General features: G+C 64.8%; 52 protein-coding genes and 1 tRNA gene (2 of these 53 cut by a window edge). 32 read left to right on the top strand and 21 right to left on the bottom strand.

Features of this window, described 5'->3' with window-relative positions; translation table 11 throughout:
- On the bottom strand, window positions 1-92 hold the 5' end (the start) of the coding sequence (locus ACTIFP_RS12175) for a hypothetical protein (RefSeq protein ID WP_439568972.1). Its footprint begins 1,024 nt before the window's first position; only the first 92 of its 1,116 coding nucleotides appear in the window; it begins with the start codon at window positions 90-92; the stop codon falls past the left edge of the window.
- Between the two features lie 209 nt (window positions 93-301).
- Here ACTIFP_RS12175 and ACTIFP_RS12170 point away from each other — a divergent pair, with 209 nt between their 5' ends.
- Both ACTIFP_RS12170 and ACTIFP_RS12165 read left to right on the top strand, forming a co-directional pair.
- The gene (locus tag ACTIFP_RS12170) at window positions 302-2,557 is read left to right on the top strand and encodes a TonB-dependent hemoglobin/transferrin/lactoferrin family receptor (protein WP_439568971.1); all 2,256 of its coding nucleotides are present in this window, start codon (window positions 302-304) and stop codon (window positions 2,555-2,557) included.
- Between the two features lie 23 nt (window positions 2,558-2,580).
- Window positions 2,581-3,555, top strand: a complete 975-nt coding sequence (locus ACTIFP_RS12165) for a DUF6607 family protein (protein ID WP_439568970.1) — start codon at window positions 2,581-2,583, stop codon at window positions 3,553-3,555.
- 216 nt (window positions 3,556-3,771) lie between these two features.
- On the opposite strand, the gene ACTIFP_RS12160 is transcribed toward ACTIFP_RS12165, so the two are convergent.
- Window positions 3,772-4,152, bottom strand: coding sequence for a DoxX family protein (locus tag ACTIFP_RS12160; protein WP_439568969.1), 381 nt, complete (start codon window positions 4,150-4,152; stop codon window positions 3,772-3,774).
- A gap of 139 nt (window positions 4,153-4,291) precedes the next feature.
- On the opposite strand from ACTIFP_RS12160, the gene ACTIFP_RS12155 reads away from it, so the two are divergent.
- The 5 genes from ACTIFP_RS12155 to ACTIFP_RS12135 all read left to right on the top strand — a co-directional run bounded on the left by ACTIFP_RS12155 (window position 4,292) and on the right by ACTIFP_RS12135 (window position 10,433).
- Window positions 4,292-4,747, top strand: coding sequence for a carboxymuconolactone decarboxylase family protein (locus tag ACTIFP_RS12155; protein WP_439568968.1), 456 nt, complete (start codon window positions 4,292-4,294; stop codon window positions 4,745-4,747).
- The gene (locus ACTIFP_RS12150; protein ID WP_439568967.1) at window positions 4,747-5,613 is read left to right on the top strand and encodes a sigma-70 family RNA polymerase sigma factor; all 867 of its coding nucleotides are present in this window, start codon (window positions 4,747-4,749) and stop codon (window positions 5,611-5,613) included. The genes ACTIFP_RS12155 and ACTIFP_RS12150 overlap by 1 nt, the downstream gene beginning before the upstream one ends.
- Window positions 5,614-5,703: 90 nt before the next feature.
- A tRNA-Thr gene (locus ACTIFP_RS12145) sits at window positions 5,704-5,778 on the top strand.
- A 167-nt stretch (window positions 5,779-5,945) separates the two neighbouring features.
- Window positions 5,946-7,250: a tyrosine-type recombinase/integrase gene (locus tag ACTIFP_RS12140; protein WP_439568966.1), complete on the top strand. Its 1,305-nt coding sequence runs from the start codon at window positions 5,946-5,948 to the stop codon at window positions 7,248-7,250.
- A 1,155-nt stretch (window positions 7,251-8,405) separates the two neighbouring features.
- On the top strand, window positions 8,406-10,433 hold the full coding sequence (locus ACTIFP_RS12135) for a transglycosylase domain-containing protein (protein WP_439568965.1): 2,028 nt from the start codon (window positions 8,406-8,408) through the stop codon (window positions 10,431-10,433).
- An 84-nt stretch (window positions 10,434-10,517) separates the two neighbouring features.
- Here ACTIFP_RS12135 and ACTIFP_RS12130 read toward each other — a convergent pair whose 3' ends face one another.
- From ACTIFP_RS12130 to ACTIFP_RS12115, 4 genes are read right to left on the bottom strand one after another with little or no spacing between them, the layout of a single operon-like run.
- Window positions 10,518-11,582: a DNA alkylation repair protein gene (locus ACTIFP_RS12130; protein ID WP_439568964.1), complete on the bottom strand. Its 1,065-nt coding sequence runs from the start codon at window positions 11,580-11,582 to the stop codon at window positions 10,518-10,520.
- Between the two features lie 49 nt (window positions 11,583-11,631).
- Window positions 11,632-13,032 (bottom strand): efflux transporter outer membrane subunit, encoded by a 1,401-nt coding sequence (locus ACTIFP_RS12125; protein ID WP_439568963.1) that lies wholly within the window; start codon window positions 13,030-13,032, stop codon window positions 11,632-11,634.
- Window positions 13,025-16,189, bottom strand: a complete 3,165-nt coding sequence (locus ACTIFP_RS12120; protein ID WP_439568962.1) for a multidrug efflux RND transporter permease subunit — start codon at window positions 16,187-16,189, stop codon at window positions 13,025-13,027. The genes ACTIFP_RS12125 and ACTIFP_RS12120 overlap by 8 nt, the downstream gene beginning before the upstream one ends.
- A gap of 12 nt (window positions 16,190-16,201) precedes the next feature.
- Window positions 16,202-17,341, bottom strand: coding sequence for an efflux RND transporter periplasmic adaptor subunit (locus ACTIFP_RS12115; RefSeq protein ID WP_439568961.1), 1,140 nt, complete (start codon window positions 17,339-17,341; stop codon window positions 16,202-16,204).
- Between the two features lie 110 nt (window positions 17,342-17,451).
- Between ACTIFP_RS12115 and ACTIFP_RS12110 the strand changes: the two genes are divergently transcribed.
- The 5 genes from ACTIFP_RS12110 to ACTIFP_RS12090 all read left to right on the top strand — a co-directional run bounded on the left by ACTIFP_RS12110 (window position 17,452) and on the right by ACTIFP_RS12090 (window position 21,569).
- Complete coding sequence (locus ACTIFP_RS12110; RefSeq protein ID WP_439568960.1) at window positions 17,452-18,087, top strand: TetR/AcrR family transcriptional regulator; 636 nt, start codon at window positions 17,452-17,454, stop codon at window positions 18,085-18,087.
- A gap of 82 nt (window positions 18,088-18,169) precedes the next feature.
- Window positions 18,170-19,522, top strand: coding sequence for an MFS transporter (locus ACTIFP_RS12105; protein WP_439568959.1), 1,353 nt, complete (start codon window positions 18,170-18,172; stop codon window positions 19,520-19,522).
- A 158-nt stretch (window positions 19,523-19,680) separates the two neighbouring features.
- Window positions 19,681-19,878, top strand: coding sequence for a preprotein translocase subunit SecE (secE, locus tag ACTIFP_RS12100; RefSeq protein ID WP_439568958.1), 198 nt, complete (start codon window positions 19,681-19,683; stop codon window positions 19,876-19,878).
- Between the two features lie 35 nt (window positions 19,879-19,913).
- A complete protein-coding gene (nusG, locus tag ACTIFP_RS12095) occupies window positions 19,914-20,450 on the top strand; it encodes a transcription termination/antitermination protein NusG (RefSeq protein ID WP_037516051.1) in 537 nt (178 codons plus the stop codon).
- A gap of 195 nt (window positions 20,451-20,645) precedes the next feature.
- Window positions 20,646-21,569: an acyl-CoA thioesterase gene (locus ACTIFP_RS12090; RefSeq protein WP_439568957.1), complete on the top strand. Its 924-nt coding sequence runs from the start codon at window positions 20,646-20,648 to the stop codon at window positions 21,567-21,569.
- Window positions 21,570-21,782: 213 nt separating this feature from the next.
- Here ACTIFP_RS12090 and ACTIFP_RS12085 read toward each other — a convergent pair whose 3' ends face one another.
- The gene (locus tag ACTIFP_RS12085; protein WP_439568956.1) at window positions 21,783-22,544 is read right to left on the bottom strand and encodes a MipA/OmpV family protein; all 762 of its coding nucleotides are present in this window, start codon (window positions 22,542-22,544) and stop codon (window positions 21,783-21,785) included.
- 225 nt (window positions 22,545-22,769) lie between these two features.
- Here ACTIFP_RS12085 and ACTIFP_RS12080 point away from each other — a divergent pair, with 225 nt between their 5' ends.
- From ACTIFP_RS12080 to rplA, 3 genes are all read left to right on the top strand, one after another.
- A complete protein-coding gene (locus ACTIFP_RS12080; RefSeq protein WP_439568955.1) occupies window positions 22,770-23,675 on the top strand; it encodes a LytTR family DNA-binding domain-containing protein in 906 nt (301 codons plus the stop codon).
- Window positions 23,676-23,841: 166 nt separating this feature from the next.
- A complete protein-coding gene (rplK, locus tag ACTIFP_RS12075; RefSeq protein WP_120218097.1) occupies window positions 23,842-24,273 on the top strand; it encodes a 50S ribosomal protein L11 in 432 nt (143 codons plus the stop codon).
- Window positions 24,274-24,277: 4 nt separating this feature from the next.
- Complete coding sequence (gene rplA / locus ACTIFP_RS12070) at window positions 24,278-24,976, top strand: 50S ribosomal protein L1 (protein ID WP_056373862.1); 699 nt, start codon at window positions 24,278-24,280, stop codon at window positions 24,974-24,976.
- 228 nt (window positions 24,977-25,204) lie between these two features.
- Here rplA and ACTIFP_RS12065 read toward each other — a convergent pair whose 3' ends face one another.
- From ACTIFP_RS12065 to ACTIFP_RS12055, 3 genes are read right to left on the bottom strand one after another with little or no spacing between them, the layout of a single operon-like run.
- A complete protein-coding gene (locus ACTIFP_RS12065) occupies window positions 25,205-25,852 on the bottom strand; it encodes a heme exporter protein CcmB (protein WP_439568954.1) in 648 nt (215 codons plus the stop codon).
- 40 nt (window positions 25,853-25,892) lie between these two features.
- Window positions 25,893-26,477, bottom strand: coding sequence for a heme ABC exporter ATP-binding protein CcmA (gene ccmA, locus ACTIFP_RS12060; protein WP_439568953.1), 585 nt, complete (start codon window positions 26,475-26,477; stop codon window positions 25,893-25,895).
- Window positions 26,474-26,893, bottom strand: a complete 420-nt coding sequence (locus ACTIFP_RS12055; protein WP_439568952.1) for a metallopeptidase family protein — start codon at window positions 26,891-26,893, stop codon at window positions 26,474-26,476. Before ACTIFP_RS12055 ends, ccmA begins: the two co-directional genes overlap by 4 nt.
- A gap of 51 nt (window positions 26,894-26,944) precedes the next feature.
- Here ACTIFP_RS12055 and ACTIFP_RS12050 point away from each other — a divergent pair, with 51 nt between their 5' ends.
- On the top strand, window positions 26,945-27,232 hold the full coding sequence (locus tag ACTIFP_RS12050) for a 4a-hydroxytetrahydrobiopterin dehydratase (protein WP_439568951.1): 288 nt from the start codon (window positions 26,945-26,947) through the stop codon (window positions 27,230-27,232).
- A 363-nt stretch (window positions 27,233-27,595) separates the two neighbouring features.
- Window positions 27,596-28,993 carry an amino acid permease gene (locus ACTIFP_RS12045; protein WP_439568950.1) on the top strand — a complete coding sequence of 466 codons (1,398 nt, stop codon included), beginning with the start codon at window positions 27,596-27,598 and terminating at the stop codon, window positions 28,991-28,993.
- 164 nt (window positions 28,994-29,157) lie between these two features.
- Here ACTIFP_RS12045 and ACTIFP_RS12040 read toward each other — a convergent pair whose 3' ends face one another.
- The 3 genes from ACTIFP_RS12040 to ACTIFP_RS12030 form a co-directional block, all read right to left on the bottom strand.
- Window positions 29,158-29,421, bottom strand: a complete 264-nt coding sequence (locus ACTIFP_RS12040) for a zf-TFIIB domain-containing protein (RefSeq protein WP_439569154.1) — start codon at window positions 29,419-29,421, stop codon at window positions 29,158-29,160.
- Window positions 29,422-29,538: 117 nt separating this feature from the next.
- Complete coding sequence (locus ACTIFP_RS12035; RefSeq protein WP_439568949.1) at window positions 29,539-29,865, bottom strand: DUF2218 domain-containing protein; 327 nt, start codon at window positions 29,863-29,865, stop codon at window positions 29,539-29,541.
- Window positions 29,865-30,473 carry a PadR family transcriptional regulator gene (locus tag ACTIFP_RS12030; RefSeq protein WP_439568948.1) on the bottom strand — a complete coding sequence of 203 codons (609 nt, stop codon included), beginning with the start codon at window positions 30,471-30,473 and terminating at the stop codon, window positions 29,865-29,867. The genes ACTIFP_RS12035 and ACTIFP_RS12030 overlap by 1 nt, the downstream gene beginning before the upstream one ends.
- A 420-nt stretch (window positions 30,474-30,893) precedes the next feature.
- Here ACTIFP_RS12030 and rplJ point away from each other — a divergent pair, with 420 nt between their 5' ends.
- Together rplJ and rplL are read left to right on the top strand one after the other, a co-directional pair.
- Complete coding sequence (gene rplJ / locus ACTIFP_RS12025; protein WP_137752930.1) at window positions 30,894-31,409, top strand: 50S ribosomal protein L10; 516 nt, start codon at window positions 30,894-30,896, stop codon at window positions 31,407-31,409.
- A gap of 58 nt (window positions 31,410-31,467) precedes the next feature.
- Window positions 31,468-31,839 (top strand): 50S ribosomal protein L7/L12, encoded by a 372-nt coding sequence (rplL, locus tag ACTIFP_RS12020; RefSeq protein ID WP_310088984.1) that lies wholly within the window; start codon window positions 31,468-31,470, stop codon window positions 31,837-31,839.
- Window positions 31,840-31,958: 119 nt separating this feature from the next.
- On the opposite strand, the gene ACTIFP_RS12015 is transcribed toward rplL, so the two are convergent.
- Entirely contained in the window at window positions 31,959-33,011 is a 1,053-nt protein-coding gene (locus ACTIFP_RS12015) for a hypothetical protein (RefSeq protein ID WP_439568947.1), read from the bottom strand.
- A 68-nt stretch (window positions 33,012-33,079) separates the two neighbouring features.
- Between ACTIFP_RS12015 and ACTIFP_RS12010 the strand changes: the two genes are divergently transcribed.
- From ACTIFP_RS12010 to ACTIFP_RS12000, 3 genes are read left to right on the top strand one after another with little or no spacing between them, the layout of a single operon-like run.
- Window positions 33,080-33,304 (top strand): hypothetical protein, encoded by a 225-nt coding sequence (locus tag ACTIFP_RS12010; protein ID WP_439568946.1) that lies wholly within the window; start codon window positions 33,080-33,082, stop codon window positions 33,302-33,304.
- On the top strand, window positions 33,301-34,329 hold the full coding sequence (locus ACTIFP_RS12005; protein ID WP_439568945.1) for a D-alanine--D-alanine ligase family protein: 1,029 nt from the start codon (window positions 33,301-33,303) through the stop codon (window positions 34,327-34,329). The genes ACTIFP_RS12010 and ACTIFP_RS12005 overlap by 4 nt, the downstream gene beginning before the upstream one ends.
- Window positions 34,326-35,186: an NTP transferase domain-containing protein gene (locus ACTIFP_RS12000; RefSeq protein ID WP_439568944.1), complete on the top strand. Its 861-nt coding sequence runs from the start codon at window positions 34,326-34,328 to the stop codon at window positions 35,184-35,186. The genes ACTIFP_RS12005 and ACTIFP_RS12000 overlap by 4 nt, the downstream gene beginning before the upstream one ends.
- Here the strand turns inward: ACTIFP_RS12000 and ACTIFP_RS11995 are convergent.
- Complete coding sequence (locus tag ACTIFP_RS11995) at window positions 35,107-36,549, bottom strand: carotenoid oxygenase family protein (protein ID WP_439568943.1); 1,443 nt, start codon at window positions 36,547-36,549, stop codon at window positions 35,107-35,109. The genes ACTIFP_RS12000 and ACTIFP_RS11995 overlap by 80 nt on opposite strands.
- Before the next feature lie 134 nt (window positions 36,550-36,683).
- Here ACTIFP_RS11995 and ACTIFP_RS11990 point away from each other — a divergent pair, with 134 nt between their 5' ends.
- From ACTIFP_RS11990 to ACTIFP_RS11980, 3 genes are all read left to right on the top strand, one after another.
- Entirely contained in the window at window positions 36,684-37,295 is a 612-nt protein-coding gene (locus ACTIFP_RS11990) for a TetR/AcrR family transcriptional regulator (protein ID WP_439568942.1), read from the top strand.
- Window positions 37,296-37,382: 87 nt separating this feature from the next.
- Window positions 37,383-39,170: a diguanylate cyclase gene (locus ACTIFP_RS11985; protein ID WP_439568941.1), complete on the top strand. Its 1,788-nt coding sequence runs from the start codon at window positions 37,383-37,385 to the stop codon at window positions 39,168-39,170.
- 132 nt (window positions 39,171-39,302) lie between these two features.
- Window positions 39,303-40,262, top strand: coding sequence for a DUF4189 domain-containing protein (locus tag ACTIFP_RS11980; protein ID WP_439568940.1), 960 nt, complete (start codon window positions 39,303-39,305; stop codon window positions 40,260-40,262).
- 25 nt (window positions 40,263-40,287) lie between these two features.
- Here ACTIFP_RS11980 and ACTIFP_RS11975 read toward each other — a convergent pair whose 3' ends face one another.
- Both ACTIFP_RS11975 and ACTIFP_RS11970 read right to left on the bottom strand, forming a co-directional pair.
- On the bottom strand, window positions 40,288-40,497 hold the full coding sequence (locus tag ACTIFP_RS11975) for a helix-turn-helix domain-containing protein (protein WP_439568939.1): 210 nt from the start codon (window positions 40,495-40,497) through the stop codon (window positions 40,288-40,290).
- Window positions 40,497-41,027 carry a DUF2975 domain-containing protein gene (locus ACTIFP_RS11970; RefSeq protein ID WP_439568938.1) on the bottom strand — a complete coding sequence of 177 codons (531 nt, stop codon included), beginning with the start codon at window positions 41,025-41,027 and terminating at the stop codon, window positions 40,497-40,499. The genes ACTIFP_RS11975 and ACTIFP_RS11970 overlap by 1 nt, the downstream gene beginning before the upstream one ends.
- Before the next feature lie 199 nt (window positions 41,028-41,226).
- Between ACTIFP_RS11970 and ACTIFP_RS11965 the strand changes: the two genes are divergently transcribed.
- Both ACTIFP_RS11965 and ACTIFP_RS11960 read left to right on the top strand, forming a co-directional pair.
- Window positions 41,227-41,892, top strand: coding sequence for a DUF4197 domain-containing protein (locus ACTIFP_RS11965; RefSeq protein WP_439568937.1), 666 nt, complete (start codon window positions 41,227-41,229; stop codon window positions 41,890-41,892).
- A 229-nt stretch (window positions 41,893-42,121) separates the two neighbouring features.
- Window positions 42,122-42,598: an anthrone oxygenase family protein gene (locus ACTIFP_RS11960; RefSeq protein WP_439568936.1), complete on the top strand. Its 477-nt coding sequence runs from the start codon at window positions 42,122-42,124 to the stop codon at window positions 42,596-42,598.
- Between the two features lie 363 nt (window positions 42,599-42,961).
- Here the strand turns inward: ACTIFP_RS11960 and ACTIFP_RS11955 are convergent, their stop codons facing one another.
- Window positions 42,962-43,129, bottom strand: a complete 168-nt coding sequence (locus tag ACTIFP_RS11955; protein ID WP_439568935.1) for a hypothetical protein — start codon at window positions 43,127-43,129, stop codon at window positions 42,962-42,964.
- Between the two features lie 6 nt (window positions 43,130-43,135).
- Here ACTIFP_RS11955 and rpoB point away from each other — a divergent pair, with 6 nt between their 5' ends.
- Entirely contained in the window at window positions 43,136-47,314 is a 4,179-nt protein-coding gene (gene rpoB / locus ACTIFP_RS11950) for a DNA-directed RNA polymerase subunit beta (protein WP_439568934.1), read from the top strand.
- A 55-nt stretch (window positions 47,315-47,369) separates the two neighbouring features.
- Complete coding sequence (rpoC, locus tag ACTIFP_RS11945) at window positions 47,370-51,653, top strand: DNA-directed RNA polymerase subunit beta' (RefSeq protein ID WP_439568933.1); 4,284 nt, start codon at window positions 47,370-47,372, stop codon at window positions 51,651-51,653.
- Window positions 51,654-52,188: 535 nt separating this feature from the next.
- Here rpoC and ACTIFP_RS11940 read toward each other — a convergent pair.
- Window positions 52,189-52,368, bottom strand: coding sequence for a PspC domain-containing protein (locus ACTIFP_RS11940; RefSeq protein ID WP_439568932.1), 180 nt, complete (start codon window positions 52,366-52,368; stop codon window positions 52,189-52,191).
- Between the two features lie 485 nt (window positions 52,369-52,853).
- Here ACTIFP_RS11940 and recF point away from each other — a divergent pair, with 485 nt between their 5' ends.
- A complete protein-coding gene (gene recF / locus ACTIFP_RS11935) occupies window positions 52,854-53,963 on the top strand; it encodes a DNA replication/repair protein RecF (RefSeq protein ID WP_439568931.1) in 1,110 nt (369 codons plus the stop codon).
- 170 nt (window positions 53,964-54,133) lie between these two features.
- On the top strand, window positions 54,134-54,358 hold the full coding sequence (locus ACTIFP_RS11930) for a hypothetical protein (RefSeq protein ID WP_439568930.1): 225 nt from the start codon (window positions 54,134-54,136) through the stop codon (window positions 54,356-54,358).
- 117 nt (window positions 54,359-54,475) lie between these two features.
- Here ACTIFP_RS11930 and ACTIFP_RS11925 read toward each other — a convergent pair whose 3' ends face one another.
- Window positions 54,476-54,820, bottom strand: a complete 345-nt coding sequence (locus ACTIFP_RS11925; protein ID WP_439568929.1) for an arsenate reductase family protein — start codon at window positions 54,818-54,820, stop codon at window positions 54,476-54,478.
- 168 nt (window positions 54,821-54,988) lie between these two features.
- On the opposite strand from ACTIFP_RS11925, the gene ACTIFP_RS11920 reads away from it, so the two are divergent.
- Complete coding sequence (locus ACTIFP_RS11920; protein WP_439568928.1) at window positions 54,989-55,720, top strand: murein L,D-transpeptidase catalytic domain family protein; 732 nt, start codon at window positions 54,989-54,991, stop codon at window positions 55,718-55,720.
- 33 nt (window positions 55,721-55,753) lie between these two features.
- Here ACTIFP_RS11920 and ACTIFP_RS11915 read toward each other — a convergent pair whose 3' ends face one another.
- Window positions 55,754-56,037 carry the end of a S10 family peptidase gene (locus ACTIFP_RS11915; protein WP_439568927.1) on the bottom strand. 1,222 nt of this gene lie beyond the right edge of the window, so only the last 284 of its 1,506 coding nucleotides appear in the window; its start codon lies off the right edge, out of view; it ends in the stop codon at window positions 55,754-55,756.

Here is a 56,037-nt window from a genome sequence, read left to right as displayed (position 1 = left end):
TCGATGTTCACGAACCCGCGCATCACGGCTTCGAGATGATGGACGGGCGCGTCGAACAGCAGCGCCGACTGGATTTCATGAGGAAACGGCATGGCAAGCTCGCGGTCGGTGATCGATGCGCGCTTGTCGCACAATCGGTTTGCGCTTTGGTTAATCGCAGGTCCGCCGCCATCGGCCATCGGAGTCGCATCGGCCTTTATTATCGCAAACGATTCTTAATAGCATAAAGCTTGACCCTGAAAAGGCGCCGCTCTAATGCGCCGCTATTGCGAGTCAGTCGCAATCAATCAGGGGAAGAAGCTTGACCAACCATCGTTTGCCGTCCGCCAACCGTCTCGCCGTCGGCACCGCGCTGGGCCTTGCGCTCGCCGCCGTCGCGCCGCCGGTTTTTGCGCAGGACAATGACGGTGATTATTGGGCGGCGCGCAAGAATCAGATCGTCGTCACCGCGACGCGCACCGCGGTGAAGGCGGAGGATATTCCGGTCACCGTGACCGTCAAAAGCGACGAGCAGATCGCCGACGAACTGGTCACCGACATCCGCGACCTCGTCCGTTTCGAACCCGGGGTCAGCGTCCAGCGCCAGCCCGCGCGCTTCGGCGCCGCGCTCGGCGCGACGGGCCGCGCTGGCAACGACAGCTTCAATATCCGCGGCATCGGCGGCAACCGCGTGCTGATCCAGGTCGACGGCGTCCGCGTTCCCGACGGCTTCAGCTTCGGCGCCCAGGCGTCGGGGCGCGGCGATTATGTCGATCTCGGCCTCGTCAAATCGGTCGAAATCCTGCGCGGCCCCTCATCGGCGCTCTACGGCAGCGACGGGCTGGCGGGCGCGGTCAGCTTCATCACCTCCGACCCGGCGGACTTCCTCGAAGAGGGCAAGGCGATCGGCGGTCTGCTCCGCGCCGGATATAGCAGCGCCGACCAAGAGTTCAGCGAAACCGCGATCCTTGCAGGGCGCAGCGGCGACTGGTCGGTCATGGCGGCCTACACCCGCCGCGATTATCAGGAATTGGAGAACCAGGGCAGCCTCGGCACCGCAGGCGGCATCGGCGCGGCGCGCACGCTCGCCAACCCGCAGGACGGCCGCTCGGACGCGGCGCTGGCGCGCATCGTTTACGACCCCGCGAACGGCCACAAGCTGCGGCTGACCGGCGAATATCTCGACACCCGCCTTTACACCAACGGCCTGTCGGGGCGCAGCGCGTCGGTCGACCGCCTCGAAGGTTTCGACACCGGGGAACGCAAGCGCGTGTCGCTCGACTGGAGCTGGGAAGGTGAGGGGGTGATCGATTTCGCCCGCGTTGCGCTCTACTGGCAGGACGGCGAGGACCGCCAATATACCGAGGAAGACCGTACCCCGCTCGCCGACCGCACCCGGCTCAACACCTTTGAGAACCGCGTCTTCGGCGCCTCGGCCGACGCGCGCGCCGATTTCACGACCGGCGCGATCACCCACCGCCTCGTCTTCGGCGGCGACATCAGCCAGACCCGCCAGCGCGGCCTGCGCGGCGGCACCGTGCCGCCCACGGGCGAAACCTATCCGACGCGCGCCTTCCCCAGCACCGATTTCACCCGCGCCGGGCTGTTCGTCGGCGACGAGATCGCGATCGCCGACGGCCGGCTGCTGCTCTACCCGGCGCTGCGCTTCGACTGGTATGACCTGTCGCCCGACAATGACCCGCTGCTGCCCACCTTCCGCGGCGCCAAGCAGGACGGCTCGCGCGTTTCGCCCAAATTCGGCGCGGTGTGGAAGCTCACCGATCAGGTGCGGCTGTTCGCCAATTATGCGACTGGATTCAAGGCGCCCGAACCGGGGCAGGTCAATCAGTTCTTCGAAAATCTGACCTCGCCTTTCTCGGCGTACCGGACGCTCCCCAACCCCGACCTCGGGCCCGAGCGCAGCGAAAGTTTCGAGGGCGGCGCGCGCTTTTCCAGCGACGCGGTCAGCCTCGATGTCACCGCCTTTTCGGCGCGGTACAAGGATTTCATCAGCCAGGAACAGGTCGGCGGCGTCGGGACGATCGCCAACCCCATCCTCTTTCAATTCGTCAATCTCGATCGCGTCCGGGTCAAAGGGGCCGAGGCGCGGTTCGAGGGGCGAGCGTCGTCCGGCCTGTATGCGACGCTCGCCCTATCCTATGCCAAGGGTGACATCATCGACCCCGACGGCGTTCGCTCGCCGCTGTCGTCGATCGATCCGCTCAAGCTGGTCGCCGGGGTCGGCTATCGCGAGGCTGGGGGGCGCTTCGGCGGCCAGCTCATCATGACGCATGCCGCACGCAAGGAAGCCTCGCGCACCACCGGCCTGTGCACCCCGACCTGCTTCCGCCCCGACGGCTTCACCATCCTCGACGCGACAGCCTTTGCGCGCATCACCGACGGGCTGACGCTGCGCGCCGGGGTCTTCAACCTCCTCGACAAAAAATACAGCTGGTGGAGCGACGTGCGCGGCCTCGCGATGGGGGGCACCGCCGCGGCGCCCGCCGTTCCGGCCAGCGCCGACGCCTATACCCAGCCCGGCCGCAACGCGAGCGTATCGCTCAGCTTCCGTTTCTGATCCGCAACGAAGGACTGCACCCCATGAGGAATATCCGCCATCTCGCCGCCGCGCTGCTGCTCGCCGCCGCGCTCCCCACGGCTGCTTCTGCTCATCCGCCGATCGCCGCCGACGCCGCTGCGGCCAGTTTCGAGCAGGACCGCGCCGACATCCTCGCGATGGCGGGCAACTACCGCGTCAGCTTCAACATGCAGGAATCGACGCGCTGGGATCCGGCCTACGAAGTGCTCGAACCCAAACGCTCGGGCGGCAACGAGGTCGTCCGTGTGATCGAGGATACCGGCCGCAAGATCGTCCTCCAGCATATGCTCGTCATCACCGGTGACGACGACAAGAGCATGATCATCAAGCATTGGCGGCAGGACTGGGAATATGAGCCCGCAAAACTGCTCGTCTATTCGGATCGCAACAGCTGGACGTGGGAAGATGTGCCCGAACGCATGCGCACCGGCCGCTGGTCGCAGACGGTATGGCAGGTCGACGATTCGCCGCGTTACGGCGGCTGGGGCCAGTTCGAAACGCAGGGCGGCGTCCGCCGCTGGCGCTCGAACTGGACGTGGCGCCCGCTCGCGCGCCGCGACGCTGTGCGGGGTCCCGTCTATGACCGCTACCTGTCGATCAACCGCCACCAGCCCAGCCCCGACGGCTGGATCCACTGGCAGGACAACACCAAAATGGGGACAAAGGACGGCCAGCTGGTCCCGATCGTCCAGGAATATGTCCTCAACACCTATATCAAATATGACCAATATGACGTGAAGGCGGCCGACGATTATTGGGCCGCGACCAAGGAGTATTGGGCCGCAGTGCGTGCCGAATGGGACCGCGTCTCTGCGACCAAGGGCGGTATCGCGATCAACGAGGAAGCACAGACCGGCACCGTGATCAGCGGCCGCCTGCTCGAAATCGCCGACGAGGTTCAGGACCAGAAACTGACCACCGCCAAAGCCATCGCCGAGGCGAAAAAGCTGATCGAGGCCAACACGCGCAAGCTGTGACGGCCCACGATCCTCCCCGGCACGGGGAGGGGGACCACCGAAGGTCGTGGAGGGGCAGGTGCGTCATCGCGCTTCGCTGCTTTGGCAGGAAACACCTCCTGTGCTCCACCACCATGCTGCGAGTTCGGGGTTGGATTGCCCCCGGCAATCCAAGTCCGGTCCGGGGGACCGGACGACCCCGAACTGTCCCCCTCCCCCGTCGGGGGAGGATCGCGACTATTTCGACCGTGCCCCGTCGACGCTCCATATGCCCGCCCCGCGCGTCGCGATGAACAGGAAGAGGAAGCAGTACAGCGCGATCGTCTCGCCGCCGTTGACGATCGGGAAGGGGCTTTGCATTCCGTGCGCGACCCAGTAACCGACCGCCGACATACCGCTGGCGATGAAGGCCGCGGGGCGGGTGAACAGCCCGATGACGATCAGCCCGCCCGCGATCAGCTCGATCGCGCCCGCGGCTTGTAGCATCGGGTTCAGCGGATAGGGAAAGGCGACCGGGAAATTGAAGAATTTCTGCACCCCATGCGCCAGGAACAACAGACCCGCGACGATGCGTAGCAACGCATAGGCCTGTTCGCCGAAACCATCGAGAAACTTCATGACTGACCCCCTCCTCATCATTGTCGAGGCAGACAGGCTACCGGATTTTTGCGCCCGTGCGAAATTTTTTTGCGCGCCATGTCACACCCGTCGATCCTGTCTCGTCAAGTCGGTACAAACCAACCAAAGGAGACAGACCATGACCATCGTAACCGACCCCTTCGCCGCCGCGCCGCAGCTGATGAAGCAGTGGATGGGCCTGTCGCTCGCGGTGCAGGACAGCCTGGAAAAAAGCCTGATCGAGCTGGTCAAGATCCGTGCGTCGATCCTCAACGGCTGCGCCAATTGCATCAATATGCACAGCATCGACGCCCGCGCGCACGGCGAAACCGAACAGCGCCTCTATCTGCTCGCCGCCTGGCACGAAGCGCCCGTCTATACGCCGCGCGAACGCGCCGCGCTGGCGTGGACCGATGCCTTGACCCGCCTGTCCGAAGGTCGCACACGGCAAGCCGCCAAGGAAGGGCTCGAAGCGCATTTCACCCCGGAGGAACAGGTGAACCTTACCCTGATGATCAACATCATCAACGGCTGGAACCGCCTCGCGGTCGGTTTCGACCTTTGGTACGACGTTCCGGCGGCCAAGGCGGCCTGATGACCCGGCCGGGTTCCCATGACGCGGCGGACGCAGCGGTCGGTTTCGACCCGCTGCGTCCGCTGCTCACCCGCGTTGCCTACCGCATGCTCGGCTCGGTCGCCGACGCCGAGGATGTGGTGCAGGATGCCTTCATCCGCTGGCTCGGTACCGACCGCGCCGCGGTGCGCGAGCCCGCGGCGTTCCTCCGCCGCACGGTGACCCGGCTCTGCCTCGACCAGATCAAATCGGCGCGCCGCAGCCGCGAAACCTATGTCGGCCCCTGGCTCCCCGAACCGCTGGTCGAGGAGGAAGAGGAGGACGACGTCACCCTGCCGCTGATGCTCGCGCTCGAACGCCTGTCGCCGCTCGAACGCGCCGCCTTCCTGCTCCACGACGTCTTTGGCGTCGAATTCGACGAGGTCGCGAAGACGATCGACCGCGATCCTGCCGCGACGCGCCAGCTTGCGGCGCGCGCCCGCACCCATGTCCGCGACGCGCGCCCGCGCTACAAGCTGGAAAAGGAGCAGGGGCTCCAGATCGCCAACGCCTTCTTCGCCGCTTCGCGCAGCGGCGATATGGCCGCGCTCGGCGCGCTGCTAGCAGCCGACGTCGGCCTGTGGTCCGACGGCGGCGGCAAGCGTCCGGCGGTGACGGAGCCGGTGTTCGGTTACGATATCGTGCTCAAGCTGCACCGCAGCCTGGCGGTCCTGTTCGGCAAATATGGCTCGACGCTGGTCCACGCCGGGACGATCAACGGCCTGCCGGGTTTCGTCACCCGCGAGGCCGACGGCAAGCTGCAAACCACCGCGCTCGAAATCGTCGACGGCAAGGTCGCGGCGATTTACGTGATGCGCAATCCCGACAAGCTGCGGCACGTCCACTGACCGCGCGCCGCGCATCGCCGGGCGGCGACCACGTCCGCGAACAACGCCGCTTGTTTTCGCCCCGACACGCTGTTAGAGGCGCGCCTCGTTGCCGCTTTAGCTCAGTTGGTAGAGCACATCATTCGTAATGATGGGGTCACAGGTTCGAGTCCTGAAGCGGCACCAGTCCCCGTCCCGATAAGTGGCGGAAAACCTTCAAAAAATCACTCTGATGTGCTATACGCAAGACGTTGATCGTCTGTACGCGTCCATGCAAATCCGTGGCTGTCTGACCCTCGTTGGGGGCCAAATTTTCGGCGATTGACCAGTTCGAGTCCTGAATTGGAGTTGCCATGCTTACGGTCATTCAAATCCAGAATCTCCAGCCCCGTGCAAAGCCCTACAAGGTGTCTGACGCCGAGGGGCTGTTTATCCTCGTCCAACCGAACGGATCGCTCCTCTGGCGTCTCAAATACCGGATCGATGGCCGGGAGAAGAAGCTGGCGCTTGGGAAGTACCCTCAGGTCAGCTTGAAAGCCGCACGGGAGAAGCGCGACGAGGCCCGGAAGAAGATCGCCGAAGGCGTCGATCCGGGCAAGCAGCGGCGCGAGGCGAAGATCAAGGCGATGACAGAGGCGCGCAACACGTTTCGCCTCGTTGCCGACGAGTATATTGAGAAGATGGCTGTTGAGGGAAAGTCGCCCGCAACTCTCAGCAAACTGCGGTGGTTTCGGGATCTTCTCAATCCCTACATTGGCCATGTCCCGGTCGCAGAGGTGTCACCACACGAGCTGTTGGCGGCGCTTAAGCGGATCGAGAGGCGCGGACATCACGAAACGGCGCTGCGGACCCGCTCGTTCGCTGGCCGCGTCTTTCGATACGCCATTGCGACGCTTCGCGCTCAGTACAATCACGCCGACGTTCTGCGCGGCGCGCTCGTCATTCCCAAGGTCAAGCATCGCTCAGCAATCCTCGAACCCAAAAAGGTCGGAGAGCTGCTGCGCGCGATTGGCGATTATACCGGCCGGGTCGAAACGCGGATCGGTCTGCAACTGGCGGCCCACGTCTTCCTGCGTCCCGGCGAGATCCGAACCGCCGAATGGGATGACATCGATCTGGCCGAAGCGGTTTGGCACGTTCCTGCCGCCAAGATGAAAATGAAGCGGCCCCACACCGCTCCCCTGTCGCGTCAGAGCGTCGAGCTGCTGCGCGAACTGCAATCGCTCCAGCATCCGTCCACCTACCTCTTCCCGGCCTTCCACACGCCGAAAAAGACGATGAGCGAAAACACCCTGAACCAAGCACTGCGCCGGATCGGCTACACCAATGAGGAAATGACCGCGCACGGGTTCCGCGCGGTCGCTAGCACGCTGCTCAACGAGTCTGGTCGCTGGCATCCCGACGCCATCGAGAAATCGCTCGCCCATCACGATCCTGACCGCGTTCGCTCGGCGTATAACCAGTCCGCACGGACAGAGGTTGTATCGCAAGGGCCTCCACGTTTGCCTTGGCGCGGCTTATCACGATTTGGTTCTCGCGACCGCCTTCGACTTCGTGAGCTTGATATCTGGAGCAGATTGTTTTCCAACCACCTTGTCGCCTGCGCTCTTCCAACGGCCGCTATCTATCAGGTGCGAGCTTGCGATGGACAGCCGTGAACAGCCCGGGATTTCCCGCAGCGTCTCCTTCAGGCTTGCAGCGATCGACGCGGGAAGCCAAGGGTTGAGGTAGATTCGACCTATCAGATTGACGGGAAAGTCAATGGCAAGGGCCGGACGTTGCGGCTCAGCCGTTTCGCATATTATCCGATATTCGGTTTCCGGTTCGAATCCCCAGCGCTTGACGAAGGGTAGCCGGTCAAGGTCAGCGGAACTCAACGCTTCCACTCTTTCTAAAATGAGATAATCGACATTACCAAACCGCACGCCGGGAAGTTCGACAAGCCTCGCCTCGAGCGGCTCACGGCGAATTTCAATGCACGCACCATCGGCCGTATTCGTAAACACGCGCCAATGGTGATAGGTCTCTCGACATGTTGCAGCACAGAGCCCGTACAACCCTCCGAGATCTCGATCTTCCTTGTAAAGCGACATGAAATAGCGGTCGTTACGGTCGTCCCAAGTTTGTGGATCGAGAAGTGGAAGCTCCTTACGGCGCAGTATATCGATAACCGCCGCGATTGACGTGTATCGGCGGATAAATGTTGGTTCCTGATCGGACGCTATATCGCCATTCCCCGCTCTCTTTATTGTCATGGTCATCTCCACTTTGATCCTCGTTGATGCTCTTCTCACAGGTTGACCGAAGCAAACTTTCCACGCCCTCGTCCATCCCCGGCATCATTGGGGCCACGACTTACTGAAAATCCCCCATGGGGGCCACGATGTGGAGCCCTTTTGGCCCCCAAAAGACTCTATCTCGGCAACCCCGCAAGCACCTTCGAGCCATAAAATCTAAGCTTCTTTGGCTCGGCGCTCCACCGATGTGAGTCCTAGTGACGTAATCTTGATGAAAAATTGTCGGCTGTGTGCGGACGGCTTTCAAAATAGACGGGCGCGGTTTTCCGCCAGTTTCTTCTCAAAACAATGCGGAACTAAATTCGGGTCCTGAATTCGGTCAGGCCCGGATTGCGGGGGCCACAGAATCTCCGTCGAAATAACCTATGCTATTTCAGTATGATATAGGCGGAATGCCGGTCCTGTAAGCGCACCATTTTCCCATTCATTTGCCCGCAAGCGCCGAAATGCGATAGCCTGCAGCCAGCATAAGCCATTTGCTTATGCTGTGTTGCGATTGTAATACGGCGGGTGAGCATGAACTGGTTCCGCAAACCCGACCGTCCCGATCCGATCCCCGTCGCGGTGCCGGGTGGGCCCGTTTTCGATGCGCCGCTGCCGCCGCCGGTCGTTCCCGAAACGCGGCGGCGCAAATGGCTGCGCCGGATCTCGCGCGGCTTTGCCATCTTCTCGATCATCTTCATCCTGCTCGTCGGCTGGCTGGCGCTCACCGCGCCGCTGTCCAAATCGCTCGAACCGATCGCGCCGCCGCAGATCACCTTGCTCGCGTCCGACGGCACGCCGATCGCGCGGATCGGGGCGATCGTCGATACGCCGGTCAAGGCGAGCGCGCTGCCCCGGCATGTCACCGGCGCCTTCCTCGCGATCGAGGACCGGCGTTTCTACGACCATATGGGCGTCGATCCGCGCAGCATAGCGCGCGCGGTGTGGAGCAATGTCACCGGCGGACGGACGCAGGGCGGCAGCACGATCACCCAGCAGCTGGCGAAATTCACCTTCCTGACCCCCAAACGCACCCTCGGGCGCAAGGCGCGCGAGGCGCTGATCGCCTTCTGGCTCGAAGCGTGGCTGACCAAGGACGAGATTCTCGAACGCTATCTGTCGAACGCCTATTTCGGCGACAACACTTATGGTTTGCGCGCCGCGTCGCTGCATTATTTCTATCGCCAGCCCGAAAAGCTGACCCCGGCGCAGGCGGCGATGCTCGCGGGGCTGGTGCAGGCGCCCTCGCGGCTGGCGCCGACCAAAAACCCCGATCTGGCCGAAAAGCGCATGCAACTGGTGCTGAACGCGATGGTCGCGACGGGCTATCTGTCCGAACGGGAGCGAAAGGCGCTGGGCACCCCGCGTATCGACGTGCGCTCGCGCAACACCTTGCCAACGGGGACTTATTTCGCCGACTGGGCGCTGCCCGAGGCGCGCAAGCTCAGCGACGTCGGCTATTCGCGCCAGACGATCAAGACGACGCTCGACGCGCGGTTGCAGGCGGTAGCGCGGCGGGTGACGAGCCGCGCCGGGGTCGGGCAGGCGCAGGTCGCGCTGGTCGCGATGCGCCCCGATGGCGAAGTCGTCGCGATGGTCGGCGGCAAGGATTATGCCGCGTCGCCGTTCAATCGGGTGACGCAGGCGCGGCGCCAGCCGGGCTCGACCTTCAAATTGTTCGTCTATCTCGCCGCGCTCCGCGCGGGATGGGAACCCGACGATGTGATCGACAATCAGCCGATCGAAACCGGCTCGTACCGCCCGAAAAATTCGGGTGGCGCTTATTCGAAAACGATCACGCTCGAGGATGCGTTCGCGACGTCGAGCAATGTCGCCGCGGTGCGATTGCTGCGCGAGGTCGGCGACGACAAGGTGATCGACATGGCGCGCGACCTGGGCGTCACCGCGCCGATGACCAAGGGCGACCCCAGCTTGGCGCTCGGCACGTCGAGCATGACCCTGCTCGAACTGACCGCCGCCTATGCCGCGGTCGCCGCGAACAGCTACCCGGTCGTCCCGCATGCGTTCGCGGGCGAGGACAAGGGCTGGTTCGAAAATCTGATTTCGGGGCCGAGCCGCTTTGGGTCGGGCGTCCATGACGCGATCGAACAGATGCTGCGCGCCGCGGTCAACCGCGGCACCGGCCGCGCCGCGCGGCTGCCGCAGGCGAATTTCGGCAAGACCGGGACCAGCCAGGACAATCGCGACGCGCTGTTCGTCGGCTACGCCAACGGGCTGGTCGTCGGGGTGTGGATCGGCAATGACGATAATTCGCCGCTGCGCGGCATATCGGGCGGCGGGCTGCCGGCGCGGATGTGGCGCGATTTCATGACCCAGGCATCGGGACAGAAAGCGGCGCCGCCGCGGCCGACCAACCCCCGCGGCCCGGTCGAACCGCAGGATATTCCCGACATCGGCGAGATTCCGATCGGCGACAACAGCAGCGTGGCGATCGACGACGGCGACGCGGTCATCTCGACCGAAATCAACGGCAGCCGCATCGACCTGCGCCTGCCGATCCCGAAAGAGGCACCCACGGAATCCCCGCCGCCGCCGCCGTGAGAGGCTGAGCGGGTTCAAGAATGACGTTGTGCTCCCGCCTTCGCGGGGAAACGGGGATTTTCTAAAGCCTCAAGTGAGAGGCGATCAGTCCGCCAGCAGCGCGAACCCGCCCTTCGCCATCGTCTGGCCATTGACGATCAGTTCAACATCGTGCCGCCCCGGGTGATGCCGCCGCGTGCTGAAATCGCGGATGGTCTGGCTGATACGCAGCTGGGCGGCGGCACCCCCCGCGAGGTCGAAGGTTTTCCATTTGAACACCTTCGCTGCGCTCTTCCCGCCCGCACGCGCGTAATGGACGCGGTAATCGACCACCAAAGGCTGATCTGCCGTGGAATCCGAAACGATTTCGGCGGTGATCGCAATCCGCTCGCCCAGTCGCACCACCGATGGCTCGACCGCAAATTTACGCACCGTCACTGCCGCGCCATGGCCGACCCCGATCAGCGCCAGCGCGCGTGGCTCGCCCTGTTTGATCAGGGTGCGCAGCGCGTGGCGGATGATCCAGACCGTATGGGGATCGACCTGCGGCCAGTCCGCCAGCCGAGCGAGCAGCCAGTCGGGGCGGTCCTTGGCAATGTCGTTCAAATGATTGGCGACCGATTTGCGGACATAGAGGCTGGGATCGGCCTTCAGCGCCTCCAAAATATGCGCCGCGCGGGTCGGGTCGGCCTTCAGCGCCGGGACGCGCGCCGCCCACGGCAGGCGCGGGCGGCCGCCTTCGCTGGCGAGCCGCCGGATATGCTCGTCGTCGCTGCCGGTCCACCGCGCCATCGTCGCGAGCGCGCGATCGGCATCCTGCGCCAGATACGGCCGGATCGCGAACTCGGCGGTGCCAAAGCGGGTCAGCGCGGCGAGCGCGTCCATCGACCGGTCAAACTCGTCCAGCCCATAGCGCGCCACATATTCGGTCACCGCCACCACCTGAAACCCGTGCGTCAGCCGCGGCGCCATTGCCCCGATCACGTCCAGCGCCGCCGCATAGTCGGCAGGCAGCGCGGGACGCAGCGCGCCCGCGATATGGCGCACCCGCTCCATGATCGACAGCGCGTCGAGGCCGGTCGATGCCGCGGCAAGGAACGCCGATCGATCGAAGCGCGGCGACGCGGCGACGCCCGCGTCGGCGATCACCGTCAGCGCCTGTGGACCCAATATGTCCTTCAGCAGGGCAGGGGCGCTGTCCGAAATTGGGGTGATCCCTTCAGCGCCGCTCGACCAGCCCGCCGCCCAGCGCGACGTACAGCGTCACCAGATTGTCGACCTGCGCACGGCGCAGTTCGATCAGCGTCTGTTCGGCGGCGAACAGATTGCGTTCGGCGTCGAGCACTTCGAGATAGGTCGACACGCCTTCGCGATACCGCTTGCGCGCGAGATCGGCGATGCGCCGCTGCGCCAGTGTGCCGCGCTCCTGCGCCTCGACCTGCTCGGCCAGGAAGCGGCGCCCGGCGAGTGCATCGGCAACCTCGCGGAACGCCCCCTGCACGGTGCGCTCATAGGTCGCGACCGCGATATTCTCGCGCGCTTCGGCGACGGTCAGATTGCCCTTGTTGCGACCGAAATCGAAAATCGGCAGGCTGATCGACGGACCAAAGCTCCAGCCGAATCCGTCGTTGCTGAACAAATTATCGAGCGAGCCCGAAGCGAAACCCAGATTGCCGGTCAGCGAGATCGACGGGAAGAACGCCGCCCGCGCCGCGCCGATATTCGCGCGCGCGGCGCGCAGCCGTTCCTCGGCCGCCAATATGTCGGGGCGGGCGACGAGCAGGTCCGACGGCAGGCCGGCGGTCAGCACCGGCGACTGCCCTTGCGCGACGAGCGGCAGCGGCGCGGGCAGGGGCCCGGGCACCGGGCCGCCGGTCAGCACGGTCAGGAAATTATCGGCCTGCGCCTTGCCGAGCTTCAGGCTCGCCAGCTGCGTTTCGGCCTGCGTCAGCAGCGTTTCCGACTGGCGGTAATCGAGCGCCGAGGTCACCCCCGCGTCGAGCCGCCGCTTCGCAATGCGCAACCCTTCCTTGCGGCTGGTCACCGTCGCCTCGGCGAGGGCAATCTGTTCCTCGGCGCCGCGCGAGGCGAAATAGGTCGACGCGACGTCGCGCACCAGCGCCAGCCGGAACGCGCGCTCGGCCTGTTCGGTCGCCAGATACTGGCTGCGCGCCGCTTCGGACAGATTCTTGACCCGCCCCCAGAAATCGAGCTCGAACGAGGTAACCCCCACCCCGACCGAATAGCGGCTCGTCGTGTCGGTCCCGGCGCCGGTCAGCGACGGCCCGCGGGTGCGGGCGGCATCGGCGCTGACGCCCACCGTCGGCAGGCGGTCGGCGTCCTGGATGCGATAGAGCCCGCGCGCTTCCTCGATCTGCGCCACCGCCACCGCGAGGTCGCGGTTGCGGTCGATCGCCTGCGCGATCAGCACCTCGAGCTGCGGGTCGGCAAAGAAATCGCGCCAGGCGACGTCGGTCGCGCGCTGGCCCAGCGTCACATCGCCGATGAACGCCGGCGGGTAATCGGGTGCGGTGGGCAGCGCCGGGCGCTCGTGCGGCGGCGCCATGTTGACGCAGCCGGCGAGGGTCGTCGCCGCGAGCAGCGCGATCAGCTTACGCATGTCCGGGCTCCTCATGATGGCCTTTTTCGGCGGGCGATGGTGGCCGTTTGCGGCTGATCCATTTGCGCACCGACAGGTAGAACAGCGGGATGAAGAAGACGCCGAGCAAGGTTGCCGCGATCATGCCGCCCATCACCCCCGACCCGACCGCGATGCGGCTCGCTGCCCCCGCGCCGGTCGCAATCACCAGCGGCACCATGCCCAGGATGAACGCCAGGCTGGTCATGATGATCGGCCGCAGCCGCAGCTTCACCGCTTCCATCACCGCGTCGAGGGTCGATTTGCCCTCAGCCTCCTGCTCGATGGCAAATTCGACGATCAGGATCGCATTCTTGGCCGACAGGCCGATGATCGTGATCAGCCCGACGTTGAAATAAATGTCGGCGCTGAGCCCGCGGAACATCGAGAACAGCACCGCGCCGAGCACGCCCAGCGGCACCACCAGCAGCACCGACACCGGCACCGACCAGCTTTCATAGAGCGCTGCGAGCAGCAGAAAGACGACGACCAGCGACAGCCCGAGCAGCAGCCCGATCTGCCCCGCCGACTGTTTCTCCTCATAGGAGATGCCGGTCCATTCGAACGCGAATCCCGCGGGCAGCCCTGCGGCCAGCCGCTCCATCTCGGCCATCGCCTCGCCGGTCGACTGACCCGGCGCGGGTTCGCCCGAAATCGTCATCGCGGGATAGCCGTTGTAGCGCTGCAACTGCGGCGCTTCCGCCGTCCATTCGGCGGTGCTGAACGACCCGAACGGCACCATGTCGCCGTTCGCGCTGCGCACGCGCAGTTCGACGACGTCCTGCGGCGTCATCCGGCTCGCGGCATCGGCCTGGAGCAGCACGCGCAGCACGCGGCCCTCGCGGGTGAAGTCGTTGGCATAGGCGCTGCCAAAGGTGATCGCGAGCGTCGCGTTGACGTCGCCGATCGACAGCCCCAGCGCGCGCGCCTTGATCCGGTCAATGTCGACCTTCAGCACCGGCGCATCCTCCTGCCCCTCGGGGCGGACATTGGCGAGCAGCTTGCTCTGCATCGCGCCGCCCAGCATCTGGTTGCGCGCGCCGATCAGCGCCTCGCGCCCGTTGCCGCCGCGGTCCTGCAGTTTGAAAGTAAAGCCGCTCGCGGTCCCCAGTTCGGCGATCGATGGCGGGCTGAGCGAAAAGACGAACGCCTCCTTGATCCCCGAAAACACCCCCATCGCCTTGCCGGCAATCGCGTCGGCCCCATCGCCGTCGCCCGTGCGTTCGTCCCAGGGTTTCAGCGGCGTGAACATGATCGCATTCGCCTGACCCTGCCCGAAAAAGCTGAAACCATTGACCAGCACGACATTGGCGACCTGCGGCTGCTCGGCGAAAAAGGCTTTGACCTGCTTGGTCGCTTCGTTGGTCCGCTGCGTCGTCGCGCCCGGCGGCGCCTGGACGACGGTGATCAGATAGCCCTGATCTTCCTGCGGCAGGAACGAGCCGGGCAGGCGGGTGAACAAGAGCGCGGTGACCGCAACCAGCGCCAGAAACACGCCCAGCCACCGCAGCGGCGCCGACAGCATCGTGCCGACGCTGCCCTGATAGCGATCGGTGGTCCGCCCGAACCAGCCGTTGAACCAGCCGAAAAAGCGATCGACGCGCGCGCCGATCGGGCCGCTGCGCCTGGCCGCATCATGCGGTTTCAGCAGCGTCGCGCACAGCGCCGGGGTCAGCGTCAGCGCGAGCAGCGCGGAGAAGGCGATCGAGATCGCCAGCGTCAGCGAGAATTGGCGATAGATGCCGCCGGTCGATCCGGGGAAGAACGCCATCGGAATGAACACCGCGATCAGCACCAGCGTGATGCCGATGATCGCGCTGGTGATCTGCGTCATCGCCTTCACCGTCGCTTCATAGGGCGACAGATGTTCCTCGTTCATGATCCGCTCGACATTCTCGATCACGACGATCGCGTCGTCGACCAGAATGCCGATCGCCAGCACCATGCCGAACAACGTCAGCACGTTGATCGAAAAGCCGAACATCCACAGCCCCAGGCACGCGCCGGCCAGCGCGATCGGGACGACCACGGTCGGGATCACCGTCGCGCGCCAGTTCTGCAGGAACAGGAACATCACCAGGAACACCAGCACCATCGCCTCGGCGAGCGTGATGACGACCTCTTCGATCGACAACTGAATGAACGGCGTCGTGTCGTAAGGGATCGACCAGGTGATGTCGGGGGGAAAGCTTTTCGACAATGTCTCCATCCGCTCGCGGATGCCCGCCGCGGTCGACAGCGCATTGGCGCCGGGGGTCAGCTGGACCGCCATCCCCGCCATCGGCTTGCCGTTGAGTTCGGACGAAAACAAATAGCTCGCCGACCCCAGTTCGACGCGCCCGACATCGCCCAGCGTCACCGCCGACCCGTCGGGGTTGGCGCGCAGGATGATGCCCGCGAACTGTTCGGGGGTGGTGAAGCGGCCCTGCGTTGTGATCACCGCGTTGAGCTCGGCCCCCTTGGCGAGCGGCTGGTCGCCCAGCTGGCCGCCCGGGGTCTGGCTGTTCTGTTCCTGCACCGCGCCCAGCGCCTCGGCGGGGGAGAGGTTGTACGACGCCAGCTTTTGCGGATCGAGCCAGATGCGCATCGCATATTCGGGCGCGAACGCCTGCACATTGCCCACCCCGTTCACCCGGCGCAGCTCGTCGAGGACGCGGGTGTTGGCGAAATTATTGACCTCCATCGGGTCGGTGTTGCCGCTTTTCGACGTGATCGCGACGATGAGCAGAAAGCCCGAATTCGCCTCGGTGACCGAAATGCCCTGGCGGCGGACATCCTCGGGCAGTCGCTGTTCGACGCGGCGCAGGCGGTTTTGCACCTCCATCTGTGCATTATCGATGTCGGTCCCCGCCTCGAAGGTCAGGGTGATCGACGCGGTGCCGTTCGATTCGCTGGTCGAGGCCATGTAGAGGAAACCCTCGACCCCGTTCAGTTCCTGCTCGATGACCTGGGTGACATTCTGCTCCAGCGTCTTGGCGTCGGCGCCCGGATAGGTGACCCCGATCGTCAGCGACGGCGGCGCGACCGACGGATATTGTTCGACCGGCAGGCCGCGCAGCGCGATGATGCCCGACAGCAGGATGCCGATGGCGATGACCCACGAAAAAATCGGGCGGTCGATGAAAAAACGGGGGGTCATGATGGTTTCCCGTCAGCGCTTCGGCGCGGCGGATTTGGTCGCGACGCGGACCGGCTGGCCCGGCTGGACCTTTTGCAGCCCGTCGACGATCACCCGGTCGCCGGGTTTCAGCCCCTCCAGGATCGCCCATTGCCCCGCCAGCATCGTGCCCAGTTTGACCGGGCGCGGCGATGGAATATTCTTGGCATCGAGCACCATCACCGTCGCGCTGTCGGCCGCCAGCTTGACCGCGCGCTGCGGGATCAGCACGCCGTCCGACCGATTGCCGACGAACATCCGCGCGCGCACGAACTGACCCGGCAGCAGCGCGTCGGCGGGATTCGGGAATTCGGCGCGCAGCGCCGCGGTGCCGGTGCCCTCGTCGATCGACAGGTCGAGGAAATCGAGATGGCCGACGACCGGATAGGCGCGGCCGTCCTCCAGGATCAGCTGGACCTCGACCCGCTCGAGCTCGGGCACGCGCAGCTTGCCCGACGCGATGTCGCGGCGGATCGCCATCAGGTCCGAACTCGACTGGCCGAAATTCACATAGACGCGGTCGATCTGTTCGATCGTGGTCAGCAAGGTGCCGGCGCCGGCGCTGACCAGTGCCCCCTCGGTCACTTCGGCGCGCCGCGCGCGCCCCGAAATCGGGGCGGTGACGGTGGCATAGCCCAGGTTCAGCCGCGCCGATTCCAGATTGGCGCGCGCCGCCGCAACATCGGCCTCGGCGGTGCGCTGCTGCGCGATCGCGGCGTCATATTCCTGCTTGCCGATCGCCTGGTCGGCAAGCAGCGGCTGGTACCGGTTGACGACCTGGCGCGCGTTGGCGGCGGTCGCCTGCGCGCGGGCCAGCTGCGCGCGCGCCGCATTGGCGCTGGCGCTCAGCTGGCGGGGATCGATCCGGAACAGCGCGGCACCCGCCGGGACGATGCTGCCTTCGTTGAACAGCCGCCGTTCGACGATGCCATCGACGCGGGCGCGCACTTCGGACGTGCGATACGCCTGTACGCGGCCGGGCAGTTCGATGACATTGGGCACCATCTGGGTGCGGATCGTCACGATATTCACTTCGGGGGGCGGCGGCGCGGGGGGCGCTTCGGGCGCGCAGGCGGTGAGCAACAAGGCCAGCGCGGCGGCGCTGACGCTGGCAAAGGAACGAGCGCGACTCATAATGACCCCTGGATAATGCTGTATTGTGAAACGGGAAGGACGCGAAAAAATCATTGCGTTGGGCGAGATGTAATTTAAATTACAGAAAAGCGCAAGGGAGAGAATCGCGCATGATACCGTCCGAACTGCTCGGCTGTCCGGCCGAGCCGCCAACGCTGCGCGAGCGGCGCCGGGGTGCCATCCTCGACGCCGCCGAGGCGCTGTTTCTCGAACAGGGCTATGATCGCACCAGCCTGGCCGAAATCGTCAAGCGGTCGGGCGGGTCGCTGGCGACGCTCTATGACCTGTTCGGCAACAAACAGGGGTTGCTGCACGCGATCGCGTCGCGCTGGGGCGATGAAACCGCGCTCGAACCCGTCGACCGCACCGCCGCGCCGCACCAGTCGAATGCCGAGGTGCTGACGCGCTATGCCCGGCGCCAATGCGAAATGATGCGCTCACCGCGCGCCGTCGCGCTGATGCGGATGCTGATTTCCGAAAGCTTGCGCGACCGCGAGTTCGCCTTGCAGATCTACCGCGACCTGCACATCCCGGCGGTCGAGGAATTGTCGGCGCTGTTCGCCGGCTGGGCGGCGGCGGGCGAGGCGCAGATCGACGATCCCGAAGCCGCGGCAAAATTGCTGCTGAGCATCGTCATCGGCGATTCGATGCTCCACACGCTGGCGGGGCTCGACGACGAATGGCTCGACAATGATCAGCTCGACTGGCGCCTCCGGCCGTTTCTGGCGCATTTCAAGATCGCTTAGCGCGGCCGCACGTCGCGGCATTTGTTGACACAGCTGTCAATAACTGAAAGCCTGCTGTCTTCGGCATCGGGAGCATTGCATCGTGGCCACCACCGCCCTGCCAACGGCTGGCCGCCCCGATGACGCCGCGCCGCTGCGCCCGCGTGCCGTCGCCGCTTATGCTGCGACCGCCGGGCCGACGGTCATCCTCGCGCTGCCGTTCAGCGTCTATCTGCCGCCCTATATTGCCGAGGGCGGGGTGATTTCGGTGGCGCTGGTCGGGCTGCTCTTTTCGCTCACCACCATCTGGGACGGCGTCGTCGACCCGCTGATCGGGACGATGGTCGACCGCGTCCGCACCGGCGCTGGCGCGCATCGCCGCTGGATGCTGCTGGCGCTGGCGCCGCTGTCGCTGCTGCTGCTGGCGCTCGTCACCGTCGGCGACCAGCTGCCCTTCGCCGCGCTGTTCCTGATGATGGTGCTCTTTTATTCCAGCTTCAGCCTTTACGAGGTGGCGCAGCTGTCGTGGGGTTCGGCGCTGGTGCGCACGCCGCGCGACAGCGCGCTGCTGTACGGAATGCGCGATTGGTTCGCAAAGATCGCACTGATCCTCGCCTTCGCTGCACCCGCCGCGGCGCAAATCCTGATCCCCGGGGTCAGCTTGCAGGGTCGGATCATGGCCTATGCCAGCCTGTTCCTGCTGATGGTGCCGATCGCGCTGGTCGCGATGCGCATCGTGCCGCCGCGCGCGGTGGTCGCCGAACCGGGGATCGGCTGGCGCCACGAAATCCGCGCGTCGCTGTCCTTCCCGCCGCTGATGTTGCTGCTCGCCGTGCAATTCCTCAACAGCTTTGCCTTTGGCTCGCTGACCTCGCTGTTCGTCTTCTTCGCCGCCGCGGTGCTCGACCTCGACGGACAAAGCGCGGTGTTGCTGTTCGCCAGCTTCATCGGCGGCGCGATCGCGTCGCCGATCTGGACCTGGCTCGCGCGGCGTTATGGCAAACCGCCGATGATGGTCGCGATGGGGCTGCTGATCTCCAGCCTGCTCGTCGCGACCCTCTTTCAAACGCCGCGCGGCGTCGCTCAGGCGGCGGGCTTCTCGGTGATGCTCGGCACCGGTTTTGTCGGATTGCTGTTCACCCATTCGATGCTGGCCGACCTGATCCCGCGCGATGCCGCGCGCTGCGGGCGCAGCCGGTCGGCGTTCCTTTTCGCGCTGCTCAACCTGATGCAGAAATTCGGCGTCGCTGCCGCGATCGCGGTCAGCTACGCGCTGCTCGACCTCGTCGGCTTCGATCCGCTCCGCGGCGATGCCGCGGCGCGCGAACTGCATCTGCTGTTCGCGCTCCAGCCGACGCTCAGCTGGCTGGTCATGGTCGCCCTGCTGCTGTGGATGCAGCGCGCCCTCGCGCGCGACGCCGACCCCGCACTTGCAATCGCACCGCCGCGCCAGTAAAGGCCGCTTTCATTCGGACAGATGCGCCGTTTTCCTTCCGCCTTTCGCCGACCTGCTCGGAAAGGGTGGGCGGACTATTGCCCAAAGCACGCTTGACGCGCAGGGCACGGCAACCCATCTGGCCCGAAGCTGAATATTATTAGGACAGGACGATCGACATGGCGAAAACCAGCCCGGCTGAGTTCATCAATCAGGTGCGCGCCGAAGCCCGGAAAATCGTTTGGCCCACGGGACGCGAAACGGTGCAGACGACGATCATGGTGCTCATCATGACGACGATCCTCGCGCTGTTCTTTTTCGGCGTCGACACGGTTTTTAACGCGATCGTCAGCTGGCTGACGTCGCTCGCGCGCTAATCGCCCGCGGTTACAGGGACAGGATACGGACACACATGGCGCGCTGGTACATCATTCACGCCTATTCGGGTTTCGAAAACAAGGTGCGCGATTCGGTGCTTTCCGAAGCCGAACGCATGGGCCTCACCGATTTCGTCGAAGCGGTCGAGGTGCCGGTCGAAACCGTCACCGAGGTAAAGCGCGGCAAGAAGGTCCAGGCTGAACGTAAGTTCTTCCCCGGCTATGTCCTCGCCAAGCTGACGATGACCGACGATGTTTATCACCTTGTGAAGAACACGCCGAAGGTGACCGGATTCCTCGGCTCGATGGGCAAGCCGCAGGCGATCAGCGAAGCCGAGGCCGCGCGCATCCTGAACAGCAAGGAAGAGGCTGCGGCGCGTCCGAAGCAGGAAATCCGCGTCGATTACGAAATCGGCGATCAGGTCAAGGTGCTCGACGGTCCCTTCGCCAGCTTCAACGGGCTGGTCGAGGAACTCGATTTCGAAAAGGCACGCGTCAAGGTGTCGGTGTCGATCTTCGGTCGCGCCACTCCGGTCGAACTCGACTTCGAACAGGTCGAACGCTTCAAATGATCTTCTCTTCCCCCTTGATGGGGGAAGGATACGCAGCCTTGTCGCGCAGCGATTAGGCGGAGTTGGATGGGGGTGATGGTGCATCCTGGCACCGTCGCTTCGGGCTGAAGCCGCACCCCTTCCGCTGCAACTAGCCAGCAAGCTGGCAAGTTTCGCTGCCTCCCCCATGAAGGGGGAGGGTAAGGGGGCCGCACGATGACAACCCTCTCTCCCGAACAGGTTCAGGCGCGGATCGAACGCGCGCGGGAGATCCACGCCAGCGTCGACGCGGCGAAGGTCGTCGGCGCGGTCGCGCGATTGTTCGATCTGATCCCCGCCGACGAACCCGACGAATTCACCTTTCCGGCGCTCGCGACCACCGCGCGCGAGCGGATTTTCGGCGGGCAGGTGATCGCGCAGGCGATGGTCGCCGCGGCGCGCACCGTCGATGCGGGCAAAGAGGTTCATTCGCTCCACGCTTATTTCCTGCGCGGCGGCGACGAGACCAAGCCGCTGCATTTCCGCGTCCACCGCGATTTCGACGGGCGCAGCTTTGCCAATCGCCGCGTCGTCGTGCGCCAGGACGGCAAGGTGATCTTCAACCTCACCGCCTCGTTCCAGCTGCCGGCGCCCGGCCTGTCGCATCAGGTGCCGATGCCCGACCTGTTGCCGCCCGAGGAATGCCGCGACTTTCTGGAAACGATTGCCGCCGATCCGAACATCTCGGATCAGGCGTTCGCGCATATGGCGCGGCGGCGGCCGTTCGAGCTGCGCAACCACCGCCCGCCAGCCTCGGCAAAGGCGACGCAGCATTATCAATGGTTCCGCGTCGCGGCGCCGATCGGCGACGACCCGCTCGTTCACCGCGCCTTCCTCGCCTTTGCCTCCGACATGGGGCTGTTGTCGTCGGCGATGCTGCCGCACGGGCTCAACTGGTCGACCCCGGGGCTGTTCTCGACCAGCCTCGACCATGCGATGTGGTTCCACAACGACATCCGCGTCGACGAATGGTTCGTCTTCGTGATGGACAGCGACTGGACCGGCGGCAGCCGCGGGATCAACCGCGGTTCGATCTATCGCCGCGACGGCACCTTGATCGCCTCGGCGGTGCAGGAAGGGTTGCTGCGGCTGACCAACTGAGTTCGTGCGCCGCCACTTTGGTTGGGGCGCTGCCGCGGCAAAGCGTCAAATGGAAGCAAGGGCGTGCAGCACGATCGCAATCCCGGCGATCGCCACGACGATCAACGCTATCGTGATGATGATCTGCTGGATGACGACGATCAGCGTTCTCATAATACCCCGGTAAAACAACCGAGGTTCGCGCGACCCGCGCCGCGCGAACCTCTGTCGCGGTCAGAAATTGTAGATCAGGCCGACAATGGCTTGCGATTCCCATTTCTGGTCGATCGCGGCGCTGCGGTGGATTGCCTTGTCGAGATAGGTGCCGCCCAGCACCCCGATCATCGTCAGCCGCTCGCTGATCTGAAAGGTCGTGGTGATGTCGCCGCCCAGGTTCATCGCGCTGTCGGTGATCGGCGCGACCGGCAGGATGACGTCGCGCCCCTTGCGGATCGCCCGCGCGCGCTGTTTCGCGGTCACGCCATACATATGGTTGGCGGTCGCGCGGTCCAGGAAATTGACCTGCGCAGCGGGGCTGATCGTGACCCGTCCGATGCTGATCGGCAATTGATAGCGAAGGATGAATTCGCCGCCGTCGAAGGTGCCGGTGATGTCGTGGCGATATTCGGCGCTGAGGTCGCCCAGGCTGCTGCTGAGTGCCAGCCGGGCGCCGGCGTCGGCCGTGATCTTCTGACGGTCGCGCGCCACCGTGTTGCGCGCGGCGACAAACAGCTGCGCCGACGGAATGACGTCGCCGAGCGGGGTGTCGAGTTGAACGCCGACTTCGCCGCCCTCAAGATACAGGGGGCCCTGCTTGATCGATAGCATCGGCAGCGGGAATATCTGCGTACCCTCGCCCTCGAACGGCGATTCGATCATCAGCGCACCGACGCCGACGCTGATATGGTTGTCGTCGGGCTCCTGGGCGTTGGTGGGAAGCGCGGCGAAACTTGCGATCGCGGCGATGGCGAGAAGGTTTTTTCGTTCGGTAGGCATATGGTTTTCCTGCGATAAGCGAAGATGGAGAGCGAGGGGACGGGCGAAGACCCGTCGTGGCGCGGCGTTGACGGCGACGGCGCGCGGCTCGCAATCGATGTTTCGCGAAACAGGGTCCGGACATGCGCGAATTTGCGCAGGACAATTTCACGTTACGCGAAATTGCGCGGGTCGATGGCCTAGCCCTGTTGAGATCGCCGCGCGGCGGGCTATGCCTCCTGCGCGATGACGAAGGCGATTCGGACCACTATGCAGCTTCGCGCGTTCCTCGACGCCTGGGCGGACCTCGGGTGGCGTGGCTATGCCGTGGATATGGTTGCTTATGTGCTGATCGCATTGCTGCTGTCGGTCATCGGCCCCTTCGGCACCGACGAAGACCCGTTCCTCTGGCGCTTCAGCTACTGGACGATCATGCTGGGGGTGTTCGGCGGGATCGTCATGCCGCTGACGTCGCGCCTGCTGCGAAACAGCCGGGCCTTTTGCCGCCTGCCGGTCTTCGCAGGCGGGGTCGCCGCGCTCTGCCTCGCTGCCGTGCCGATGACGGCTTTTGTGGGATTGGGCGACGGCCTGTTCCGCCATGTCACGCAAACGGTCGACCGGCTGCCTTTTGTCGACATGGCGCAAGTCCGCGCCAGGGTCGCTCCGGCCGAGGCGTTGCATTGGACCGACGGCGCGCTGCTTTACCTGCAAGTCTTGGCGATCGTGATCGTCAGCATCGGGCTGGTTTCGCTCTATATCGTCCACCGGCATGCCGCCGCGCCCGTGCCGACGGCCAGCCCCGCGCCGCGCGCGGGCGCGCGCCTCCTGTCGCGCCTTCCCGCCCATATCGGCGCCGAAATCCTCTATCTTCAAATGGAGGATCATTATGTGCGCGTCGTGACCACGGCGGGCAACGCATTGCTGTTGATGCGGCTGCGCGATGCGATCGACGAACTCGACGGCGTGGCGGGGCTTCAGGTCCACCGCTCCTGGTGGGTCGCCGCGGATCATGTCGTGCGGCTCGCGCGCGGCGGTCGCCGCAACGAACTGCAGATGTCGGACGGGGCGATGGTACCGGTGTCGGCCTCTTATCGCGCCGCGGTCGACGCGTTCCTGATGCAGCCCGCAGGCCTGCTCACATCGGCGCGCTGATCGGGGCGCATAAGGCTTGTTTTCCGCGGCGTTTGCGCCTATGCGCGCCGCTTCGCGTCAGACAAGGGCGTGATTCCGCGCGGGAGGAAGGGGTGATGCCCTTCTGCTTGACCGCTAATTTTGAGCCCCGGACCCGTCCGCGGCGACAGAAAGACAGGAGGCCATCATGGCTAAGAAGATCAGCGGCTATATCAAGCTGCAAGTTCCGGCGGGGACCGCAAACCCCTCGCCGCCGCTCGGGCCGGCACTCGGCCAGCGCGGCGTCAACATCATGGAATTCTGCAAGGCGTTCAACGCCGCGACCGACGGTATGGAAAAGGGCACGCCGACCCCGACCATCATCACTGTGTTCGCCGACAAGAGCTTTTCGTTCGTCACGAAGACGCCGCCGGCGACCTACCTGATCAAGAAGGCCGCGAACCTGAAGTCGGGTTCGAAGGAGCCGGGCAAGATCAGCGGCGGCAAGATCGCCCGCTCGAAGCTGACCGAAATCGCCGAGATCAAGATGAAGGATCTCAACGCGAACGACCTGGAACAGGCGACGAAGATCATCGAGGGCAGCGCGCGCTCGATGGGCCTCGAAGTGACGGAGGGCTGAACCGATGGCAAAGCTGACCAAGAAGCAGAAGGCCCTTGAGGGCAAGGTTGATGCGCTGAAGCTGCACACCGTCGACGAAGCGCTGAAGACGGTGCGCGAGCTGGCCTCGGCCAAGTTCGACGAAACGCTCGAAATCGCGATGAACCTGGGTGTCGATCCGCGCCACGCCGACCAGATGGTCCGCGGCGTCGTGACGCTCCCCGCCGGCACCGGCAAGGACGTCAAGGTTGCCGTGTTCGCGCGCGGCGACAACGCCGACAAGGCGCTGGCCGCCGGCGCCGACAAGGTCGGTGCCGAAGACCTGATGGAAGACATGCTCGCGGGTAACCTCGACTATGGCCGCGTCATCGCGACGCCGGACATGATGGGCATCGTCGGCCGCCTCGGCAAGACGCTGGGTCCGAAGGGCCTGATGCCGAACCCGAAGCTGGGCACCGTGACCCCGAACGTCGCCGAAGCCGTGAAGGCCGCCAAGGGCGGCCAGATCGAATTCCGCGTCGAAAAGGTCGGCATCATCCACGCCGGCCTCGGCAAGCTGTCGTTCGGCGAGGAAAAGCTCCGCCAGAACTTCGACGCCTTTGTCGACGCGATCGTCAAGGCCAAGCCGGCCGGCGCGAAGGGCAAATATGTCCGCAAGATCGCGCTGTCGTCGTCGATGGGCCCGGGCGTGAAGGTCGACACGGCCGACGTCACCGGCGCCTGATTGGCACCGCAACGATTTAGGGAAGGGCCGGGGGAAACTCCGGCCCTTTTCTTATGGGCGAAATGCGGCTGTGAGACGGTTTCGAGATCATCCTCTATTTCCGTTCGTGTCGAGCGACGTCGAGACACGTTTGGGAAGCGCCAGTCTTCGCGTGTCTCGACGTCGCTCGACACGAACGGGATCATAAGTTTGGTTTGACCACGATAGCCCGCTATCGGTCATTAACGCTTACTCCCTCAAGCCCCGCATCGCCGCCCCTGCGGCAAACGGCCCGATCATCGTCAGCAGCAAACTTGTCGCGCTAAGCAACTTCATCGCCCCGCGCCCCGACGGATCGAGCATCCCGGCGCCAAAGATCAGCAGCGGCACCGCCAGCGGCAGCACCAGCAGCCCGCCGATCGCGCTGCCGCCCTTCAAATTGGCAGTCAGCGCCGCGCTCAGCACCGCCAGCGAGGCGAGGGCAGGGACGGCTATGGCAATTCCCGTCGCCAATAGCCTCACGCGCTCGCTATCCTGCGCGAGCAACGCCGCCGCCGGAAACAGCGCGATCATCAACGGCAGCCCAAAGGCGATCGCGTGCGCGACGATCTTGACCGCCGCGATCACCTCGTCGGCGATGCCGCGCACCGCGAGCTGGTCGAGCACCCCGGCATCGCGATCGGGCCGCACCAGCCGGTCGATCGGCAGCAAGGCGGCGAGCAAAGCCGCGACCCACACCATCCCGCCGCCCGCGCGTCGCAGCAACGGCGCGTCCGGTCCGACCGCGAACGGAAAGGCGGTCGCGACGAGCAGGAAGAACAGCACCGGCAGCCACAACGCCCCGCTGCCCCACGCCCGTCGCAGGTCGCGCCAGAACAGGGCGAGCAGGGTGGTCATTGCGCTTCTTCCTCACCCGTCATTGCAAAGGGGAGGAGCATCACGCCAAAGCCCCCATATCCAGCTCCGCCAGATCATCGATCCCCAGCGCAAAATGCGACGCCAGCAACACCGCACCGCCATTCGCGCGGTGCGCCGCGATCGCCGCGATCAGCCGCGCCTGCGCCGCATCGTCCATCCCGTTGGCGGGTTCGTCGAGCAGCCAGATCGGCGCGCCCGATGCGATGACGCGCACCATCGCGGCGCGCTTGCGCTGCCCGGTCGACAGCATCGCCACCGGCACGTCGCGCAGCGGTTCCAGCGCCATCGCCGCCATCGCGCGGTCGACGGCCTGGCCATCGACGGTATCGACCCGCGCCCAGAAATCGAGCGCGCGGCGCAGCGGCAGTTCGGCATCGAGCGCCGATGCTTCGTCGATCAGCGCGCAGCGCCCGCGGCGCTCGACCGTCCCCGCCGCGGCGCGCAGCAGCCCCGCGGCGAGGCGGATCAGGCTCGACTTGCCCGCGCCATTCGGCCCGCGCAGCCACAGCGCGTCGCCGGGCGCGAGCGCCAGTGACAGATTCTCGAAAAGCAGCCGGTCGCCGCGGATGCACGCCACCTGATCGAGCCGCAGCAATTCGTTCACGCCATATCTTCCAAGGCGTGCATGTCGTCGTCCGAAAAACCGAAATGATGCCCGATTTCGTGGATCAGCACATGGCGCACCAGCCACTCCAGCTTCTCGCCGGTCTCGATCCACTCGACCAGGATGGGCACCCGGTACAGCGTCACGCGGTCGGGCATGCCGCCGCTTTCGCTGACGCTGCGCTCGGTTAGCGGGCGGCCTTCATAGAGGCCGGTCAGGTCATAGGGATGCTCGATGTCGAGCGATTTCAAAACCTCGTCGTCGGCAAATTCTTCGATGGCGATGACGACCCCCTGAATATGCGGCAGAAACACCGCGGGCATCGTCGCCAGCGCCGCCTCCGCCATCGCGAACAGCGCGTCGGCATCGGGGGCGGCTCCGGTCCATCCGGCTGGCAGGCTGCTCTTGTCGCTCATCGCGCCCTTCCTTATGGCGAGCGCACGACATTGACCAGCGGGAGAAAATTCATGGTCCAGAAACTCGACGACGACGCCCGCACCGCGCTGCTCGCCCGCTTCCCCGACTGGACGCACGAACCCGCGCGTGACGCGATCACCCGCCGCTTCAAATTCGACGACTTCGCGCAGGCGTTCGGTTTCATGACCAGCGTCGCGATCATCGCCGAAAAAATGGATCACCATCCTGAATGGTCGAACGTGTACAACCGCGTCGACATATTGCTGACGACGCACGACGCCGATGGGTTGTCGGAACGCGATGCCAAGCTGGCCGAGGCGATCGAGGCCCTGCTCTGACTGTTTGCGGCGGCAGCGTGCGACCGGTTGCGGGCATGCGGCCTTAAAGCCCCTCCCCTTCAGGGGAGGGGTTGGGGTGGGGGTCAGCGGCCGTGCGCAAGGCCGCTGGCCCCCACCCGCTGCGACTAACGAACAAGTTCGCAAGTCTCGCTGCCAGTACCGGGTGAACAGTCCCCCGGACTGTTCAGGTCATGCCGGGGGCATGACCGACCCGGCACTCCTGAAGGGGAGGGCGTGAACGTCCGCTCCCCACCCCATGGCCGCCCATCAAGTCATGGTGACGAGCCCAACAGCAGTTGTTGTTATCTTGCGCTGACGTGTCATTTCCCTACAAGCATCGCAAACACATCAGGGGAGCCACTCATGACCGACAGCCTGCTGCGCCGTAAAGCGATCGTTCCGGAACAGCAGGAGGGGCATGGGCTCGCGCGCACGCTCGGCTGGCCGCATCTGATCGCGCTCGGCGTCGGCGCGATTGTCGGCACCGGCATCCTGACGCTGATCGGCGTCGGCGCCGACAAGGCGGGGCCGGCGGTCATTCTTTCCTTTGCGATCGCCGGGCTGATCTGTGCCTGCGCCGCGCTCGCTTATGCCGAAATGGCGACGATGATCCCCGCCTCGGGCAGCGCTTATACCTACAGCTATGTGGTGATCGGCGAACTGATCGCGTGGGTCGTCGGGTGGAGCCTGATCCTCGAATATTCGCTGGTGGTCAGTGCGGTCGCGGTCGGCTGGTCGGGCTATGCCGCGCCCTTGCTCGAAGCCTGGGCGGGGGTGCCGATGGCGCTGATGCAGGGCCCCGAACTCGGCGGTATCGTCAATCTGCCCGCGATCGCGATCATTGCGGTCGTGGCGGGCTTGCTGCTCGTCGGCACGCGCGAAAGCGCGACGCTCAACGCGATCCTCGTGGTCGTCAAAGTCATCGCGCTGGTGATCTTTGTCGCGGTTGCGCTCCCCGCGTTCAACGCCGCCAATCTCGAACCCTTCAGCCCCTATGGCTTTGCCAAGCATATGGGGCCCGACGGCGTCGAGCGCGGTGTGATGGCCGCCGCCGCGATCATCTTTTTCGCCTTTTACGGCTTCGACGCCATTGCCACCGCGGCGGAGGAAACGCGCAACCCCGACCGCGATCTCAAGATCGGGATCGTCGGGTCGATGTTCGTCTGCGTCGTCATTTATATCGCGGTCGCGGTCGCTGCGGTCGGCGCCATCGCCTACACCCGCTTCGCCAACAGCCCCGAACCGCTGGCGCTGATCCTGCGCGAACTCGGCAGCCCGCTGGCGGCGCAATATCTCGCGGTGTCGGCGATCATCGCGCTGCCGACCGTCATTCTTGCCTTCTTCTATGGGCAGAGCCGGATCTTCTTCACCATGGCGCGCGACGGGCTGCTCCCCGCCAGCCTCGCGACCCTGTCGTCGCGCGGCACGCCGGTGCGGATCACCATCTTTACCGCGATCGTCGTCGCGGTGCTCGCGGGCTTCATCCCGCTCGGCGAACTGGCGGCGCTCGCCAACGCCGGGACGCTTGCGGCGTTCACCGCGGTTGCGGTGTGCATGCTGATCATGCGCCGCCGCGCCCCCGACGCCCCGCGCACCTTCCGCGCCCCGCTGCCGTGGGTGGTCGGTCTCGGCGCTATCTTCGGCTGCATCTATCTGTTCTTCAGCCTGCCGATGCAGACGCAGCTGTGGTTCCTGGTGTGGAACATCGGCGGGCTGGGCGTCTATTTCCTCTACGCCCGCCGCAATGCGGTGGTTGGCTAGCTAGAGCGATAACTCCTCGTCATTGCGAGGAGCGAAGCGACACGGCAATCCAGAGCGGCGTAAACCGCTCTGGATTGCTTGGCCTCCGGCCGCCTTCGGCCCGCTGCGTTCGCAATGACGAATTGAGGGAGGAGCAGGGCTTCGTGAAGGCTTAGAGTCCGTGCTCAGTCGAACAGCTCGCTCAAGAAACTCTTCTTGTAATTCTTCTTGTACGGCTTGCCGCCATAATAGCGGTCGTCATGGCCATGCTCGCGATATTGCGGCTGCTGCTGGTATGACGGCTGCGGCGGCGGCGGTGCCGATGCGCGCGGGGCGGGGGCCGCGGCGCTCTCGCTGCGCTCGATGATCTTGTCGAGCTCGCCGCGGTCCAGCCACACGCCGCGGCATTGCGGGCAGTAATCGATCTCGATTCCCTGTCGCTCCGACATCGTCAAATTCACGCGGCAGGTCGGGCAAAGCAGCCCTGGGGCATCGGTCACGGATTTTCCTTTCCTTCGGGGGGGTAACGCCGGGTTCAACGCAGCAGGGGCGCCGCGCGTTCCGCCTCACCTAGATGGCGTTTGCCAGTCAAACGGCAAGGGTGCTTCGCGAAAGGCAAAGCGGTCGAGGTGCCGCGCGACGGCGCCCTGCAATCCTTCCAGCTGCGCGGCCATGCTGGCGTCGATGCGGACCGACAGGGCGTCGGGTCCGGCATCGAAAGTCACCAGCGCATCGTCCGGCCAGTCGGCGCCGCGCGCATCCTTCGGAAAGGTCACGGTGCCGTGCTCGGCGGTGAACTCGACCGGCAGATTATGCTGCCAGTGCTTGCACAGCTGTTGCAGATATTTGCTGGCATGCGCGGTCGGCACCGCCGCGGTGGCGCTGACCGCCATCACAGCCGCTCGATCTTTTGTGCCGCCTCGTCGATCAGCGCGACAATGTCGTGCAGCGCCGCCTTGTCGAGGTCGCGGTCGCTCAGCCGATCGAGCAGTACCTGGCGCAGGTTGCCCATCGCGCGACGGATCGATGCCGAATCGGTGCGCTGCGTTTCTTCGCCGACCGCGGTCAGCCGCGCCATCGCGGCATCGACGGTTTCGGCATTGGCTTCCAGCTCGGCGCGCCCGGCCTCGGTGATCGCAAACAGCTTTTTGGCGCCCTCGCTCTGCTGCGCTTCGATCTGGCCCATGTCGCCCAGCATCGTCAGCGTCGGATAGATCACCCCCGGGCTGGGCGCATAGGCGCCGCCGGTCAGCTCCTCGATCTGGCGGATCAGGTCATATCCGTGACGCGGTTCGTCGGCGATCAGCTTGAGCAGCACCAGCCGCAACTCGCCAGTATCGAACATCCGCCGCCGCTCACCGCGTTCGCCCCGGCCACCGCCACCGCGTCGGCCGCCAAAGCCGTGGCCGAAGCCGTGACCAAAGCCGCGCCCGCCGCCGCGATACATCGCGTGCCGCCCGCCGCACCCGCGGCCCGTCATTTTTGCATAGAAAATCATCATCGTTCCTCTGTGTAATTCTTGATGCGTCTAAGATATATCTTAATGCGAATTTTGCAAGACACGGACGTCACGCTGCGCGGCACTTTCGCCAACTTCCGCTGCGCGCCTTGACTTCCGGGGGTTTCCGGCTATTAGCCGCCCCGTGTTGCCGCGGGTCCGCGCTATGTGGATCTGGGGCAATTCCGTCCGAGACAGTTGGTGCAGGGGATTTGCCCTGCTTAATTTCCAGCCGAGACGGGGAACAGTCTTTTTCGGTCGCCCGCCTGCGCGTTCAGGCGACGCGTCTTGACCGACCCCTTCGGACATCGTTGCGCAAATGCAGGCGAGCCTTGGCTCGCATCGGTATTTGCGTGTGTTAGCCGCCCGGCGGCTCCCGGCGTTTCGGCGCCGGGGTATCCGGGCACAGAGTGGAGTATAGGCATGGATCGTACGGAAAAGGCCGAAGCCGTATCCTCGCTGAACGCTACGCTGGCATCAGCTGCCTCGGTTGTGGTCGTCCGCAACCTCGGCATGACCGTCGCTCAGTCGACGGTGCTGCGCCAGCAGATGCGCGATGCAGGAGCCGACTTTCGCGTCACGAAGAACCGTCTTGCCAAAATCGCGCTCGACGGCACGTCCTATGGCGGGATCGGCGAACTGCTGACCGGCCCCACCGCCCTGGCTACCTCGACCGATCCGGTCGCGGCGGCAAAGATCGCGGTGGAATTTGCCAAGACCAACGACAAGCTTGAAATCGTTGGCGGCGGCATGGGCGACGTGGTGCTCGACGTGAATGGCGTCAAAGCGCTGGCTTCGCTTCCCTCGCTCGACGAGCTGCGCGCCAAGATCATCGGTCTGGTGCAGGCTCCGGCCACCAAGGTTGCGCAGATTGCCGCAGCCCCGGCGGGCCAGTTGGCGCGGGTTTTTGGCGCATATGCCGCCAAAGAAGCAGCGTGATTTTCGAACTGAACTGAAACTTACTGCCGGGACATCCCGGTTTTGATGGAGAATGAACATGGCTGATCTCGCAAAGATCGTTGAAGACCTTTCGGCGCTGACCGTCCTCGAAGCGGCTGACCTGTCGAAGATGCTCGAAGAAAAGTGGGGCGTTTCGGCTGCCGCTGCTGTTGCTGCCGCTCCGGCTGCTGCTGCTGCCGGCCCGGCTGCTGAAGAGCAGACCGAATTCGACGTCATCCTGACGGGTGACGGCGGCAACAAGATCAACGTGATTAAGGAAGTCCGTGCGATCACCGGCCTGGGCCTGGGCGAAGCCAAGGCGCTCGTCGAAGGCGCGCCGAAGGCGATCAAGGAAGGCGTGAACAAGGCCGAAGCTGAAGAGCTGAAGGCCAAGATCCTCGCTGCCGGCGGCACCGTCGAACTGAAGTAATCAGTTTGAAGGGTCCGGTCGGTTCATCCGACCCGCTTCCAGCATAAAGAAAGGGCGGCGCCGCGAGGCACCGCCCTTTTTTTGCGTGGTGAGGGATCACCACGCAGTTGCCGGGGCGCTCAGCCTCGCGAAAATCCCGGGCGGAAGGTCGTGGTGGTCCGCGCGCGGGCCGGTTCGGGGCGGCGCACCTCCTGTTCCTGCCTCACCGGCGCCGGGCGCTGCGCGATTTCCCACGCGCTGACGGGCTTGCGGGTCATGTCCTTCTGCGCGCCAAGCGTTTCGTCATAGGCGACGCGTTCCTGACGATCGAGGAAGCGGGCGCGCTTCAGACGCTTCGACAGCGTCGCGAACGGATTGTCCGGGGTCGGGCCGGTCATCGCCATCGCTTCATGGCGTCCCATGCTGCCGCTGGGCGCTGCGGCAAAAGCGGGCGTCGTGCGCGGCGCGATGGTTGCCGGTTCGCGCGGCGCATAAGCGGGGGTCACCCACTGCGGCGCTTCGGGCGTGACCGGCGCGCGTACCGCGATCGGATCGAAGCGCGAGGCCGGGGCGGCCTGGACGACCTCGTCATAGACGATCTGGTCGGCGGCGCGGCGGCGGCGGGCAAAGGCCAGACCGGCCCCGCCGATCAGTAGCAGCGCCGCGGCGCCGCCAGCGATCTCCCAGGGAAATTCACCGCCCGTCGCGGCCACGGTTTCGGTGGGCGCCGGAACGGGTTCGACCATGGGTTCGGTCGTCGCCGCCATCGGCGCGGCGATCGGCGTGATTTCGGCAACCGGGGCGCTGTCCGCCACCGGCGGGGCGACTGCGGCGGCCGCGACCGGAGTGACGGCAGCGCGGCTGCGCTGCGCGGTGCGCGCGGCGCGGGTCGGTGCGGGCGTTTCCGCCCGCGGTGCGGCGCGCGGCGCGGGGGCGGTTTCGGCGGGCGCGATGTCGAGCGGCACGCGGATCACCGGCGTCGGGGTCTGCGCGGCCTGCGGCACCGCAACCGGAGCGGGCGCGCTCGGCTCGGCGACCGTCGGCGGGGTTTGCGGGGTCGGCGCCGTCGGCGCCATGACCGGCGGGGTCATCGTGATCGTGGGCGCTTCCTGAGCGAAAGCGGCGGGAGTGGACAGGACCAGGAACGCGGCAATCGCGCTCGTGGCGGGGCGGGAGAGGGCGATATTTTTCATCATAGTGAAGGACGAACGAACCGCGCCGGAAAACCGCTGCGCCAAAGCGGCGATTTCCGCGACGAGCCGTGGCCGCCGAACGGCGCGGCGAAGATTTCGATACGATTGGTCGTGATGAGCGATCGGCTTTGCGGCCAGCCGCATCGCGTTGCCGCCCGTCCACCGTCACCCGGAAGGCGCTGCTTTTCGGTGCTTTAACGGCAAAGATGACATTGGCCTTGCATTTTGCGGACACCAGCCGTCACCAATTCGTCATCGCCGCGCAACCCTGGCATGGTCAATGCGCGCCATGAAAACGACCGACCTTGTGCCCACCCGGCTGCCCGATCGCCTGCGCGAAACACAGCGCCTGTTGTTCATCGCCAAACATGCCCGATGGACTGGCGGGCTGCATGCCGACGACGGCAATCATGCGCTGTATCACCGCGAAATGCGCGAGACACTGGAGGGGCTCGGCATCGAATTGCTGATCGCCGACAGTTATGCCGCGCTGTTCGATCGGCCCGCCGCCGATTTCGTCTTCCCGCTGCTCAATCGCGGCGGCTTCTTCAATTCGGAAATGCTGCTGCCCTTGCTCTGCAACCAGCATGGCCTGCCCTATCTCGGCGCCTCGCCGATCGTGCGCGGGCTGTCCGACGACAAGCATCTGACCAAGCTGGAGGCCGCGGCGCGCGGGGTGCCGACCGCGCCCTGGGCGCTGTTCCGCCGCGGTGCGCCGGTCGATGTGGCGCGCTGTCCGCCCGCGCGGCGCTGGGTGATCAAGCCGAACAACAGTTCGGCGTCGTGGGGCGTCCGCGATGCCCATGACCGCGCCGAACTGGCACGGTCGGTCGCTGAAATCCACGCGCTCGACCATGACGCGCTCGTCGAGCCCTTCATCGACGGCAGCGATATCGAGGTACCGGTGATCACGCTGGGCGGTGAACCCGCGATGCTGCCGATGATGATCTTTGAGCAAGCCGATCCGACCCAGCTGCGCACCTATCAGGAAAAGCGCGATCTGGTCGGCCATGTCGGTTATTGCATCAAACGCTTCGACGATCCGCTGATCAGCCGCCAAGTCGTCGAATATACCCGCCGCATGGCCGATGTGTTTCGTCCCTTCGACTATGGACGATTCGAATTCCGTGTCGATCAGGCGACCGGCGACCTCCGGCTGCTCGAAGTCAATCTCAACTGCAACCTGTGGTCCGAAAAGCTGTTCGCGCGTTCGGCAGTCATCGCGGGCTTCAGCCACGCGGCGCTGATCGAAACGATCGTCGCCGAAAGCATGATCCGCCAGATCGCCCCCGCGATGGCGCGACGCGACGCGGCATGAGCGGGTCGATCCTGATCCTGGCGGGGCGCCGGTCGGGCATGGTCGATCCGCTGGCCGCCAGCCATGGCGTCGCCGACAAATGCCTGGTGCCGGTGGCGGGGCGAGCGATGATCGCGCATGTCTTGAGCGCCGCCGCGGCGAGCGGGGCCAGCCAGATATTCGTCTCGACGCATCATGCAAATTTGCTCGCCGACCTCGATGATCCGGTGGTCAAATCGCTGGGCAACCGCCTGATCGTCGTGCCCGCGGCGGGCAATCTGGCGGACTCGGTGCTCGCGGTCGCGGGTGTTGCGGCCTTTCCCTTGCTGGTCACCACCGCCGACAATTGCCTGCTGACGCCCGAAACGATCGCTGAGATCGGGGCGGAGGCCACGCGGCTTGATGTCGAAGCGGGAGTGGCGCTGGCCCGGCGTGAAGATGTTCTGGATGTGCATCCGGAGGGGCAGCGGCGCTTCTACGAATTTTCCGACGTCGCGGTGTCGAACTGCAACGCTTACTGGATCGGCCATCCCGGCGCGCTGCGCGCGACCGAGGCGTTTCGCGGCGGCGGCCAGTTTGTCAAAAAGCCGCTGCGGGTGATGCGGGCTTTCGGCCTGATCAACCTGCTGCGCTTTCATTTCGGCCTGGGGCCGATCCACCATATCTTCGCGCGCATTTCGCGGCATTTGAATGTCGAAATCGCCCCGCTGCTGGTGAGCAACGGGGCGACGGCGATCGATGTCGACAATGAACGCTCGCTCAGCGTGACCGAGGCGCTGCTGGCGCGTGGCGGGGCGGTCAGTCCGCCACCCAATTGCCGTGAAAGCCCGGCGGAACCCGGTGTGGCAGATGCACGACAGCTTGCGGTGACCCGGTAAAATCATCGGCGTTGAGGATGACCAGCGCGGTCGTTTCGTCGTTCATGTCGACGACCAGGCCGATCAGCCAACCATCATCTTCGCCGCTGTCGGCGCCGCGCGGGACGAAGACAAATTCGCCGGGGTGGCGGCCGGGGCCGAAATCGTGGATGTCGGTCGTGCCGCGATCCAGATCATGCTTGAACAGCCGCGTTTCGGCGAGCGCCCACTCGACATTCTCGCCATCGGGCAGCGCGATGCTGTATGCGTATCGATAGGGGCGGGTCGCCAGGCGTTCGTCGTAGCGCGGAAATTCCTGGGCATGGTCGTGAAGGACGGTGCGCGTCGTCGTGCCCGCAACGGGATCGATCGTCCAGCGTTCGAAGCGCGATTTCTGGCTATCCGGCCCGCGTTTCGATTCGGCGAACATCGTTTCGTGCGCCACCACATCGACGATCACCTTGCCGTCGGCGGTCTCATACGCATTGGCGGGGTGGAAGACATAGCAGGGTTCTACGGGAACCCAGATGATGCTGTCGCCGCGGCCTTTCCTGGGGAGGAGGCCGACGCGCGCCGGATGGGCATCGTTCCACGCATAGGGAAAGCGATAGCCCGCGAGCAGCATCTTCATCGAAAAGGTGACGGGCAGGTCGAACACCAGCGCGTAATTTCCGGTGATCGCGCAGTCGTGGATCGACGGGCCGTCGCTGACCACGATCGCCTCTTCGCGGATGACATGCGCATTGCTGTCCATCACGACGTGCCAGACCTTGTTCGGCTCGTCGCCGCGATAGGTGATCGCGTGGATCTCGTCGGTGACGGGGTCGTGGTGCGGATGCGCGGTGTAGGCGCCGACGAGGGTGCCGTCGAACGGGTTGTGCGCGATCGTGTTCAGCTCATAGCCGAGCTCGATCGGCTTGCCGCCCGCTTCGACGATCGCGAAGGTGCGGCCGGCGAGGCCGACGACGTTGGTGTTCGGGGCGTCGTTGCGATCTTCGCGCGGGCCGGGGGGCAGCGCTTCGCCCAGCACCTCGCACGCCTCGCTGCCGCGGACCCAGCGGTTGCGGTACCAGTCGGCGCGGCCGCCTTCGATACGGATGCCGTGGACCATGCCGGCGCCGGTGAACCAGTGATAGCTGGCGGGATCGGGCGCGGCGGCGGGGTTGGGACCGTTGCGCAGGTAGCGGCCGGTGAGCGCGGCGGGGATCTCGCCTTCGACGCGGAGTTCTTTCAGCGTCAGTTCTTCGGTCATCGGTTTGTGGATGCCGGTGAGGAAAGGGTGTGCGTCGGTGGGACGGGGCAGGCGCTTGCGGTTGAAGTCGGCGACCTTGCCGATGCCTTTGACGACCGCGCCGCGGATGAGGGTTTCGACGTTGCTTGCCATGATATTGCTCCTTACGAATGTTGGCGAAAGTGCCGCCCCTCGGCTGGCCGGCAGGCCGGCCGCTCGGGATAAACTGGCCTCCGGCCAGCGTGGAGGGGATTGCGTTGGCGACTCGGAATGTTTACGGTGACAACATGATGGATGAAGATAACAGTGTCAACATAGAAAGCGATGGCGCGAAGGCGGCGGGTGCTTATCATCATGGCGACCTGCGCGCCGCGGTGATCGCCGCAGGGCTGAAACGGCTGGAGGCGGGCGACGATGGCGAGCTGGGGCTGCGCGCGCTGGCGCGCGACGTCGGGGTCAGCGCGACCGCGCTTTATCGCCATTTTCCGGACAAGGAGGCGCTGCTCGACGCGCTCGCCGACGAAGGGCTGCGGCGGCTGGGCGCGCGTCAGGCGCAGGCGTGGCTGAAGGCCGGCGGGGGACGCAACGGATTCAAGGCGACCGGATCGACCTATGTCCGCTTTGCGCACGACGAGCCGGCGCTGTTCCGGTTGAGCTTTACCCGGCAGATGTCCGAACGCCATGCCAAGGGGCAGGGCGACGGCGGCGAAGTTGCCTATAACCTGCTGCGTGCGGGCGTGGGCGAGGCATTGCCGGGGGTTGCAAACCCCGATACGGCTGCGCTGCACGCCTGGGCGCTGGTCCACGGACTGGCGATGCTGATCCTCGACCGGCGGCTGGAATGGGACGAAGCGATGGTCGACGAGGTGGTCGGCCTGACCTTTGGCGGCATCGATTGAGGGGCGACGCGAACTGATCGCACGATAAACAGGGGGAGGCGGCGATATGTTAGCGGTTTCTTTCCCTCTTTTCGGCTATCTGGCCTGATGACCCGGTCGCTATCCCCCCGCGTCGAGGCGATATTCTGGTTCCTCCTGACCGCCGCAGGATATTTCCTGCTGGCGAGCCTTTCGCTGCACGCGACCAAGGGCGCCGACAATATCGCCGCCATCTGGCCGCCCAGCGGCTATCTGCTCGCGCTGTTGCTGCTGATGCCGGTGCGCGCGCGGATCGCCGCCTTTGCCGGCATGGCGGCGGCGAGCATCGGCGCCAACATGACCGAGGGGATCGAGGCGGCGACTGCCGCCGCCTACACCGCCGCGAACGCCGCCGAGGCAGCGATCGCGCTATGGCTGGTGCGGCGCCGCGAACCTGGCGAGATGTCGTTCATGGTGCCGCGCGCGGTCGGCAATTTCTGCCTGGCGGCGCTGATGGCGAGTGCGGCGAGCGCCGCGATCGCCACGCTATTGACCGGCAACGGGTTCGATTTCTTTCTGTCGTGGATGACGACGGTGGCGCTGGGGATGCTGATCGTCACCCCGCCGATCGTGATGCTGGCGCGCATGGTGCGATCGAATGCGCTGCACAATGTGCCAACGGCCATGAAGGCCGAAGCGATCGCGCTGCTCACCGTGGCGGCCTTTGTCACCGGTGTGTCCTTTTCGCAGTCCGACTTCCCCGCCACCTTCGTCCCGTGCGTCGCGGTCATCGTCGCCTCGTACCGGCTGGGGCCGTTTGGCGCCGCGGCGGGGATGTTGATCGTCGCGGTGATCGCATCGCTGCTGACCGGGCAGGGCCATGGGCCGATCGCGGCGATGGATGCGGCGCAAAAGGTCGAGGTGTTCTTCCTGCAATTCTATCTGGTGACGATGCTGTTCGTCGCGCTGCCGCTCGCCGCGCTGATCGTGGTCCAGCGGCGGCTGGCCAAGCGGCTGGAACAGAGCAACCGCTGGCTGTTGCAGGCCGAGGCGGCGGCGCTGGTCGGCCATTGGCGCGTCGACCTGGTGCGCTGGACGATCCAATGGTCGGATCAGACCTACCGCGTCCACGGGCTGGAGCCGGGGATGCCGGTCGACGTCGATTACAGCGTCGCGCAATATCTGCCCGACGACCGGGTGGAGGTGCAAAAGACGCTGGCCGACGCGGTCCGTTCGGGCGAACCTTTTGTGTTTCAGGGCCGCATCCTGCGCGCCGACGGCGAAATCCGGCATGTGAAATCGCACGGGTCGATCGAAAAGAGCCGCAGCGGCAAGGCGATCGGCATCTTCGGCACGGTGCAGGACGTCACCGAGACGGTCGAAAATGCCCGTGTGCTGGAGGCCGCGCGCAGCGCCGCCGAACGCGTCGCCAACACCGACATGCTGACCGGGCTGCCGAACCGCCGTCACACGCTGGCATTCCTCGATCAGGCGTTACGGAGCGCGGTGCAGGATGGCGCGCCGCTGGCGGTGGCGATTTTCGACATCGACCATTTCAAGCAGATCAACGACCTGCACGGCCATGCGACGGGCGATGCAGTGATCCGCCGCGTCGGCCAGCGCGCCAAGGCGTCGCTGCGCGACGATGATATGGTCGGCCGGTTCGGCGGCGAGGAATTTGTCTGCATCCTGCAAGGCCGCAGCGCGCTGTCGGCCGAAATGGTCGCCGAACGGGTACGCAAGGCGGTGCAGGCCGATGCCGAGGGCGCCGCGACCGGCCTGCCGGGGGTCACGATCAGCATCGGCCTGGCGGTCTATGCTGGCGAAGCGAGCGTCGAAGACCTGCTCCAGCGCGCCGACAAGGCGCTTTATGCCGCGAAACGCGAAGGGCGGAACCGGCTGCGCATGGCGGCTTAAAGCGGGTGGCAGGCAATCGCGCCGCGGGCTTGTGCGAATATAACCCGGTACACCGAAGTCATTGAAATTTTATGGCATCGTGCGCCAGAATGCCAGAATTGGATGATCCTGGAGGTGCGAGCGATGCGCGGCATGACGAAGTCGTCGTTTGCCAGGCTATGGGCGGTTCTGCTGCTGCTGATCGCCGGACTGGTGGCGTCCGGCGTGCCGATGGCCGCGGCGCAATATGCGCCGTGCGCGGGAGGGCGCCAGGTTGGCGAGGCGAATAACGGCGGCGTCATCACCCCGATCTGCGAATATGATCAGCCGGGATCGCAGAGCGCCCCGGCGCCCGGCCCGCAGAAGCGCTGGGTCGATTCGCAGTTTGCCGTCGCCTGGCACCCTGATGCCAACGACGTCTGGGCAATCTGGGACACGCAAGATGGCGTCGCGGTCGTCAAACGCGACGCCATCGCCGCCTGCAACCGCGCGATGGGTGGCGGGTGCACCGAGGCCGGGGCGGGGGTGAACAGTTCGCTGGCGATTGCCAGCGACAATCGGGGGGTTCTCTTGCAAAGCTGGGGCGCGACGCCCAAACAAGCCGAGCGAAACGTCCTGAAAATATGTGCAGACAATGATTCGACCTGCACGTTGCGCCGGACGGTGACCGCAAAACCGTGGCTGACCGCGGCGTTGTTCCCCAGTCGGCTGGCGGGGAGAAAGAAGACCTATTTTCCCGATCATGCCCGCGCCGTGCCGCCCGCTGCCGTCGTCGCATGGCCCAAAACCGCACCGACGGGCAAATGGCAAAATATGGTCTGGGTGGTTTCAGGCGTCACGGCATCGCAAGCGAGGGCAACGGCACTGGCCCGGTGCAAGTCGGCCGTGGCGGCGGAGTGCGTTGCCCCGATCTCGTCACTCGGCGGCGTTCTGGTGCGATATTTCGATGCTGCCGGTACCAGCTTTTGGACCGCTGCACCGTCATCAAAAGCCGCGCCCGCGATCCTCAAGAACGGCTGCGGCCGGGAAAAATGCAGAATAGTTGCAACATTTGACGCCGCCAGCCGCCGCGACGTCGTTATCGATTCGGCCAGTGTGGCGGCCGCACCCTGAACCACGACCCCGGTGGCGGCTTGCGTCATCCATCCGCTTGAAAGGCCAGCAGGTCGCCGGGCTGGCAGTTGAGTGCGGCGCAGATGGCGGCGAGGGTTGAAAAGCGGATCGCCTTGGCCTTGCCGGTTTTCAGGATCGACAGATTGGCGAGGGTGATATCGACGCGGTCGGCGAGCTCGGTCAGCGTCATGCGCCGGTCGTGGAGCAGGTCGTCGAGCTTGACGATCACGGGCATCAGACGGTTCCTTCCAGCTCGTCGCGCATCGCGGCGCCCTGCTCGAAGATTCCCGCGAGGACGAAGACGAGCAGAATCGACAGGACCGCGTTGAGCGAAAAGTCGAAGCCGACATTGTTGCGGCCGAACAGGTCGGCGGCCTCGCCCGCGGCGAGCGCCAGCGGGATGCCGATGAGTTGCAGCGCGACCATCTGCCAGCCAATGGCTTTGAGCCGCACGGCATTGGCCATCGCGAACGGGTCGCCCTGCGCGACGCTGCCGACGATCGCCAGCAATTTGCGCATGATGGTCAGGATGAGCGTCAGCGCCACCAGGCCGAGCGCGAAGACGACATAGATCCACGGATAAAACGCCGCGGTATCGAGCCCGGGTTTTTCGACCGCGATCTGCTGCGCCACCTCGGTCCAGTAAAAGGGCAGGATGACCGCGCCAGCAACGAGGATGGTCGCGGCGACGGCGATGAGCCCCATGGTCAGGAGGATCACCGCGCGGGTGATCAGGAGGACCGGTTGGCTTGATGGGCTTTTCATATCGAACTCCAATATGCAATGTATTGAATATCAATATGTCACGTATTGTTTTTCGTCAAGAGATTATTGCTTATCGATAAATTTGAGGCGGTCGACGGCACGTGGGCGGCCGGGAGCAATGGCGCCGACGATATCCTGCTTTGGCGGCGGCGCCATTGCTGATAGGTCTGCGGTCGGATCATGCAGAAGGGAGGCTGCCATGCACGGCGATGCGATGATGGCGCGGCGGACGGTGTTGGCGGGCGCGGCCGCGATGGCGGCGCTGGCGCAGGCGCCATGGACGCTGGCCAAACTGCCGGGCGGCGGGGTGAAGGGGCTGATCGGCGGGGCGTCGGACGGGGCGCTCGACAAATTGGCGCAGCCGGGCGCCTTTTACCGCGACATCGCGGTGCGTATCCTGTTGCCCGGGGCGGGCGGCAAATTGGCGTCGAAGCTGTTCGGGGTCGGTGACAAGCTGGGGCTGACCACCAATCTGACCAGGAGCCTGAACGACGCCGGTGGGCAGGCGGCGGGCGAAGCAAAGCCGATCTTTCGCGCCGCGATCGACAATCTGCGCTGGTCCGATGCACCGGCGCTGGTGTCGAAGACCGACGGCGCGACGCGCTATCTGCAGTCGAGCGCGGGCGGGGTGCTTTATACCAAAGTGTCGCCGCTGATCGGATCGGCGCTGGAGAATGTCGGCGCCTATCGCCAGCTCGACCAGCTGGCGAAGGGCAATACGCTGATGGCATCGGCGGGGCTGACGCGCGACGGGCTGACCAAGTCGGTGACCGAGCAGGCGCTGAAGGGGATATTTCACTATATGGCGGGCGAGGAAGCCGCACTGCGGCGCAATCCGGCGGGGTTGTTGAAGGGGGTTCTTTAGCGGCTTTTGGGCGGGAGGCCGTGAAGGCCGGGGCGGCGAGCGCATCGATGTAGCGTTTATGGCTCTGCCTTGCTCGCCACACGGGCACCCGCGGCTTCGGTTATATATGCGGGCTATTGGTCCTGCTAACGCTACCTGCAGGGTAATTGAGCGCGTTGCTTCGACATCCTACCGGCACCGGCCGCCAGCCACGCTGGCCTGTGTGTTCTGGGATAAGGTCCAAGCAAGGATGAGCCGGATATATTCGATTCTGCTCCAGTGTGCCGCAATCGCGGCTGCGTTGATCGGAGGGATTTTCTATGCGTTTTCCTCCTTCATCATGGATGCCCTAGTCCGGCTGTCCGGCCCAGATGGGATGGCGGCGATGAACGAGATCAACAGGACGGTGTACACGCCAAGCTTCACGTGGCTCTTTTTCGGCACCGCAATTCTGTGTGCCGGACTGGCGCTTTGGTCGGTACGGACAATCAAGAGCCTCGACAGCCAGCTGATCCTTTTGGCCGGCGTCCTCTTCCTTGTCGGCGTTGTTGTCGTGACCGCGATTTTCAACGTGCCTCTCAACAATCAACTCGCCGCCGCCAGCGGGGAGCGCGCGGCGTCGCTCTGGCCGGCTTTCGCAAGCGACTGGACGATCTGGAATACGGTAAGGACCGTCTGCGCAGGCCTTGCCGCAAGCCTGTATATTTGGGTCGTGGCGAGAAATTGAGCGCTATCGGCCAACCACGAACGAAGCGGTCGCTGGCGCCCCTTCACCATTTGCGTTGCAAACAGTCCCCGTTGCCATGGCGTCGTCACAGGCGGATTTATCCCGTGTCGTCATCCTGAACTTGTTTCGGGGTCCGCGAAGGCTGGCGCGGTGCTGTTGGCATATGTCGTCTGGATCCTGGATGAAGTCCGGGATGACGAAAAGCGGAAACGACAGCTTGCGACCATTTCCTGTCATGCCCGCCTTCGCGGGAATGACGAAGTTAGGTGAGAACGTCCGCTCCCACCCCAAAACGGACGGCCGCGACCATCAACAATCGCCCCGTCACCGTTGACACTTTGCCCCGCAAAACCTATATCGCCGTCACACCCCATCGTTCGAGATAGAGTCCGCCTTGCGCAGCGGATTGTACGGATAGGTCGGTGGGGATTTCGACAGGCGTTGGAAAGCTGCGGTAAACCGGCAACGGTTGCCTGCGGCTTTTTTCGCGTCGATGCGCCCGCGATTTTGATTTTTTGACAGGCGAGACAATCACTTATGGCGACCAAGGCGAAGTCGGTGGGCAAGGCCCTCGAAGCGACCGCGAGCAAGCGAATCCGCAAGCTGTTCGGTAACATCCACGAAGCGGTGGAAATGCCCAACCTGATCGAGGTGCAGCGCGAATCCTACGAGCAGTTCCTGCGCTCCGACCCTTCGGTCGGCTATGTCTCGGGCCTGGAAAAGACGCTGCGCAGCGTGTTCCCGATCCGCGATTTCGCCGGCACCGCCGAGCTCGATTTCGTCCATTACGAACTCGAAGCGCCGAAGTATGACGTCGACGAATGCCGCCAGCGCGGCATCACCTATGCGGCGCCGATGAAGGTCACGCTGCGCCTGATCGTCTTTGAAGTCGACAGCGAAACCGACACCCGCAGCGTGCTCGATATCAAGGAGCAGGACGTTTACATGGGCGACATGCCGCTCATGACCGAGAACGGCACCTTCTTCGTCAACGGCACCGAGCGCGTCATCGTGTCGCAGATGCACCGTTCGCCGGGTGTGCTCTTCGACCATGATCGCGGCAAGACCCACTCGTCGGGCAAGTTCCTGTTCGCCGCGCGCGTGATCCCGTATCGCGGTTCGTGGCTCGATTTCGAATTCGATGCCAAGGACATCGTCAACGTCCGTATCGACCGCAAGCGCAAGCTGCCGGTGACCAGCCTGCTCTATGCGCTGGGCATGTCGGGCGAGGAAATCCTCAACCATTTCTATGACCGCCTTGTCTTCGAGCGTGCGGCAAACGGCTGGAAAGTGCCGTTCGTCGTCGAAAACTGGCGCGGGTCGAAGCCTGCGTTCGACGTCGTGGACGCCAAGACCGGCGAAGTCGTGTTCGCCGCCGGTCACAAGATCAGCCCGCGCCTTGCCAACAAGGCGGCGAAGGACGGGCTCGACACGCTGCTGATCCCGACCGAGGAAATCTTTGGCCGCTATTCGGCCTATGACCTGATCAACGAGTCGACGGGCGAGATCTACATCGAAGCCGGCGACGAAGTGAGCGCCGAGAATCTCGAGAAGATCGACGGCGCGGGCATCGACAAGCTGGTGCTGCTCGACATCGACCACAACAACACCGGCCCGTGGATCCGCAACACGCTGAAGGCCGACAAGGCCGAGGACCGCGACCAGGCGCTGAGCGACATTTACCGCGTCATGCGCCCCGGCGAGCCGCCGACGCGCGAAACCGCCGAAGCGCTGTTCGGCGGTCTGTTCTTTGACCCCGAGCGTTACGACCTGTCGGCGGTGGGCCGCGTGAAATTGAACATGCGCCTGGGCCTCGACGCCGAGGACACGGTCACCACGCTGCGCAGCGACGACATCCTCGCCGTCGTCAAGGAGCTGGTGAACCTGAAGGACGGCAAGGGCGAAATCGACGACATCGACAACCTCGGCAACCGCCGTGTGCGTTCGGTCGGCGAGCTGCTGGAAAACCAGTATCGCGTCGGCCTGCTCCGCATGGAGCGCGCGGTGAAGGAGCGTATGAGCTCGGTCGACGTGTCGACGGTGATGCCGAACGACCTGATCAACGCGAAGCCGGCGGTCGCCGCGGTACGCGAATTCTTCGGCTCGTCGCAGCTGTCGCAGTTCATGGACCAGACCAACCCGCTTGCTGAAGTCACCCACAAGCGCCGCGTCTCGGCGCTTGGCCCGGGCGGTCTGACCCGCGAGCGCGCCGGCTTCGAAGTCCGCGACGTTCACCCGACCCACTATGGCCGTATCTGCCCGATCGAGACGCCCGAAGGCCCGAACATCGGTCTGATCAACTCGCTCGCCTCGTTCAGCCGCGTGAACAAGTACGGGTTCATCGAGACCCCGTATCGCAAGGTGATCGACGGCAAGGTGACCGACGAGGTCGTGTATCTCTCCGCGATGGAAGAGGCCAAGCACACGATCGCGCAGGCGAACGCCGAGCTGAACGACGATGGCAGCTTTGCCGAGGACATCGTTTCGGCCCGCCAGGCCGGCGAATTCCTGATGGCGCCGCGCGACATCATTACGCTGATGGACGTCAGCCCCAAGCAGCTCGTCTCGGTCGCGGCATCGCTCATTCCTTTCCTGGAAAACGATGACGCCAACCGCGCGCTGATGGGATCGAACATGCAGCGTCAGGCGGTGCCTTTGCTGCGCGCAGAGGCGCCGGTGGTCGGCACCGGCATGGAAGAAACCGTTGCCCGCGATTCGGGCGCTGCGATCGCGGCGCGCCGCGGCGGCGTGATCGACCAGGTCGATGCGACGCGTATCGTTATCCGTGCGACCGACATGGTCGAACCCGGCAAGTCGGGCGTCGACATCTATCGCCTGCAAAAGTTCCAGCGTTCGAACCAGAACACCTGCATCAACCAGCGCCCGCTGGTGAAGGTGGGCGAAATCGTTCGCGCTGGCGACATCATCGCCGACGGTCCGTCGACCGAGCTTGGCGAACTGGCGCTGGGCAAGAATGTGCTCGTCGCGTTCATGCCGTGGAACGGCTACAACTATGAGGATAGTATCCTCATCAGCGAACGCATCGTGAAGGACGACGTCTTTACGTCGATCCACATCGAGGAATTCGAAGTCACCGCGCGCGACACGCGCCTTGGCCCTGAGGACATCACGCGCGACATCCCGAACGTCGGCGAGGAAGCGCTGCGCAACCTCGACGAAGCGGGCATAGTCTATATCGGTGCCGAAGTCGGCCCGGGCGACATTCTGGCCGGCAAGATCACCCCCAAGGGTGAATCGCCGATGACGCCGGAAGAAAAGCTGCTGCGCGCGATCTTTGGCGAAAAGGCCAGCGACGTGCGCGACACCTCGCTTCGCCTGCCGCCGGGCGTGTCGGGGACCGTCGTCGAAGTCCGCGTGTTCAACCGTCACGGCATCGACAAGGACGAACGCGCGATCGCGATCGAACGCGAGGAAATCGAGCGTTTGAAGCAGGACGCCGACGACGAGCGCGCGATCCTGAACCGTGCGACCTTCTCGAGCCTGAAAGACCTGCTGATCGGTCAGACGACCAGCGCGGTGCCGAAGGGCCTGAAGAAGGGCGACGTCGTCACCGAAGAGATGCTGGTCGAACTCGACCGCGCCGACTGGTGGAAGCTGGCGGTCGTCGAGGACAATAGCCAGACCGCTCTGGAAGCGATCAAGGCGCAGTATGACGACGCGATCAAGCGGATCAACGCGAAGTATGAAGATCGCGTCGAAAAGCTGCAGCGCGGCGACGAACTCGCCCCCGGCGTGCTCAAGATGGTCAAGGTCTTCGTCGCGGTGAAGCGCAAGCTGCAGCCGGGCGACAAGATGGCCGGCCGTCACGGCAACAAGGGCGTCATTTCGCGCATGCTGCCGGTCGAGGACATGCCGTTCCTGGAAGATGGCACGCATGTCGACATCGTGCTCAACCCGCTGGGCGTGCCGTCGCGCATGAACGTCGGGCAGATTCTGGAAACCCACCTTGGCTGGGCGTCGCGCGGTCTGGGGCAAAAGGTGACGCAGGCGCTCGACGAATGGCGCGATGCCAATCCCGACGTGACCGGCGGCCAGATGCCCGAAGCCGTCCGCGACGCGCTCGAGCATGTCTATGGCGCCGAATATCTTGAGGACATCAAGGGACGCGATGCCGATAACATCGTCGAAATGGCCGAAAACCTGCGGGTTGGCGTGCCGTTCGCGACCCCGGTGTTCGACGGCGCCAAGGAAGCCGATGTGACCAACATGCTGACCCTCGCGGGGCTGCATGAATCGGGTCAGTCGGACCTGTACGACGGCCGCACCGGCGATCGCTTCGATCGCAAGGTGACCGTGGGCTACATCTATATGCTGAAGCTCCATCACCTGGTCGACGACAAGATCCACGCGCGTTCGATCGGCCCCTACTCGCTTGTCACCCAGCAGCCGCTGGGCGGTAAGGCGCAGTTCGGTGGCCAGCGCTTCGGGGAAATGGAGGTCTGGGCGCTCCAGGCCTATGGCGCGGCGTACACGCTCCAGGAAATGCTGACGGTGAAGTCCGATGACGTGATCGGTCGCACCAAGGTTTACGAAGCGATCGTCAAGGGCGACGACACCTTCGAGGCCGGCATTCCCGAAAGCTTCAACGTGCTCGTCAAGGAAATGCGCTCGCTGGGCCTCAACGTCGAACTGTCTTCCTATGCGGAGCAGGATCCCGACGAGGCGCCCGACGCCCTTCCCGAAGCCGCCGAATAAGATCTTTTCCTCACCCCTCTCGCGATGAGCGAGAGGGGAAGAGTGGAGCCAGAATATGAACCAGCTTACCAATTTCATGAACCCGGTGGCGAAGCCCGAAACCTTCGACATGATCAAGATCGGCATTGCGAGCCCCGAGCGCATCCGTTCGTGGTCGTTCGGCGAGATCAAGAAGCCCGAAACCATCAACTATCGCACGTTCAAGCCCGAGCGTGACGGCCTGTTCTGCGCGCGTATCTTTGGCCCGATCAAGGATTATGAATGCCTGTGCGGCAAGTACAAGCGCATGAAATACAAGGGCATCGTCTGCGAAAAATGCGGTGTCGAAGTCACGGTGACCAAGGTCCGCCGCGAGCGCATGGGCCATATCGAGCTCGCCGCGCCGGTCGCGCACATCTGGTTCCTGAAGTCGCTGCCGTCGCGCATCGGCCTGTTGCTCGACATGCAGCTGAAGCAGCTCGAGCGCGTCCTCTATTTCGAAGCCTATATCGTTCTCGAGCCCGGCCTGACCCCGCTTGAGAAGTTCCAGCTGCTGACCGAAGACGAGCTGCTCGACGCGCAGGACGAATATGGCGAAGACGCCTTTTCGGCCGGCATCGGCGCCGAGGCGATCCGCGTCCTGCTCGAAAATCTCGACCTGGAGCAGGAACGCGTCGACCTGATGGAAGACCTGGCGACGACCAAGTCGGAACTGAAGCCCAAGAAGATCATCAAGCGGCTGAAGGTCGTCGAGAGCTTCATCGAATCGGGCAACCGCCCCGAGTGGATGATCCTCGAAGTCGTGCCCGTGATCCCGCCCGAACTGCGCCCGCTGGTGCCGCTCGACGGCGGCCGCTTTGCGACGTCGGATCTGAACGACCTCTATCGCCGCGTGATCAACCGCAACAACCGCCTGAAGCGCCTGATGGAACTGCGCGCGCCGGACATCATCGTCCGCAACGAAAAGCGCATGCTGCAGGAAGCCGTCGACGCCCTGTTCGATAACGGCCGTCGCGGCCGCACGATCACCGGCGCCAACAAGCGTCCGCTGAAGTCGCTGTCCGACATGCTCAAGGGCAAGCAGGGCCGCTTCCGTCAGAACCTGCTCGGCAAGCGTGTCGACTATTCGGGCCGTTCGGTCATCGTGACCGGTCCCGAACTCAAGCTGCACCAGTGCGGCCTGCCGAAGAAGATGGCGCTCGAGCTGTTCAAGCCGTTCATCTATGCGCGCCTTGACGCCAAGGGTCTGTCGATGACCCTGAAGCAGGCGAAGAAGTGGGTCGAAAAGGAACGCAAGGAAGTCTGGGACATCCTCGACGAAGTCATTCGCGAGCACCCGGTCCTGCTGAACCGCGCCCCGACGTTGCACCGCCTGGGCATCCAGGCGTTCGAGCCGGTTTTGATCGAAGGCAAGGCGATCCAGCTGCACCCGCTGGTCTGCGCCGCGTTCAACGCCGACTTCGACGGTGACCAGATGGCCGTTCACGTCCCGCTGAGCCTGGAAGCCCAGCTCGAAGCGCGCGTGTTGATGATGTCGACCAACAACATCCTGTCGCCAGCGAACGGCAAGCCGATCATCGTGCCGTCGCAGGACATGGTGCTCGGTCTCTATTATCTGTCGCTCGAACGCGAAGGCGAACCGGGCGAGGGCATGCTGCTCGCCGACATGGCCGAAGTGCATCAGGCGCTCTACACCGGCGCCGTCACGCTGCACACCAAGGTCATCAGCCGCGTCCCGCAGACCGACGAAAAGGGCAATGAGTATCTCAAGCGTTTTGAGACCACGCCCGGCCGCATGCTGATCGGCGAATGCCTGCCGAAGTCGCACACCGTGCCCTTCGACGTCGTCAACCGCCTTCTGACCAAGAAGGAAATCGGCGACGTGATCGATCAGGTCTATCGTCACACCGGCCAGAAAGAGACGGTGCTGTTCGCCGACGCCATCATGGCGCTGGGTTTCCGCAACGCGTTCAAGGCGGGCATCTCGTTCGGCAAGGACGACATGATCATCCCGGCGTCGAAGGTCGGCATGGTCGACGAAACCCGCGCGTTGGTGAAGGATTTCGAGCAGCAGTATCAGGACGGCCTGATCACGCAGCAGGAAAAGTACAACAAGGCGATCGACGCCTGGTCGCAGTGCGGCGACAAGGTCGCGAACGCGATGATGGACGAAATCCGTGCGACGCCGAAGCTCGACGACGGCCGTCTGGCCCCGATCAACTCCATCTATATGATGGCGCATTCGGGTGCCCGTGGTTCGCAGGCGCAGATGAAGCAGCTCGCCGGGATGCGCGGCCTGATGGCCAAGCCGTCGGGCGAGATCATCGAAACGCCGATCATCTCGAACTTCAAGGAAGGCCTGACCGTTCTCGAGTATTTCAACTCGACCCACGGTGCGCGTAAGGGCCTCGCCGATACGGCGCTCAAGACGGCGAACTCGGGGTACCTGACCCGCCGTCTGGTCGACGTGTCGCAGGACTGCGTCGTGATCGAGGAAGATTGCGGCACCGAACGCGGCATGGAAATGCGTGCGATCATCCAGGGCGGTTCGACGATCGCCTCGCTGGGCGAACGCATCCTCGGCCGTACCACGCTCGAGGACGTCGTCGACAAGGACGGCAATGTCATCGCGCCGGTGGGCACCTTGCTCGACGAACCGACGACGCAGCGGATCGAGGACGCCGAAGTCCAGTCGGTCAAGATCCGTTCGCCGCTGGTCTGCGAAGCGACGCTGGGGGTTTGCGGCAAATGCTATGGCCGCGACCTGGCCCGCGGTACCCCGGTGAACATCGGTGAAGCGGTCGGCGTTATCGCCGCCCAGTCGATCGGTGAACCCGGCACCCAGCTGACCATGCGTACCTTCCACATCGGCGGCGCGGCGCAGGTCAACGAACAGTCGAACGTCGAATCCATCTCGGACGGCACGATCGAATATCGCGACATGCCGACGATCGTCGACCAGCGTGGCCGCCGCCTGGCGCTCGCGCGTTCGGGCGAAGTCGCGGTGATCGACAGCGAAGGCCGCGAGCGCGCGTCGCACAAGCTGCCTTATGGGGCGCAGATCCTGTTCAAGGACGGCGACAAGATCAAGAAGGGCGACCGGATTGCCGAATGGGATCCGTTCACCATGCCGCTGATCACCGAAAAGCAGGGCGTCGTGAAATATCAGGATCTGGAAGACACCAAGACCCTGATCGAACAGGTCGACGAAGCGACGGGCATCGCCCAGCGCGTCGTGATCGAATATCGTTCGGCGGGCCGCGCCAAGAAGGAAGACCTGCAGCCGCGCCTGACCCTGCTCGACGATGCGTCGGGCGAAGCCGCGCGCTACCTGCTCGCGGTCGGCACGATGCTGTCGGTCGAGGATGGTCAGACGGTGCAGGCGGGTGACGTGCTGGCGCGCGTCAGCCGCGAAGCGTCGAAGACGCGCGACATCACCGGCGGTCTGCCGCGGGTGGCCGAGCTGTTCGAAGCGCGTATTCCGAAGGACAACAGCGTTATCGCGAAGATCAGCGGCCGCATTGAATTCGTCAAGGATTACAAGGCGAAGCGCAAGATTGCGATCGTTCCGGAAGAAGGCGATCCGATCGAATATCTGATCCCCAAGTCGAAGGTGCTGGAAGTGCAGGAAGGCGACCAGGTCAAGCGCGGCGACGCGCTGATTTCGGGCTCGCCGAACCCGCACGACATCCTGGACGTCATGGGCGTCGAGGCGCTGGCCGAATATCTGGTCGCCGAAATCCAGGAAGTCTATCGACTGCAGGGCGTGAAGATCAACGACAAGCACATTGAGGTGATCGTTCGCCAGATGCTGCAGAAGGTCGAGATCACGACCGGCGGCGACACCACGCTGCTGCCGGGCGAACAGCTCGATTATCTGGAGATGATGGAATATAACGCCAAGCTGCCGAAGAACGGCGTTCCCGCGGAGGGCCGCCCGGTCCTGCTCGGCATCACCAAGGCGTCGCTGCAAACGCGCAGCTTCGTTTCGGCGGCTTCGTTCCAGGAGACGACGCGTGTGCTCACCGAAGCGTCGGTGCAGGGCAAGATCGACTCGCTGCAGGGGCTGAAGGAAAACGTCATCGTCGGCCGTCTGATCCCGGCGGGTACCGGCGCGGCGATGAACCGCGTCCGCGTCACCGCGTCGAGCAAGGATGCCGCTCTCCGCGCCGCGATGCGCGCCGCGAACCAGGAGCATCTGATCGCGCCGCAGACCGCCGCCGAGGAACATGCCGCCGAACTGGCGCAGGGCCCCGAGGCGGCGATCGGCGACGATCCGCTGGGCAAGGTGCAGGGCGAAGACTTCACCACCGACGACGTGATGGTCGAAGATCGTCCGGAGGGTGAGGACGAGGCGTAAGACCCTCGGCCCTATGGCCTGACAGAAATAAGCCCCGCCGGAGCGATCCGGCGGGGCTTTTTCTTGGGCGGTGTTGGGGTGGAAAGCGGACGTAGCGGATCCTCCCCGGCACGGGGAGGGGGACCAGCGAAGCTGGTGGAGGGGCACAGGCGGTTTACCTTGCCGCTGACATAGTGCGCGACAGCGACATCCCAAGAAATGGGCTTCTCAACCTAGCGCCGCGTAAACCTCCTGTGCCCCTCCACCACCCTTCGGGTGGTCCCCCTCCCCCGTTGGGGGAGGATCGCTCATGTCCGCAAGTGGCCTAAACCGGACGCTCCAGTTTCCGTTCGTGTCGAGCAAAGTCGAGACACCCCTCCCTCGTGATTTTCCTGCCGCAAAACATCTCTATTTCGCTCGAAACGAACGGGCGTCGCGGACATCGATAGCCGCCATAATAAAAAGGCCCACCGGCGTGGCCGGTGAGCCTTTGGTCCTGGGAGTATGCGGGCCGGTGCGACTACGCCTGAAAGGCACCCGGCCCTTTTGCTGCCTCCTATGGCGCGAGGATCGCGACGGCGAGGTACAGCAGCAGCGGCAGGCCGAAGCCCAAAAGCGTCAAGCCGACAAAGGCGACGCGCGTCCACAAGACGTCGAAGCCGAACTGGTCCGCCATCCCGGCGCAGACGCCGAAGATGACGCCGTCGCGACGATTCTTGCGAAAACCCTGTTTCATTTCTTTCCTTTCCATCCCGGCCAATGGCCGGCGTTGTTACGCGGCGCGGCGGATCAGGCGACCAGGTTGCTGGGGCCGACAGCGGCGAGGAGCATGATCGAGCAGTAGAGCGAAGCAACCGCAGCGATCGCGTAGCTCTTGAACGAGTCGACGTTGAAATGGGCCATGATATTTTCCTTCCTTGAACCTTCCATCCGGGCCATCCGGTGGATGCCGACACTGTTGCAGGGACCGTGCCAAATGCGTTCATTGGCGGTTAAGCGCGGTTTTTTGTTTCACGACAGATAATTTCAGAGAGAAATATCCGCTATTTTGGTAAAATTTGCCGTTGAGCGGAAAAATATCCGTCCAGACTGTCGATCTGGCTTGGGTGTCGTAATCAGGCTGCGTTGGGACGCGAGGGCGAGATCCCGGCCTTTACCGGGATGACGGTTGATGGGAGCAGACTGGCGCGGTCGGAGCAGCTGCGGTAGGCGGCGTACAGGATGACGCTGACCCGCCTTTCGCTGACCGATTTTCGCAATCATGCCGCGGCGGAGCTGGTCGCCGCGCCGGGGCTGGTCGCGCTGCACGGCGACAATGGCGCGGGCAAGACCAATATATTGGAGGCAATCTCGCTGCTGGCGCCGGGCCGCGGGCTGCGCCGTGCGGCGCTGGGCGACATGGTGCGCGACAGCGCGCGCGGCGGTTTTGCGGTGTTTGCCGAGGTGCAGCCGCGCGCCGAGCTGGCGCCGGTGTCGCTGGGGACGGGGATCGAACCCGCGCAGCCCGGGCGGCGGATCGTGCGGATCAACGGCAGCGCCGCGGCGGCGGCGTCGCTCGGCGAATGGCTGGCGGTGCTGTGGCTGACCCCGGCGATGGACCGGCTGTTCGTCGAGACCGCGGGCAACCGCCGCCGCTTCCTCGACCGGCTGGTACTCGCGCTCGACCCGCGCCACGCGCAGCACGGCAATCGATATGAAGCGGCGCTGCGTGCGCGCGGCAAGCTGCTCGCGGACATCTCCAGCGCCGACCCGCAATGGCTGGCGAGCCTTGAGGCGCAACTCGGCGAGCATGGCGCGGCGATGGACGCGGCGCGGCAGGCCATGCTGACGGCGCTGTCGGAGGAACTGGCCGGGCAGCCCGACGCGCCCTTTGCCCGTCCGCTGCTGACGCTGGTCGACAGCGACGGGGCGGCGCGCTCTGCGCCGCACGAGCCCGAGGCGCTGAAGGCGCTGTTCGCCGCCAGGCGGCGCATCGACGCGGCGGCGGGGCGCGCGACCGCGGGGCCGCACCGCGACGACCTGGTCGCCGCGCACGCCGCGACCGGGCGCGCCGCGGCGCGCTGTTCGACCGGCGAGCAAAAGGCGATGCTGCTGTCGCTGGTGCTGGCGCATGGCGACTGCGTCGCGCGGGCGCGCGGCCAGCGGCCGGTTTTGTTGCTCGATGAGGTCGCCGCACATCTCGACCCGCTGCGCCGCGCGGCGCTTTATGCGCGGCTGGCGGGGCAGGGCGGACAGGCGTGGCTGACCGGAACCGAGGCCGCATTGTTCGCCGACATGCCGGGACGGGTGGCGCGTTTTCGCATCGCGGGCGGGCGGATCGCGGCGGGCTAGCACATCGCGGGCCCTGATATTTGCGCCAATCTGGCGGTAATTTCCGATGGAGCGTCTTTGATACCGCATTGCAATATGTTCGCGCAGCGCTATAAAACCGCCTGTGGAACAATAGAGTAGCAAAACTGCCCGATTGATTCTCCAGAAAATTTCCAGACAGGGAGTATTATATGAACGTTTTTAAGAAGGCGGCTATCGCGCTTGCCGCAACCTCGATGGTTGCTGCTCCCGTCGCTGCTTCGGCGGCACAGGGCGTTCGCGCACCGTCGATCGTCGAAGGTCAGAGCGAACTGGAAGGCGAAACCAGCTGGATCCTCATCGCGCTGGCCGCTGTTGGCATCGTTGCAGCGATCGTGCTGCTGACCGATGGCGACGACAGCCCGACCAGCCCCTAATCGGGTCGGCTTTCGAGTTACAGCGGGGGCTGCGGACGATGTCCGCGGCCCCTTTGCTTTTCCGGGTTCGGTGGTTCGCGATTCTTGCGGCAATGCGTGGGCGGCGCGGAGACGCCGCTACAGAATCTCGCGCACAACATCCTGCGGGCGGCACAGCCGGACGCCCTTGCCGGTCTCGACGATCGGGCGTTCGACATAGGCGGGGTTGGCGGCCATCGCGGCGATGATCGCGTCTTCGCCAGCGTCCTTCAGCCCGCGTTCCTCGGCATCGGTGCCGCGCAGGCGGAGCGCATCGCGCGCGGCAAGCCCGGCGTCGGCGAGCAGCTGGCGCAGCTTGTCCGCCGCATAGGGATGTTTCAGATATTCGACGACGGTCAGCTCGACGCCCGGCGTCTCCTGCAGAATCGCGAGCGTCTTGCGCGACGTGCCGCAGGCGGGATTGTGCCAGATGGTTGCCTTCATGCGCGCGTCCTAACGAGGCCTTTCCGCACCGTAAACCCGCTATTCATAGCATATATGGCACATCTGCCCGCATGAAGCGGAACCAGCTGCTTGCCTTTCGCGGCCAACATACGGCTTATATGGGGCCGAGGGATCGCCACAGGCGGCCAATGCGGGGTTGGGTACCAAGTGACTGACGTTTTCAATCGCCGGGCGATGCTGGCCGGGCTCGCCGGAGCGGGCGCTGTGGCCGCGGCACCGGTGCGCGCGCAATTGCCTGACTGGATCCGGCAGCCCGCGGCGCCGTTGCCGCCGCCGGTCGATTATCTGGCCGTCGCGCGTCGGCAGCTGGCGATGCAGGGGCGCAACATTCCGCAGACCGACCGCGTGGGCGTCGTCGATTTCGGCCTGCCGTCGGCGCGCCCGCGCTTTGCGCTGGTCGACATGGTGGCGGGCCGGGTCGAAATGTTCCCGGTGACCCACGGCCGCGGATCGGACCCGCAGCACGACGGCTGGCTCAAAAGCTTTTCGAATCGCATGGGGTCGCTCGCGACCTCGCGCGGCGCCTATCGTACCAGCGACTATTATTGGGGCGCCAACGGGTCGTCGATGCGGCTGGCGGGGCTGGAGCCCGACAACAACAATGCCGACATGCGCGCGATCGTCGTCCATGGCGCCTGGTATGCCGACCCGTCGCTGATCGCGACGCAGGGCAAGCTGGGGCGCAGCGAAGGCTGCTTCGTCTTTGGCGAGGAGCTGTTGCCGATGATCCTTTACAAGCTGGGGCCGGGGCGGCTGTTGTTCGCCGACCGGCTGAGCGAGATGCCGCCGGTGCCGGCGCCGTTCCAGCTGCCGCCGGTCGCCGACAATATCCGCCGCGCGGGATCGGTGAACGGGACGTTCCCGACGACCGCCGACTGATTTGTCGCTGCCGCGGTTGCGGGGTTGCCCGACTTAGCGGGCGCGAATGAAGGCCCGCACATCCTCGGACAATTTGCGGCGATCCTCGTCGCGAATGTACATCATATGGCCCGCGCCATAATAGGTGTAGCGGATCCGGTCCTGCGGCATGCCGGTGCGCGACAGCGCATATTCGGCGGCAAAGAACGGCGTCGCGAAATCATAATAGCCCTGCGCAACGAGCACTTTCAGCCCCGAATTTTCGCGCAGCGCCTGGCCGATATAGGGCGCGACGTTGAGATAGGCGTTGGTGTCGCGGCCGCCGATGCGCCAGTCCC

This window comes from Sphingopyxis sp., assembly GCF_051861155.1.
Taxonomy (GTDB): domain Bacteria; phylum Pseudomonadota; class Alphaproteobacteria; order Sphingomonadales; family Sphingomonadaceae; genus Sphingopyxis.
The sequence above is the reverse complement of the archived record's forward strand: the minus strand, read 5'-3'. Positions and strand labels throughout refer to the sequence as shown.

Bases quoted from the DNA above. Each gene is read 5' to 3' on its own strand.
- ACTIFP_RS12065 (WP_439568954.1), bottom strand. From the start codon at position 25,852: ATGACCACCCTGCTCGCCCTGTTCTGGCGCGACCTGCGACGGGCGTGG.
- ACTIFP_RS11960 (WP_439568936.1), top strand. From the start codon at position 42,122: ATGAGCCGGATATATTCGATTCTGCTCCAGTGTGCCGCAATCGCGGCT.
- rplL (WP_310088984.1), top strand. From the start codon at position 31,468: ATGGCTGATCTCGCAAAGATCGTTGAAGACCTTTCGGCGCTGACCGTC.
- ACTIFP_RS11985 (WP_439568941.1), top strand. From the start codon at position 37,383: ATGACCCGGTCGCTATCCCCCCGCGTCGAGGCGATATTCTGGTTCCTC.
- ACTIFP_RS11975 (WP_439568939.1), bottom strand. From the start codon at position 40,497: ATGCCCGTGATCGTCAAGCTCGACGACCTGCTCCACGACCGGCGCATG.
- ACTIFP_RS12045 (WP_439568950.1), top strand. From the start codon at position 27,596: ATGACCGACAGCCTGCTGCGCCGTAAAGCGATCGTTCCGGAACAGCAG.
- ACTIFP_RS12125 (WP_439568963.1), bottom strand. From the start codon at position 13,032: ATGCGTAAGCTGATCGCGCTGCTCGCGGCGACGACCCTCGCCGGCTGC.
- ACTIFP_RS12035 (WP_439568949.1), bottom strand. From the start codon at position 29,865: ATGGCGGTCAGCGCCACCGCGGCGGTGCCGACCGCGCATGCCAGCAAA.
- ACTIFP_RS12110 (WP_439568960.1), top strand. From the start codon at position 17,452: ATGATACCGTCCGAACTGCTCGGCTGTCCGGCCGAGCCGCCAACGCTG.
- ACTIFP_RS11995 (WP_439568943.1), bottom strand. From the start codon at position 36,549: ATGGCAAGCAACGTCGAAACCCTCATCCGCGGCGCGGTCGTCAAAGGC.
- rpoB (WP_439568934.1), top strand. From the start codon at position 43,136: ATGGCGACCAAGGCGAAGTCGGTGGGCAAGGCCCTCGAAGCGACCGCG.
- ACTIFP_RS11925 (WP_439568929.1), bottom strand. From the start codon at position 54,820: ATGAAGGCAACCATCTGGCACAATCCCGCCTGCGGCACGTCGCGCAAG.
- ACTIFP_RS12165 (WP_439568970.1), top strand. From the start codon at position 2,581: ATGAGGAATATCCGCCATCTCGCCGCCGCGCTGCTGCTCGCCGCCGCG.
- ACTIFP_RS11940 (WP_439568932.1), bottom strand. From the start codon at position 52,368: ATGAAACAGGGTTTTCGCAAGAATCGTCGCGACGGCGTCATCTTCGGC.
- recF (WP_439568931.1), top strand. From the start codon at position 52,854: ATGACGCTGACCCGCCTTTCGCTGACCGATTTTCGCAATCATGCCGCG.
- rplJ (WP_137752930.1), top strand. From the start codon at position 30,894: ATGGATCGTACGGAAAAGGCCGAAGCCGTATCCTCGCTGAACGCTACG.
- ACTIFP_RS12015 (WP_439568947.1), bottom strand. From the start codon at position 33,011: ATGAAAAATATCGCCCTCTCCCGCCCCGCCACGAGCGCGATTGCCGCG.
- ACTIFP_RS12140 (WP_439568966.1), top strand. From the start codon at position 5,946: ATGCTTACGGTCATTCAAATCCAGAATCTCCAGCCCCGTGCAAAGCCC.
- rplK (WP_120218097.1), top strand. From the start codon at position 23,842: ATGGCTAAGAAGATCAGCGGCTATATCAAGCTGCAAGTTCCGGCGGGG.
- ACTIFP_RS12030 (WP_439568948.1), bottom strand. From the start codon at position 30,473: ATGATGATTTTCTATGCAAAAATGACGGGCCGCGGGTGCGGCGGGCGG.
- ACTIFP_RS12160 (WP_439568969.1), bottom strand. From the start codon at position 4,152: ATGAAGTTTCTCGATGGTTTCGGCGAACAGGCCTATGCGTTGCTACGC.
- ACTIFP_RS12055 (WP_439568952.1), bottom strand. From the start codon at position 26,893: ATGAGCGACAAGAGCAGCCTGCCAGCCGGATGGACCGGAGCCGCCCCC.
- secE (WP_439568958.1), top strand. From the start codon at position 19,681: ATGGCGAAAACCAGCCCGGCTGAGTTCATCAATCAGGTGCGCGCCGAA.
- ACTIFP_RS11930 (WP_439568930.1), top strand. From the start codon at position 54,134: ATGAACGTTTTTAAGAAGGCGGCTATCGCGCTTGCCGCAACCTCGATG.
- ACTIFP_RS12080 (WP_439568955.1), top strand. From the start codon at position 22,770: ATGACGAAGGCGATTCGGACCACTATGCAGCTTCGCGCGTTCCTCGAC.
- ACTIFP_RS12135 (WP_439568965.1), top strand. From the start codon at position 8,406: ATGAACTGGTTCCGCAAACCCGACCGTCCCGATCCGATCCCCGTCGCG.
- ACTIFP_RS12120 (WP_439568962.1), bottom strand. From the start codon at position 16,189: ATGACCCCCCGTTTTTTCATCGACCGCCCGATTTTTTCGTGGGTCATC.
- ACTIFP_RS11965 (WP_439568937.1), top strand. From the start codon at position 41,227: ATGCACGGCGATGCGATGATGGCGCGGCGGACGGTGTTGGCGGGCGCG.
- ACTIFP_RS11970 (WP_439568938.1), bottom strand. From the start codon at position 41,027: ATGAAAAGCCCATCAAGCCAACCGGTCCTCCTGATCACCCGCGCGGTG.
- rplA (WP_056373862.1), top strand. From the start codon at position 24,278: ATGGCAAAGCTGACCAAGAAGCAGAAGGCCCTTGAGGGCAAGGTTGAT.
- nusG (WP_037516051.1), top strand. From the start codon at position 19,914: ATGGCGCGCTGGTACATCATTCACGCCTATTCGGGTTTCGAAAACAAG.
- ACTIFP_RS11990 (WP_439568942.1), top strand. From the start codon at position 36,684: ATGATGGATGAAGATAACAGTGTCAACATAGAAAGCGATGGCGCGAAG.
- ACTIFP_RS12050 (WP_439568951.1), top strand. From the start codon at position 26,945: ATGGTCCAGAAACTCGACGACGACGCCCGCACCGCGCTGCTCGCCCGC.
- ACTIFP_RS12115 (WP_439568961.1), bottom strand. From the start codon at position 17,341: ATGAGTCGCGCTCGTTCCTTTGCCAGCGTCAGCGCCGCCGCGCTGGCC.
- ACTIFP_RS12090 (WP_439568957.1), top strand. From the start codon at position 20,646: ATGACAACCCTCTCTCCCGAACAGGTTCAGGCGCGGATCGAACGCGCG.
- ACTIFP_RS12040 (WP_439569154.1), bottom strand. From the start codon at position 29,421: ATGTCGGAGCGACAGGGAATCGAGATCGATTACTGCCCGCAATGCCGC.
- ACTIFP_RS12085 (WP_439568956.1), bottom strand. From the start codon at position 22,544: ATGCCTACCGAACGAAAAAACCTTCTCGCCATCGCCGCGATCGCAAGT.
- ACTIFP_RS12005 (WP_439568945.1), top strand. From the start codon at position 33,301: ATGAAAACGACCGACCTTGTGCCCACCCGGCTGCCCGATCGCCTGCGC.
- ACTIFP_RS11980 (WP_439568940.1), top strand. From the start codon at position 39,303: ATGACGAAGTCGTCGTTTGCCAGGCTATGGGCGGTTCTGCTGCTGCTG.
- ACTIFP_RS12000 (WP_439568944.1), top strand. From the start codon at position 34,326: ATGAGCGGGTCGATCCTGATCCTGGCGGGGCGCCGGTCGGGCATGGTC.
- rpoC (WP_439568933.1), top strand. From the start codon at position 47,370: ATGAACCAGCTTACCAATTTCATGAACCCGGTGGCGAAGCCCGAAACC.
- ACTIFP_RS12155 (WP_439568968.1), top strand. From the start codon at position 4,292: ATGACCATCGTAACCGACCCCTTCGCCGCCGCGCCGCAGCTGATGAAG.
- ACTIFP_RS12150 (WP_439568967.1), top strand. From the start codon at position 4,747: ATGACCCGGCCGGGTTCCCATGACGCGGCGGACGCAGCGGTCGGTTTC.